62 protein-coding genes (1 of these 62 only partly in view) are annotated in these 56,173 nt (G+C 49.7%); 23 read left to right on the forward strand and 39 right to left on the reverse strand.

Annotated features, from left to right (window positions below):
• Positions 1-24 precede the first annotated feature (24 nt).
• The gene (locus tag AB8599_RS14995; protein WP_407331664.1) at positions 25-1,083 is read left to right on the forward strand and encodes a glycosyltransferase family 9 protein; all 1,059 of its coding nucleotides are present in this window, start codon (positions 25-27) and stop codon (positions 1,081-1,083) included.
• The gene (locus AB8599_RS15000) at positions 1,080-1,862 is read left to right on the forward strand and encodes a glycosyltransferase family 2 protein (RefSeq protein ID WP_407331665.1); all 783 of its coding nucleotides are present in this window, start codon (positions 1,080-1,082) and stop codon (positions 1,860-1,862) included. The genes AB8599_RS14995 and AB8599_RS15000 overlap by 4 nt, the downstream gene beginning before the upstream one ends.
• Before the next feature lie 3 nt (positions 1,863-1,865).
• Here the strand turns inward: AB8599_RS15000 and AB8599_RS15005 are convergent, their stop codons facing one another.
• A complete protein-coding gene (locus tag AB8599_RS15005) occupies positions 1,866-2,903 on the reverse strand; it encodes a glycosyltransferase family 9 protein (RefSeq protein ID WP_407331666.1) in 1,038 nt (345 codons plus the stop codon).
• A 198-nt stretch (positions 2,904-3,101) separates the two neighbouring features.
• On the opposite strand from AB8599_RS15005, the gene coaD reads away from it, so the two are divergent.
• A complete protein-coding gene (coaD, locus tag AB8599_RS15010; protein WP_407331667.1) occupies positions 3,102-3,602 on the forward strand; it encodes a pantetheine-phosphate adenylyltransferase in 501 nt (166 codons plus the stop codon).
• 61 nt (positions 3,603-3,663) lie between these two features.
• Here the strand turns inward: coaD and mutM are convergent, their stop codons facing one another.
• The 5 genes from mutM to radC all read right to left on the reverse strand — a co-directional run bounded on the left by mutM (position 3,664) and on the right by radC (position 6,407).
• Positions 3,664-4,473, reverse strand: a complete 810-nt coding sequence (gene mutM / locus AB8599_RS15015) for a bifunctional DNA-formamidopyrimidine glycosylase/DNA-(apurinic or apyrimidinic site) lyase (protein ID WP_407331668.1) — start codon at positions 4,471-4,473, stop codon at positions 3,664-3,666.
• A gap of 4 nt (positions 4,474-4,477) precedes the next feature.
• Entirely contained in the window at positions 4,478-4,984 is a 507-nt protein-coding gene (locus AB8599_RS15020; RefSeq protein ID WP_407331669.1) for a hypothetical protein, read from the reverse strand.
• Between the two features lie 141 nt (positions 4,985-5,125).
• Positions 5,126-5,293, reverse strand: coding sequence for a 50S ribosomal protein L33 (gene rpmG / locus AB8599_RS15025; RefSeq protein WP_002535344.1), 168 nt, complete (start codon positions 5,291-5,293; stop codon positions 5,126-5,128).
• A 13-nt stretch (positions 5,294-5,306) separates the two neighbouring features.
• Entirely contained in the window at positions 5,307-5,543 is a 237-nt protein-coding gene (gene rpmB, locus AB8599_RS15030) for a 50S ribosomal protein L28 (protein ID WP_016961892.1), read from the reverse strand.
• 189 nt (positions 5,544-5,732) lie between these two features.
• Complete coding sequence (gene radC / locus AB8599_RS15035) at positions 5,733-6,407, reverse strand: DNA repair protein RadC (RefSeq protein WP_407331670.1); 675 nt, start codon at positions 6,405-6,407, stop codon at positions 5,733-5,735.
• Between the two features lie 225 nt (positions 6,408-6,632).
• Between radC and coaBC the strand changes: the two genes are divergently transcribed.
• The 3 genes from coaBC (at position 6,633) to slmA (ending at position 9,132) form a co-directional block, all read left to right on the forward strand.
• The gene (gene coaBC / locus AB8599_RS15040; protein WP_407331671.1) at positions 6,633-7,859 is read left to right on the forward strand and encodes a bifunctional phosphopantothenoylcysteine decarboxylase/phosphopantothenate--cysteine ligase CoaBC; all 1,227 of its coding nucleotides are present in this window, start codon (positions 6,633-6,635) and stop codon (positions 7,857-7,859) included.
• An 18-nt stretch (positions 7,860-7,877) separates the two neighbouring features.
• Positions 7,878-8,333 (forward strand): dUTP diphosphatase, encoded by a 456-nt coding sequence (dut, locus tag AB8599_RS15045; protein WP_407331672.1) that lies wholly within the window; start codon positions 7,878-7,880, stop codon positions 8,331-8,333.
• Between the two features lie 208 nt (positions 8,334-8,541).
• Positions 8,542-9,132, forward strand: a complete 591-nt coding sequence (gene slmA / locus AB8599_RS15050; RefSeq protein ID WP_016961888.1) for a nucleoid occlusion factor SlmA — start codon at positions 8,542-8,544, stop codon at positions 9,130-9,132.
• Positions 9,133-9,248: 116 nt separating this feature from the next.
• On the opposite strand, the gene pyrE is transcribed toward slmA, so the two are convergent.
• Positions 9,249-9,890 carry an orotate phosphoribosyltransferase gene (gene pyrE, locus AB8599_RS15055; protein ID WP_407331673.1) on the reverse strand — a complete coding sequence of 214 codons (642 nt, stop codon included), beginning with the start codon at positions 9,888-9,890 and terminating at the stop codon, positions 9,249-9,251.
• 131 nt (positions 9,891-10,021) lie between these two features.
• The gene (gene rph, locus AB8599_RS15060; protein ID WP_407331674.1) at positions 10,022-10,738 is read right to left on the reverse strand and encodes a ribonuclease PH; all 717 of its coding nucleotides are present in this window, start codon (positions 10,736-10,738) and stop codon (positions 10,022-10,024) included.
• 188 nt (positions 10,739-10,926) lie between these two features.
• Here rph and AB8599_RS15065 point away from each other — a divergent pair, with 188 nt between their 5' ends.
• The 6 genes from AB8599_RS15065 to recG all read left to right on the forward strand — a co-directional run bounded on the left by AB8599_RS15065 (position 10,927) and on the right by recG (position 17,976).
• Positions 10,927-11,790 (forward strand): YicC/YloC family endoribonuclease, encoded by an 864-nt coding sequence (locus AB8599_RS15065; protein WP_407331675.1) that lies wholly within the window; start codon positions 10,927-10,929, stop codon positions 11,788-11,790.
• Between the two features lie 134 nt (positions 11,791-11,924).
• A complete protein-coding gene (gene gmk / locus AB8599_RS15070) occupies positions 11,925-12,548 on the forward strand; it encodes a guanylate kinase (protein ID WP_407331676.1) in 624 nt (207 codons plus the stop codon).
• A gap of 57 nt (positions 12,549-12,605) precedes the next feature.
• Complete coding sequence (gene rpoZ / locus AB8599_RS15075; RefSeq protein WP_407331677.1) at positions 12,606-12,881, forward strand: DNA-directed RNA polymerase subunit omega; 276 nt, start codon at positions 12,606-12,608, stop codon at positions 12,879-12,881.
• Between the two features lie 24 nt (positions 12,882-12,905).
• The gene (gene spoT, locus AB8599_RS15080) at positions 12,906-15,011 is read left to right on the forward strand and encodes a bifunctional GTP diphosphokinase/guanosine-3',5'-bis pyrophosphate 3'-pyrophosphohydrolase (protein ID WP_407331678.1); all 2,106 of its coding nucleotides are present in this window, start codon (positions 12,906-12,908) and stop codon (positions 15,009-15,011) included.
• A gap of 140 nt (positions 15,012-15,151) precedes the next feature.
• On the forward strand, positions 15,152-15,844 hold the full coding sequence (gene trmH, locus AB8599_RS15085; protein WP_407331679.1) for a tRNA (guanosine(18)-2'-O)-methyltransferase TrmH: 693 nt from the start codon (positions 15,152-15,154) through the stop codon (positions 15,842-15,844).
• Between the two features lie 50 nt (positions 15,845-15,894).
• On the forward strand, positions 15,895-17,976 hold the full coding sequence (recG, locus tag AB8599_RS15090) for an ATP-dependent DNA helicase RecG (protein WP_407331680.1): 2,082 nt from the start codon (positions 15,895-15,897) through the stop codon (positions 17,974-17,976).
• Between the two features lie 79 nt (positions 17,977-18,055).
• Here recG and AB8599_RS15095 read toward each other — a convergent pair whose 3' ends face one another.
• The 3 genes from AB8599_RS15095 to ompR all read right to left on the reverse strand — a co-directional run bounded on the left by AB8599_RS15095 (position 18,056) and on the right by ompR (position 20,671).
• Positions 18,056-18,430: a GntR family transcriptional regulator gene (locus tag AB8599_RS15095; RefSeq protein WP_407331681.1), complete on the reverse strand. Its 375-nt coding sequence runs from the start codon at positions 18,428-18,430 to the stop codon at positions 18,056-18,058.
• Positions 18,431-18,598: 168 nt separating this feature from the next.
• Positions 18,599-19,951 (reverse strand): two-component system sensor histidine kinase EnvZ, encoded by a 1,353-nt coding sequence (gene envZ, locus AB8599_RS15100; protein WP_407331682.1) that lies wholly within the window; start codon positions 19,949-19,951, stop codon positions 18,599-18,601.
• Positions 19,952-19,954: 3 nt separating this feature from the next.
• Entirely contained in the window at positions 19,955-20,671 is a 717-nt protein-coding gene (ompR, locus tag AB8599_RS15105) for a two-component system response regulator OmpR (RefSeq protein WP_407331683.1), read from the reverse strand.
• A 245-nt stretch (positions 20,672-20,916) separates the two neighbouring features.
• Here ompR and greB point away from each other — a divergent pair, with 245 nt between their 5' ends.
• Both greB and AB8599_RS15115 read left to right on the forward strand, forming a co-directional pair.
• Positions 20,917-21,402, forward strand: coding sequence for a transcription elongation factor GreB (gene greB, locus AB8599_RS15110; RefSeq protein WP_407331684.1), 486 nt, complete (start codon positions 20,917-20,919; stop codon positions 21,400-21,402).
• Positions 21,403-21,438: 36 nt separating this feature from the next.
• Complete coding sequence (locus tag AB8599_RS15115; RefSeq protein WP_407331685.1) at positions 21,439-23,799, forward strand: Tex family protein; 2,361 nt, start codon at positions 21,439-21,441, stop codon at positions 23,797-23,799.
• Between the two features lie 115 nt (positions 23,800-23,914).
• On the opposite strand, the gene AB8599_RS15120 is transcribed toward AB8599_RS15115, so the two are convergent.
• From AB8599_RS15120 to bioH, 3 genes are all read right to left on the reverse strand, one after another.
• Complete coding sequence (locus AB8599_RS15120) at positions 23,915-24,409, reverse strand: ATP-dependent Lon protease (RefSeq protein ID WP_407331686.1); 495 nt, start codon at positions 24,407-24,409, stop codon at positions 23,915-23,917.
• 77 nt (positions 24,410-24,486) lie between these two features.
• The gene (locus AB8599_RS15125) at positions 24,487-24,822 is read right to left on the reverse strand and encodes a hypothetical protein (protein WP_407331687.1); all 336 of its coding nucleotides are present in this window, start codon (positions 24,820-24,822) and stop codon (positions 24,487-24,489) included.
• 80 nt (positions 24,823-24,902) lie between these two features.
• Positions 24,903-25,703, reverse strand: a complete 801-nt coding sequence (gene bioH / locus AB8599_RS15130) for a pimeloyl-ACP methyl ester esterase BioH (protein ID WP_407331688.1) — start codon at positions 25,701-25,703, stop codon at positions 24,903-24,905.
• Between the two features lie 39 nt (positions 25,704-25,742).
• Here bioH and AB8599_RS15135 point away from each other — a divergent pair, with 39 nt between their 5' ends.
• A complete protein-coding gene (locus AB8599_RS15135; protein ID WP_407331689.1) occupies positions 25,743-26,417 on the forward strand; it encodes a ComF family protein in 675 nt (224 codons plus the stop codon).
• 91 nt (positions 26,418-26,508) lie between these two features.
• The gene (gene nfuA / locus AB8599_RS15140) at positions 26,509-27,093 is read left to right on the forward strand and encodes a Fe-S biogenesis protein NfuA (protein ID WP_407331690.1); all 585 of its coding nucleotides are present in this window, start codon (positions 26,509-26,511) and stop codon (positions 27,091-27,093) included.
• A gap of 121 nt (positions 27,094-27,214) precedes the next feature.
• On the opposite strand, the gene dinF is transcribed toward nfuA, so the two are convergent.
• The 5 genes from dinF to AB8599_RS15165 all read right to left on the reverse strand — a co-directional run bounded on the left by dinF (position 27,215) and on the right by AB8599_RS15165 (position 32,003).
• Positions 27,215-28,552, reverse strand: coding sequence for an MATE family efflux transporter DinF (gene dinF, locus AB8599_RS15145; RefSeq protein WP_407331691.1), 1,338 nt, complete (start codon positions 28,550-28,552; stop codon positions 27,215-27,217).
• A 182-nt stretch (positions 28,553-28,734) separates the two neighbouring features.
• Complete coding sequence (gene cyoE, locus AB8599_RS15150) at positions 28,735-29,649, reverse strand: heme o synthase (RefSeq protein WP_407331692.1); 915 nt, start codon at positions 29,647-29,649, stop codon at positions 28,735-28,737.
• On the reverse strand, positions 29,642-30,754 hold the full coding sequence (locus AB8599_RS15155; RefSeq protein WP_407331693.1) for a COX15/CtaA family protein: 1,113 nt from the start codon (positions 30,752-30,754) through the stop codon (positions 29,642-29,644). The genes cyoE and AB8599_RS15155 overlap by 8 nt, the downstream gene beginning before the upstream one ends.
• 2 nt (positions 30,755-30,756) lie before the next feature.
• The gene (locus tag AB8599_RS15160; RefSeq protein WP_407331694.1) at positions 30,757-31,284 is read right to left on the reverse strand and encodes a hypothetical protein; all 528 of its coding nucleotides are present in this window, start codon (positions 31,282-31,284) and stop codon (positions 30,757-30,759) included.
• On the reverse strand, positions 31,281-32,003 hold the full coding sequence (locus AB8599_RS15165; RefSeq protein WP_407331695.1) for an SURF1 family protein: 723 nt from the start codon (positions 32,001-32,003) through the stop codon (positions 31,281-31,283). Before AB8599_RS15165 ends, AB8599_RS15160 begins: the two co-directional genes overlap by 4 nt.
• A 43-nt stretch (positions 32,004-32,046) precedes the next feature.
• Between AB8599_RS15165 and AB8599_RS15170 the strand changes: the two genes are divergently transcribed.
• Entirely contained in the window at positions 32,047-32,253 is a 207-nt protein-coding gene (locus AB8599_RS15170) for a DUF2909 domain-containing protein (protein ID WP_017002645.1), read from the forward strand.
• A 58-nt stretch (positions 32,254-32,311) separates the two neighbouring features.
• On the opposite strand, the gene AB8599_RS15175 is transcribed toward AB8599_RS15170, so the two are convergent.
• From AB8599_RS15175 to lexA, 5 genes are all read right to left on the reverse strand, one after another.
• A complete protein-coding gene (locus tag AB8599_RS15175) occupies positions 32,312-33,208 on the reverse strand; it encodes a cytochrome c oxidase subunit 3 (protein WP_407331696.1) in 897 nt (298 codons plus the stop codon).
• Positions 33,209-33,224: 16 nt separating this feature from the next.
• On the reverse strand, positions 33,225-33,779 hold the full coding sequence (locus AB8599_RS15180; protein WP_407331697.1) for a cytochrome c oxidase assembly protein: 555 nt from the start codon (positions 33,777-33,779) through the stop codon (positions 33,225-33,227).
• A gap of 11 nt (positions 33,780-33,790) precedes the next feature.
• Positions 33,791-35,377: a cytochrome c oxidase subunit I gene (ctaD, locus tag AB8599_RS15185; RefSeq protein WP_407331698.1), complete on the reverse strand. Its 1,587-nt coding sequence runs from the start codon at positions 35,375-35,377 to the stop codon at positions 33,791-33,793.
• Between the two features lie 12 nt (positions 35,378-35,389).
• Positions 35,390-36,538 (reverse strand): cytochrome c oxidase subunit II, encoded by a 1,149-nt coding sequence (gene coxB / locus AB8599_RS15190; protein ID WP_407331699.1) that lies wholly within the window; start codon positions 36,536-36,538, stop codon positions 35,390-35,392.
• A gap of 431 nt (positions 36,539-36,969) precedes the next feature.
• Positions 36,970-37,590, reverse strand: a complete 621-nt coding sequence (gene lexA, locus AB8599_RS15195; RefSeq protein ID WP_407331700.1) for a transcriptional repressor LexA — start codon at positions 37,588-37,590, stop codon at positions 36,970-36,972.
• A gap of 244 nt (positions 37,591-37,834) precedes the next feature.
• Here lexA and plsB point away from each other — a divergent pair, with 244 nt between their 5' ends.
• The gene (gene plsB, locus AB8599_RS15200) at positions 37,835-40,267 is read left to right on the forward strand and encodes a glycerol-3-phosphate 1-O-acyltransferase PlsB (protein WP_407331701.1); all 2,433 of its coding nucleotides are present in this window, start codon (positions 37,835-37,837) and stop codon (positions 40,265-40,267) included.
• Positions 40,268-40,391: 124 nt separating this feature from the next.
• Here plsB and ubiA read toward each other — a convergent pair whose 3' ends face one another.
• Positions 40,392-41,249, reverse strand: a complete 858-nt coding sequence (ubiA, locus tag AB8599_RS15205; RefSeq protein ID WP_407331702.1) for a 4-hydroxybenzoate octaprenyltransferase — start codon at positions 41,247-41,249, stop codon at positions 40,392-40,394.
• The gene (locus AB8599_RS15210; protein WP_407331703.1) at positions 41,250-41,786 is read right to left on the reverse strand and encodes a chorismate--pyruvate lyase family protein; all 537 of its coding nucleotides are present in this window, start codon (positions 41,784-41,786) and stop codon (positions 41,250-41,252) included.
• 157 nt (positions 41,787-41,943) lie between these two features.
• Here AB8599_RS15210 and AB8599_RS15215 point away from each other — a divergent pair, with 157 nt between their 5' ends.
• Positions 41,944-42,354, forward strand: a complete 411-nt coding sequence (locus AB8599_RS15215) for a flagellar basal body-associated protein FliL (protein WP_407331704.1) — start codon at positions 41,944-41,946, stop codon at positions 42,352-42,354.
• A 93-nt stretch (positions 42,355-42,447) separates the two neighbouring features.
• On the opposite strand, the gene glpD is transcribed toward AB8599_RS15215, so the two are convergent.
• The 8 genes from glpD to ftsY form a co-directional block, all read right to left on the reverse strand.
• Positions 42,448-43,950 (reverse strand): glycerol-3-phosphate dehydrogenase, encoded by a 1,503-nt coding sequence (glpD, locus tag AB8599_RS15220; RefSeq protein ID WP_407331705.1) that lies wholly within the window; start codon positions 43,948-43,950, stop codon positions 42,448-42,450.
• A gap of 211 nt (positions 43,951-44,161) precedes the next feature.
• Positions 44,162-44,923: a DeoR/GlpR family transcriptional regulator gene (locus tag AB8599_RS15225; RefSeq protein ID WP_407331706.1), complete on the reverse strand. Its 762-nt coding sequence runs from the start codon at positions 44,921-44,923 to the stop codon at positions 44,162-44,164.
• A gap of 120 nt (positions 44,924-45,043) precedes the next feature.
• A complete protein-coding gene (gene glpG / locus AB8599_RS15230; RefSeq protein ID WP_407331707.1) occupies positions 45,044-45,892 on the reverse strand; it encodes a rhomboid family intramembrane serine protease GlpG in 849 nt (282 codons plus the stop codon).
• 19 nt (positions 45,893-45,911) lie between these two features.
• Entirely contained in the window at positions 45,912-46,244 is a 333-nt protein-coding gene (gene glpE / locus AB8599_RS15235; protein WP_407331708.1) for a thiosulfate sulfurtransferase GlpE, read from the reverse strand.
• 324 nt (positions 46,245-46,568) lie between these two features.
• On the reverse strand, positions 46,569-47,432 hold the full coding sequence (gene rpoH / locus AB8599_RS15240; RefSeq protein WP_407331709.1) for an RNA polymerase sigma factor RpoH: 864 nt from the start codon (positions 47,430-47,432) through the stop codon (positions 46,569-46,571).
• A 121-nt stretch (positions 47,433-47,553) separates the two neighbouring features.
• Complete coding sequence (gene ftsX, locus AB8599_RS15245) at positions 47,554-48,459, reverse strand: permease-like cell division protein FtsX (RefSeq protein WP_407331710.1); 906 nt, start codon at positions 48,457-48,459, stop codon at positions 47,554-47,556.
• Positions 48,452-49,117, reverse strand: coding sequence for a cell division ATP-binding protein FtsE (ftsE, locus tag AB8599_RS15250; protein WP_407331711.1), 666 nt, complete (start codon positions 49,115-49,117; stop codon positions 48,452-48,454). The genes ftsX and ftsE overlap by 8 nt, the downstream gene beginning before the upstream one ends.
• A gap of 5 nt (positions 49,118-49,122) precedes the next feature.
• Positions 49,123-51,015: a signal recognition particle-docking protein FtsY gene (ftsY, locus tag AB8599_RS15255; protein ID WP_407331712.1), complete on the reverse strand. Its 1,893-nt coding sequence runs from the start codon at positions 51,013-51,015 to the stop codon at positions 49,123-49,125.
• Between the two features lie 253 nt (positions 51,016-51,268).
• Here ftsY and rsmD point away from each other — a divergent pair, with 253 nt between their 5' ends.
• Both rsmD and AB8599_RS15265 read left to right on the forward strand, forming a co-directional pair.
• Entirely contained in the window at positions 51,269-51,904 is a 636-nt protein-coding gene (gene rsmD, locus AB8599_RS15260; protein ID WP_407331713.1) for a 16S rRNA (guanine(966)-N(2))-methyltransferase RsmD, read from the forward strand.
• Positions 51,901-52,170, forward strand: coding sequence for a DUF1145 domain-containing protein (locus tag AB8599_RS15265; protein WP_407331714.1), 270 nt, complete (start codon positions 51,901-51,903; stop codon positions 52,168-52,170). The genes rsmD and AB8599_RS15265 overlap by 4 nt, the downstream gene beginning before the upstream one ends.
• Positions 52,171-52,246: 76 nt before the next feature.
• On the opposite strand, the gene AB8599_RS15270 is transcribed toward AB8599_RS15265, so the two are convergent.
• The 4 genes from AB8599_RS15270 to AB8599_RS15285 all read right to left on the reverse strand — a co-directional run bounded on the left by AB8599_RS15270 (position 52,247) and on the right by AB8599_RS15285 (position 54,150).
• On the reverse strand, positions 52,247-52,483 hold the full coding sequence (locus AB8599_RS15270) for a YecH family metal-binding protein (protein WP_407331715.1): 237 nt from the start codon (positions 52,481-52,483) through the stop codon (positions 52,247-52,249).
• 84 nt (positions 52,484-52,567) lie between these two features.
• Positions 52,568-52,879, reverse strand: a complete 312-nt coding sequence (locus AB8599_RS15275) for a DUF2007 domain-containing protein (protein ID WP_407331716.1) — start codon at positions 52,877-52,879, stop codon at positions 52,568-52,570.
• A 35-nt stretch (positions 52,880-52,914) separates the two neighbouring features.
• On the reverse strand, positions 52,915-53,538 hold the full coding sequence (locus tag AB8599_RS15280) for a lysoplasmalogenase (RefSeq protein WP_407331717.1): 624 nt from the start codon (positions 53,536-53,538) through the stop codon (positions 52,915-52,917).
• Positions 53,539-53,787: 249 nt separating this feature from the next.
• A complete protein-coding gene (locus tag AB8599_RS15285) occupies positions 53,788-54,150 on the reverse strand; it encodes a DUF4145 domain-containing protein (RefSeq protein ID WP_407331718.1) in 363 nt (120 codons plus the stop codon).
• A 240-nt stretch (positions 54,151-54,390) separates the two neighbouring features.
• Here AB8599_RS15285 and AB8599_RS15290 point away from each other — a divergent pair, with 240 nt between their 5' ends.
• A complete protein-coding gene (locus AB8599_RS15290; RefSeq protein WP_407331719.1) occupies positions 54,391-54,729 on the forward strand; it encodes a DUF2500 domain-containing protein in 339 nt (112 codons plus the stop codon).
• Here the strand turns inward: AB8599_RS15290 and AB8599_RS15295 are convergent, their stop codons facing one another.
• Positions 54,730-55,731 carry an acyltransferase gene (locus tag AB8599_RS15295; protein ID WP_407331720.1) on the reverse strand — a complete coding sequence of 334 codons (1,002 nt, stop codon included), beginning with the start codon at positions 55,729-55,731 and terminating at the stop codon, positions 54,730-54,732.
• A 237-nt stretch (positions 55,732-55,968) separates the two neighbouring features.
• Here AB8599_RS15295 and AB8599_RS15300 point away from each other — a divergent pair, with 237 nt between their 5' ends.
• Positions 55,969-56,173, forward strand: the 5' portion of a protein-coding gene (locus AB8599_RS15300) for an AbgT family transporter (protein ID WP_407331721.1). It continues 1,397 nt past the right edge of the window; the window shows 205 of its 1,602 coding nt (coding positions 1-205); it begins with the start codon at positions 55,969-55,971; its stop codon lies beyond the right edge, outside the window.

Genomic DNA, 56,173 nt, shown 5'->3' on the forward strand with positions numbered 1-56,173 from the left:
CATCAAAACCCTATAAGCATTCTCATGGCCTTATTTTCTGCCCCACCACAGTCTCTCTGCATTCTACGCCTTTCTGCGATTGGCGATGTTTGCAATGCCATCGCCGCTGTTCAAGCGCTCCAAGCTCAATGGCCAGAAACCCACATTACTTGGATTGCCGGCAAGGCCGAAGCGGCACTGCTCACACCATTGCTGCCAGATGTCGAGGTGATTGCGTTTGATAAGAAGCTTGGCTTCAAAGGCATGAAAATGGTATGGAAAGCACTAAAGGGAAAACGCTTCGATGCACTGCTTCATATGCAAAGCGCGATCAGAGCGAGCATGTTGTCTATCGGGATCAAGGCTAAGTACACGCTGGGGTTTGATAAGACCCGAGCCAGTGATTTGCAGCAGTGGTTTACCAATGTGAAAGTGCCATCACCAGCGTCCCCTCATGTGCTAGACGGCTTCATGGCATTCACCGAAACCTTGGGTTTAAAGCCGCAAGTGCCGACATGGACACTGCCGCTATCCAAAAAAGACGTCGTCTGGGCAAAAGATCAGTTATCCACGAAGCCGACCTTGGTGGTTGCACCTGCTGCGAGCAAAGCCTTTAAAAACTGGACGGCGGAAGGTTACGCAGGTGTGATTGAGCATGCACTCGACAAAGGATTCAATGTCATCTTAGCGGGCGGCCCTGGCAAAATTGAGGTGGAACTCGGCCAAGCCATAGAAAATCGCCTTACCCGCCCTGTCACCAATTTGATTGGTAAAACAACACTTCTACAGCTGCTGGCACTTGAGCAGCAAGCCGATTTAGTCTTGGCACCTGATAGCGGCCCAGCGCACCTTGCCAATGCCGTGGATACACCCGTTATTGGTTTATACGCGCACCACAATCCGGCGCGAACCGGCCCTTACAACTGGCGACACTATGTCGTGAGCGTATATGCAGAGGCGATTGAAGCAGAAACAGGCAAGTCTGCTGCTGAGGTGTCTTGGCGAACGCGCGTGAAAGACGATACGGCCATGCAAAGAATAACCATTGATGAGGTGATCTCGCGTTTTGATGAAGTCATCCAAAAAGAGGAAGTCGGCTCATGAGCCAGAATCAAACTCGCGCCTCGATCAGCGCAATCATCATCACCAAAAACGAAGAACAGATCCTGCCAGAGTGTTTAGCATCACTGGATTGGGTCGATGAAATCATCGTGGTGGATTCTGGCAGCACAGACAATACCGTCGCCATCGCCGAGCAAGCGGGCGCGAAAGTCTTCGTGAATGCTGAATGGCCGGGCTTTGGCAAACAAAAACAATTGGCGCAAAGCCATGCAACCAAAGATTGGGTGCTTGCGATTGATGCGGATGAAGTCATTACTGATGCGTTGAAAAACAGCATTCTGACAGTATTAGAAAATCCGCCAGAGAAAACCCTGTTCGTGCTTCGTCGCACAACCTGGGTATTTGGCCGATTTCTCAAACATTCAGGCTGGTACGATAAAATCGTTCGCTTATACCCTCGCGAGTTCACAGGCTACAACGATGCCTTGGTTCACGAGAAAATCATTGAGCCAGAAGGCTGTCAGAAGCAAACCTTGAGCGGCGACATGCTGCACTACTCATACCGCGACTTGCACCAGTACCTTGTGAAATCCGCATTCTATGCAAAATCATGGGCAGATGGTCGTCAGGCGCGAGGGAAGAAAAGCAGCATCGGGCAAGGTGTCACTCACGCGATTGGCTGCTTTTTGAAAATGTATCTGTTAAAGCGTGGTTTTCTCGATGGTAAACAAGGCTTCTTGATTGCCGTGCTCTCAGCGCACTCAACGTTCGTGAAATACGCCGACCTTTGGATCAGAGAAAACGACAGCCGCGCACCATAAGCCTCAAAGTACGCGCTTAAGAAACGCTAGCGAGTCTGGCAGAATAGTATCAACGTCGATTTTCGACATGTCTGCTGCCACATCTTTGTCTTTGTCTGCTGGCGGTGCAAAGGCAAGGTGGCGGCCTTCACTGTTGATCGGTCGCCAGCGAAGTGGTGTCGCACTTCGCTTCGCAGGAAAAAATCCAATTGTCGGCACGTCCAAGGTCGCCGCTATGTGAAGCGGCCCTGTCGAGCCGGCAATAAATACATCCGCACAAGCAATCGAACACGTGAAATCTTGCAAGCCATCGTTCTTATCATAAACCACAGAATCAATGCCTTTGATCGACAGCAAGGCTTGCAGTTCAGCGGCTTTCTCCGCCTCCCCAGGCCCTGCGGTGAGCACCACTTCAACCTTCGTCTTTTCACAGATACCTGCCACAAGATCAGCATATTGCATCAAAGAAAGGTTATTGGCTGAGCCGCCACTACCAGCGTGAACATAAAGCCAAGGCGTCTTTTCATCAATCGCCAATGCTTGTGCCAATTTGCTTTTCTGTGCCGCATGTTCACTAGTAGGAAATGCTAAATAAGGCGCTGATGGCTCCTTCGCCTCCACACCGATTTTCGCCAAGAAGGCACGCACCAAATCGAGGTTATACTCATACTCGGGCTTAGCTGATTGAGAGCGGCGCTGGGTGACGCGATGGTTATACAAAAACTGGGAAATCTTTGTCGCTGGCGCCAAACGAAATGGGATACCGGATTTCCACACCAATGTGGCATTGTAACTGTCTGAAAAAAGACAAATAGATGCATCAAAGCCATTTGCTTTCACTTCTTTCACTAAGTTTTTTTTACTCAGCTTATCCGCATTTTTTCCACAATCTAGCAACACCTTATCAATCGATGGACACAGTTCAGCCAGCGCCTTGGTATAGGAGGGCACCAATGCCGTCACTTCTACACTGGGCATGGATTGTTTCAACATCGCAAAGGCCGGCCATGCCAACATAAAATCGCCAATTTTGTCGTTGCGGATGACGAGGATTTTTTTCATTGTGTGTCCCAGTTTACGGTTCTCGCTACCGATCATACCGGATGATGGCCATTTCGCTAAGTCACCTTCTAACTTCAATGGAAGATAGAGTGAAAGAAATGCTGGTCACGTAGGTTTTTTCAACATCCACTCACACCAAGCACGATAAAATACGCCGAGATTTTGGTAGCATGTCGCCAGTTTAAGGAATTGCAGGAAATGACTGTGAGTAAAAAAGCCCTAACCCGAGTGATATATCCCGGCACCTTTGATCCCGTGACTAACGGTCATGTCGATCTGGTTGAACGTGCCGCATCGATGTTTGATGAAGTGATTGTCGGTATTGCAGCAAGCCCAAGTAAAAAGCCATTGTTTGACCTGAAACATCGCGTTTCACTGGCTAAAGACGTCACAGCACACCTTGATAATGTCTCTGTGGTGGGTTTTTCTGGCCTTCTGGTAGACTTTGCCAAGCAATATAACGCCAATATTTTGGTGCGCGGCTTACGTGCGGTATCCGATTTCGAGTATGAGTTTCAGTTGGCCAACATGAATCGCCGCCTGATGCCGGAGCTGGAAAGTGTCTTCCTCACTCCCTCAGAAGAAAACTCCTTTATTTCATCCACCTTGGTCAAAGAAGTCGCGCTTCATGGCGGTGATACCAGTGGGTTTGTGCACCCCAAGGTGCTAGAAGCGCTGCAAACACACATTAAAAAATGATGCTTTAACAAAAAACCGCCACTGGCGGTTTTTTTGATCTTTATTGGCAAGAGTGCTTTTGTTAAATCTGGCACGATGGACAGAAAAATGTATTCCGCTGTCCAATTTTGACGCTCTCTAGCAAAGTCTCGCATACCGGGCACGGTTTGCCAGTTTTGCCATAAACCAGCAATTCTTGAGCAAAATACCCCGGTTTTCCATCCGCTTGCGTGAAATCTTTTAACGTTGTGCCACCTTGTTTAATCGCTGTTGCGAGTATCGTTTTTATGTTTCCCACTAACAGATTCGCTTCATCAAGGGTCAGCAATCCTGCTTGTCGCTGAGGGTGAATACGTGATGTAAACAAGGATTCATTGGCATAGATATTCCCTACACCTACCACCACAGGGTTATCCATAATAAATTGCTTGATCGCCGTTCTCTTGTTACGACTTTTCTCGAACAAATACTCACCAGTGAACATATCTGTAAGTGGCTCTGGGCCTAATTTTTCAAGTGCCGGGTGGTCATTGTGATTGGGCTGCCATAGCCATGCGCCAAAACGACGTGGATCGTTGTAACGAATAACAGCGCCAGAACTTAGGTGCAGATCGACATGGTCGTGTTTGGCGGGCGGCGCGGCTTCTGATAAGACACGTAAACTGCCCGACATACCCAGATGAATCAGCGCATAGCCAATGTCTGTTTCAAGGATGAGATATTTAGCGCGACGCGTAACTGCGCGAATCGTCTGTCCTTCGATGTCATAAAGAGTATCGGGGATTAACCAACGTAGCTGAGGCTGCCTGACGTCCAATTTCGTCACCACTTGCCCTTCCGCATGCGGTTTTATTCCCATGCGGCTGACTTCAACTTCCGGTAATTCTGGCATCGTATTAATTCTGGTTGTCGAATGGGAACAGGTAGTTTGGAGCAACAGAGACTGCAAGCCAACGGTTTTCCCAGTTTTGAATGAGCCAAAATTGAGGCAATTGATAATAGGTCAGTCTAAAAGGCTCAACGTGTTGGCCTCTATCCACCACCAAGGTCGCTGGCGATCGTAAATTGGGCTTGAGCTTACTGTAGGTGTCACCATCTATTTCAGTACCTGAAAGATTCAGCCAACGATTTGCCAATTCAGTTGCTGATACATCAAGCGCTTTGTCTGTTTGCCAAGGCGACCCATTGGTTAGGGTGAAATCAGGGAACTTTAGTGCCAACGGCGAAACGTGGTCAGGCATCAGAGCGATCACACCCTCAGGAAGTACCTGTTCGACATGCTGAGGCTTATCGTTTTCTGCCAATTTTGCGCGGATGTAATCAGGCAAGTTAATCGCGGCAATGAACATAAGAATGCCGATGATCAGAAAGTTGTTAAAGGAACGACGGGAAGGTCTTGCCATTGTTTGGTCTCAGCCATTGGACATGACTAAAGTGTATATCCGGAAGTGGCTGATTTACAGTTATATGCGAGTGTGTAGCTCAAATTGCAGACATAAAAAAACCCAGCCAAGGCTGAGTTTTTTCGCAAAGCAGAAAATCAATTACTTGATTTTAGCTTCTTTGTACATAACGTGTTGACGAACAACTGGATCAAATTTCTTGATCTCAAATTTGCCCGGCATATTACGCTTGTTTTTGTCGGTAGTGTAGAAGTGGCCTGTACCAGCAGATGATACTAGACGGATCTTCTCACGAATGCCTTTAGCCATTCTTTAAATCCTCTTAAACGTTCTCACCACGGGCGCGGATGTCTGTAAGAACAGCATCAATGCCTTTCTTGTCGATGATGCGCATACCTTTAGGGGTAAGACGCAGTTTAACGAAGCGGTTTTCGCTTTCTACCCAGAAACGATGAGTTTGCAGGTTCGGCAGAAAACGACGCTTGGTGGCGTTACGTGCGTGCGAACGGTTGTTACCCGTTACAGGACGCTTGCCAGTTACTTGGCATACTCGTGACATGAATGTCTCTCCAAATCGTTTCAGCTCGATATCAACCTTGTCCGCCAGTCCTGCAAAAAACAAGGTCAGGCTCTAGGTCAAGGCTATCAAAGGTGGCGCATTATACTAACTGTCTTCCCATTGCTCAAGTCCCGAGCAGATCCTTTTATCATTTTTTGATCGTTTTTTAACGGCTTTGGCTTGAAAAGCCTATATCCAGCCACGTTCAGCGAAAGAGACAACGTCTCCATCACCAATAACCATGTGATCAAGCAACCGGATATCGACCAACGACAGCGCATCAGCGATGCGTGACGTGATATGACGATCTGCAGAACTGGGCTCAGCAATGCCAGATGGGTGATTATGAGCCAAAATCACCGCATTTGCATGCACTTCCAACGCGCGACGCACAACTTCGCGTGGATAGACCCCGGCAGCATTGATGGTTCCCTCAAAAAGAATTTCATCCAAGATAGGACGGTTTTGGTTGTCTAAGTACAGCACTAAGAAGGCTTCTCGCGGCCTGTCGCGCAGTTGCGCCGAGAGATATCTCGCCGTATGTGAAGGGCTGGTTAAGGCATCTTCATACGTCATAATTTCTTTCAAATGGCGCTTACTCAGCTCCAATACTGCCTGTAATTGCGCATATTTTGCAGACCCCAGCCCTTTTCGCTGGCTAAATTGTGCTAAGTTGGACTGCATTAAGCCACGCAATGACCCAAAGTCCTCCAGTAAATAGCCCGCCAGTTCAATCGCATTCATGCCTGATACGCCCGTGCGCAGAAAAATCGCTAGCAATTCCGCATTCGTCAAAGACTCTGGCCCTTTCGCCAACAGTTTCTCTCTCGGGCGACAATCTAGCGGCAGATCTTTCAGTGACATAAACACGCCTCGCAACATAAAAAGGCAGCGTCATTGCAGATGTCTTTTCGTGCAACGACTCTCGACTCAGTGTGCGATTAATGTGTGGTACATGTTTTTTGAGTGGCTTCTTTATTACATTTCAATTTGTGGTACCGCAGCTTTCACAATCCTCTGAGCGCAACAGGTGATCAGCCGGTCTTTTATGTTATCTTTCCCTTAATTACCCCATTGGCTTATTTGGTTATGGTTCAGAAAATTACCCAATCCCTCACAGGCAAGCGCATTGTGTTGGGCATTGGCGGTGGTATCGCCGCCTATAAATGTGCAGATCTCACGCGTCGACTCATCGAGCGTGGCGCAGAGGTGCGCGTTGTGATGACTCACGCAGCAAAAGAATTCATTACGCCGCTCACCATGCAGGCAGTTTCCGGTCATCCCGTCGCAGATAGCCTGCTCGACCCTGCAGCAGAAGCCTCGATGGGCCATATTGAAATTGCTAAGTGGGCCGATTTGGTTGTGCTTGCGCCAGCCACAGCCGATTTAATGGCACGTGTTACCGCAGGCATGGGCAATGATCTGCTCACCACGCTTTGCTTAGCAACCGATGCAACCGTCGCCATTGCACCCGCAATGAACCAACAGATGTATCGCGCAGTCGCCACCCAAGAAAACCTCACGACGCTAAAACGCCGCGGCTATCCCATCTGGGGGCCAGCAAGCGGTGAACAGGCGTGTGGCGATGTTGGCCCAGGCCGAATGCTTGAGCCAATGCAATTGGTCGCCTTAGTGGAAGCGCATTTTTCAGAAGGTGATTTAGCCGGTACGTCCATGTTGATTACCGCAGGGCCAACCCGTGAAGCGATTGATCCTGTTCGTTACCTGACTAATCAAAGCTCTGGAAAAATGGGTTACGCAATTGCACAAGCCGCTGCAAAACGTGGGGCAAAAGTGACGCTGATCAGTGGGCCCGTCAACCTGAGCACTCCCGCCAATGTAGAACGCATTAACGTGGAAAGTGCCGAAGACATGCATCAGGCTGTGCAAGCCCATGCCGCCAATCATCAAATTTTTATCGCGTGTGCCGCCGTGGCCGATTTCAGGCCCGCCCACATTGCCGATCAGAAAATGAAGAAAAAAGACGGTCACGATGAAATGACCATCAGTCTAATCAAGAACCCGGATATCGTTGCCTCTGTCGCGGCAATGACGGTCAATCGTCCTTTCACCGTTGGTTTTGCAGCAGAAACCCAAGATGTGGAACAATACGCACGCGGAAAATTGGCGAAGAAGAATCTTGACCTTATCTGTGCCAATGATGTCTCCTGCGACGGCCAAGGATTTAACAGCGACCAAAATGCGCTGCACCTGTATTGGCCAAAAGGTGACAAACCTTTACCGCTTGCGAGTAAAGCCGATATCGGCAACCAACTTGTCAGCGAGATAGCCACCCTGTTTAATGCCAGCAAATAAAAACCAGTGGAAAACAAGATGAAAAAAATCGACCTGAAAATTCTCGACCCACGAGTAGGCACTGAATTCCCACTTCCAGCTTACGCCACTGAAGGCTCTGCAGGGCTAGATTTACGCGCTATTCTTGATGGGCCAGTGACACTGGAACCAGGCCAAACAGAACTGCTGCCGACGGGTCTAGCGATTCATATCGCCGATCCATCTCTGGCAGCAACAATTTTGCCGCGCTCAGGGTTAGGTCATAAACATGGGATCGTACTGGGTAATTTGGTGGGTCTGATTGACTCTGATTATCAAGGTCAGTTGATGGTTTCTTGTTGGAACCGTGGCAATACCACGTTCACCATCGAACCGGGCGAACGCATTGCGCAACTCGTTTTTGTGCCTGTTGTTCAAGCGGAATTCAACCTTGTTGAAGATTTTGATGCCACAGAACGCGGTGCTGGTGGATTTGGACACTCTGGTACAAAATAACAGTAATACCGATAGCGTAAATAACAAAAACGTCGCCCGTTAGCGGCGTTTTTTATGCCGCATTCACGCTTTAACGAATTCCTATGTGCGTCACCTGTTCCGAAGGTGCATTATTCTTTTAATACAGATAGCGCACAGTTAAAATATCGGCCCTTCAGCCGAGATTTTGGGTCTGAGACCCTGAAAACAACAAAGGAACCATCTATTCATGGCTGGCCAAAAAAAGCAAAACCGCCGCGAAGAAATTCTTCAGGCCCTGGCTCATATGCTGGAGTCCACTCAGGGCAGTCAACGTATTACCACCGCCAAACTTGCGGCTCAAGTGGGCGTATCGGAAGCAGCGCTTTATCGTCATTTCCCCAGCAAAGCGCGCATGTTCGAAGGCTTGATTGAATTCATTGAAGAGTCGCTCATCACTCGAATCAACCGCATTCAAAGCGAAGAAAAAGACACACTGACGCGTCTTCGCCTTATCTTGCAACTTCTGCTGGTCTTTGGTGAGCGTAACCCGGGTCTGACACGCATCATGACGGGACATGCACTGATGTTTGAACAAGACAGATTACAAGGGCGTATCAATCAACTGTTCGAGAAAATCGAAAGTCAATTGCGTCAGGTATTGCGTGAACGCCGCTTGCGTGAAGGACGAGGGTTTCCGGTGGATGAATCCATTCTTGCTGCGCAGTTACTCGGCCAAGTAGAAGGCAGCCTAAACCGATTTGTTCGCTCCAACTTCAAATACCCGCCGACGGCTGAATTTGATCAATACTGGCAACTGTTGAGTGCGCAACTCAACTGAATGCGTCGCCTTCATCGGCTAACAGAATTAAAAAAGGCTGCAGCTGCAGCCTTTTTTTCGTTTTGCGTCTTTCAATCACATCAAACTATGCCATTGAATTATCGCTACGAACACGATCAGATACCGTATTCAGCGCGATACGCTTTTACCGACTCAAGTTGCTCAGGGTTAGTGCCCTGCTCTTCCAGATACGTCACCAAATCGCCAAGACTGACGATGGATACCACTTTACAGCCAAAGTCGCGCTCAACCTCCTGAATCGCAGAAAGCTCACCGTTGCCGCGCTCTTGGCGGTCAATTGCCACCAGCACACCCGCAAGATCAGCACCGTTGGCTTGGATAATTTCCATCGACTCACGAATAGCAGTACCAGCGGTGATCACATCGTCCACCAGCATCACACGGCCTTCCAACGCACTGCCGACTAAATTGCCACCTTCACCGTGGTTTTTCGCTTCTTTACGGTTAAAGCAATATGGCGTATCCACATCGTGGTGCTCAGCCAGTGCTACAGCCGTAGTCGTCGCAATAGGAATACCTTTGTACGCAGGGCCAAACAGCAGATCGTAATCAATGTTCGCATCGACAAGCGCTTCAGCATAAAAGCGGCCCAGACGCGCCAAATCACGACCTGTGTTAAACAAACCAGCATTAAAGAAGTACGGGCTCTTACGGCCAGACTTCAAGGTAAATTCACCGAACTTCAACACTTGTTTTTCCAATGCAAACTCGATGAACTGACGCTGATAGGCTTTCATTTTCTCTCCTGACTCACTCTTCGGCTTTATGGCCGTGACTTGTGTATTTCGATTCACTAGATCGGGGTTTAGATTAACCAAATAGATATTTTGGTTAAAAAAAAGCGGCTCCGATAGAAGCCGCTCTTTCATCAATCAACTAACGATGCTTTCTGAATAGCAACGATGTCCTCAATGCCCTTCGTGGCCAAAGACAACATGGCGTTCAATTCTTCTGCCGTAAACGGCTCCGCTTCTGCGGTGCCTTGCACTTCAATCATGCGGCCATCTTCCAGCATCACCACGTTCATGTCGGTGTCTGCTGCTGAGTCTTCTACATACTCAAGGTCACAAATTGGCGTACCTTCAAAGATACCCACAGAAACAGCGGCAACATGGCCCTTCATCGGATTCGCTTTCAGTTTGCCTTCAGCAACCAGCTTATTCAGCGCATCGGCCATTGCCACGCTTGCACCTGAAATAGACGCAGTACGTGTGCCACCATCGGCTTGAATCACATCACAATCAACAGTAATGGTGAAATCACCGAGTTGATCAAGATTTACCGCAGCACGCAGGCTACGCGCGATCAGACGCTGAATTTCCATTGTACGGCCACCCTGCTTACCGTTCGCCGCTTCGCGACGGTTACGCGTATGCGTTGCACGTGGCAGCATGCCGTATTCAGCAGTGACCCAACCTTGACCCTTTCCTTTGAGGAAGCGTGGCACGCCATCTTCAACAGTGGCGGTACAGATAACTTTAGTGTCACCAAACTCCACCAATACTGAGCCTTCTGCATGCGCAGTAAAATGACGGGTAATGGTAACTGGACGAATCTGACCAACTTCTCTTCCGCTAGGGCGCATAGAATTCCACCTGTAGTTGTATGTGTGCGACTGAATTTCGTTAACCCGCGATTATAGCGATTTCCCCACGGCCGTGCTAACACTAACCTACCTCAGTCGCTTTTTTCTTCACCCTCACACCCTGTTACTGACACGAATGGGTACAACTGCGTATAATCAGAACAACTTTGATAGAAGAGTGAACATCAATGATCCACAGTATGACTGCCTACGCCCGCCGGGAAGTAAAAGGCATATGGGGCACCGCCGTTTGGGAAATCCGTTCGGTAAACCAACGTTACCTTGAAACCTATATCCGCATGCCAGAGCAGTTTCGTGGCCTTGAACCGATCATTCGTGAACGCTTCCGCCAGCGCCTTGCTCGCGGCAAAGTAGAATGTAATCTGCGTTTTGAAGCCAATGCATCAGCCAACACTGAGTTGAAAATCAACGAAGCGTTAGCAAAGCAGGTTATTCATGCCGCCAAGTGGGTCAAAGAAGTGTCAGGCGAGGGCAATATTGGTCCTTTCCAAGTGCTGCAATGGCCCGGCGTGATGGAAACACCAGAGCAAGATATGGACGCGATCAACAAAGCCCTAATGAGCGGATTTGACGAAGCAGTCGATGATTTCATCGCTGCACGTGCAAGCGAAGGTGCAAACATGAAAGCACTGATCGAGCAGCGCCTCGATGGTATCGCCGCAGAAGTAATCACTGTCCGTACTAAGATGCCGGAAATTCTTAACTGGCAGCGCGAGCGTCTAATCACCAAGCTAGAAGAAGCGAAAATTGAGCTAGACGCTAACCGCGTTGAGCAAGAAATCATTCTGTTGGCACAAAAATCTGACGTCGCAGAAGAGCTAGATCGCCTCGATTCACACGTATCAGAAACCAAGAAAATCCTGAAAAAAGGTGGCGCATGTGGCCGACGTTTGGATTTCATGATGCAAGAATTCAACCGTGAGTCGAACACATTAGCCTCAAAATCCATCAGCACCGAGACGACCGCGTCTGGCGTTGAGCTAAAAGTTCTGATCGAACAAATGCGCGAGCAGATCCAGAATATTGAGTGATTCCGTCTTTTAATTGAGCCCAGCACACTTGCTGGGCTTTTTTTTCTTCTGATAGGTTATCCTAAACAGAGAATTCAATTTTTGTGCAGTCCGTGGTAATCTGCGCGCCCTTTAACCTCACAGTGATCACAACCATGAGCCAAGGTACGCTTTACATCGTTTCAGCGCCAAGTGGTGCCGGTAAATCAAGCCTGATTTCCGCGCTGTTAAATGACAATCCACGTTACGACATTAAGGTGTCCGTTTCTCACACCACCCGTGCAACACGCCCGGGCGAAGAAGACGGCGTTCACTACCATTTCGTATCCGTTGATGAATTTAAAGCGCTGATCGAGCAAGATGCGTTTTTGGAGCATGCCGAAGTTTTCGGTAACTACTACGGCACTTCGCGTATTTGGATTGAAGAAATGCTGGCAAAAGGCATCGACATTTTCCTGGATATTGACTGGCAGGGTGCTCAGCAAATCCGTAAGAAAATGCCGCTGGCTCAAAGCATTTTCATTCTACCGCCAAGCCGTGAAGAGTTGGAACGTCGCCTGAATGCGCGTGGTCAAGATTCTGATGAGGTGATCGCGAAACGCATGGAGGAAGCCTGCTCCGAAATATCTCACTATAGCGAGTACGATTACGTTATTGTGAATGATGATTTTGATCTGGCTCTGATGGATCTAAAAGCCATTCTTCGCGCCGAGCGAATGAAGCAGGACAAACAAGCTAGCAAATATCGCGACATGCTCGACAGATTGCTGGCACTATAGTCACTGCTTTTGTATAATTTTCGGTCATTTTGATTTTATTACTTACTGGAGTTCCTCATGGCACGCGTAACCGTTCAAGACGCTGTTGAAAAAATTGGCAACCGTTTCGATCTAGTATTGGTAGCAGCTCGTCGCGCACGCCAAATGCAAACTGGTGGTAAAGATGCACTGGTTCAAGAAGAGAACGATAAGTACACCGTTATCGCTCTTCGTGAAATCGAGGAAGGCCTGATCAATAAAGAAGTGCTAGACACTCGTGCACGTCAAGAGCAGCAAGAGCAAGAAGCTGCTGAAATGGCTGCTGTAAGCACCATCACAGGATCACTCCGCTAATCTAACTTCAGGGAAACAGGCAGATTGTATCTCTTCGATAGCCTGAAAGAAGTCGCCGCACAATACTTGCCGGAGCCGCACTTAGAGGCACTCCGGCAAGCGTATTTGGTCGCGCGTGACGCCCACGAAGGGCAAAGCCGCTCGAGCGGCGAACCTTACATCATCCACCCGATTGCTGTTGCCCGTATTCTGGCAGAGATGCGCCTTGATCACGAAACACTGATGGCAGCCCTGCTGCACGACGTGATTGAAGACACCGACGTCACCAAAGAAGACTTGCAGCAACGCTTTGGCGATACCGTCGCCGATCTGGTGGATGGCGTCTCCAAGCTCGACAAGCTCAAATTTCGCGATCGCAAAGAAGCGCAGGCGGAAAACTTCCGCAAAATGATCATGGCGATGGCCCATGATATTCGCGTTATTCTGATCAAACTGGCTGACCGTACGCATAACATGCGCACGCTGGGGGCACTTCGCCCTGACAAACGTCGCCGCATTGCTCGCGAAACACTCGAAATATTCTCTCCGCTTGCCCACCGTCTCGGTATTCACAACATCAAAGTGGAACTCGAAGAACTCGGTTTTGAAGCCCTTTACCCCAACCGCTATCGCGTGTTGAAGGAAGTGGTGGTTCAGGCCCGTGGCAACCGCAAAGAAATGATCCAAAAAATCCATGCAGAGATTGAAGGTCGTCTTGGCGATGCTGGCATCAATGCAAAAGTGTTGGGACGCGAAAAGAATCTCTATTCCATCTACAACAAGATGAAGAACAAAGAGCAGCGTTTCCATACCATCATGGACTTGTACGCCTTCCGCGTGATTGTCGATGATTTGGATACCTGTTATCGCGTACTCGGACAAATGCATAATTTGTATAAACCACGTCCGGGTCGCATGAAAGATTACATCGCCGTGCCAAAAGCCAACGGCTACCAATCTTTGCATACCTCCATGATTGGCCCTCACGGGGTGCCCATTGAAGTACAAATTCGTACTGAAGACATGGATCAAATGGCAGACAAAGGTGTTGCTGCTCACTGGGCTTATAAAGACGGTGCCGAGCGCGTTCAAGGCGGAACCACGGCTCAAGTTCGCGCCCAGCGCTGGATGCAAAGCCTGCTTGAGCTTCAACAGAGTGCTGGTAGCTCGTTTGAGTTCATCGAAAGCGTTAAATCGGACCTGTTCCCGGATGAACTGTTCGTCTTCACGCCGAAGGGCCGCATTGTCGAGCTGCCAGTCGGCGCGACTGCGGTAGACTTCGCATATGCCGTTCACACGGATGTGGGTAACTCTTGTGTGGGCGCGCGTGTTAATCGCAATTCGTATCCACTCAGTCAACCACTGAAAAACGGTCAGACTATTGAGATCATCACCGCCCCTGGTGCACGCCCTAATGCGGCATGGCTTAACTATGTCGTGACGTCTCGCGCACGCACCAAGATTCGACAAGTGCTTAAAACCAAACACCGAAAAGAATCCGTGATCTTGGGTCGTCGATTACTCAATCACGCCCTAGGTGGCATGAATGTTCAAGATGTTGAACCTGCTAACCTCGAAAAAGTGCTGAAAGATCTAAAACTAGACGCATTGGACGATCTCTTAGCAGACATCGGATCTGGCGAATTGATGAGCGTGGTGATTGCAAAACGTCTGCTTGGTGATGCAGATAGCTTAGAAGAGCAAGGCGGTTGCCTGCCAATTCGCGGTGCTGATGGTATCTTGCTGACCTATGCTAACTGCTGTCGTCCGATTCCTGGCGACCACATTGTCGGTCACGTCAGTCCAGGCAAAGGGCTGGTCATTCACCGTGAGGAATGTGCCAATATTCGCGGTTACAGCCAAGAGCCGGATAAATATATGTCGGTCGAATGGGGCGATGATATTGACCAAGATTTTGCCACGGCACTACGTGTTGATATGCTCAACCACCAAGGTGCATTGGCCGATCTGACCAATACTATCGCGGCGACAGGTTCGAACATTCAAGGCCTAACGACCGAAGAGCGAGATGGTCGTTTGTACACCATCTACGTCAAGCTAACCACCAAGAACCGTGTTCATTTGGCGAACATCATGCGTCGACTTCGCGTGATGCCAAACGTGGTCAAAGTTAGCCGTCGGAAGAACTGATTTTGCGCAAAGGGTGAGCAAACCCATTGGTTATTGCCTTTTGGGTTATTGCCTTTGGTCATTAAGGCTCGCCGATCAAACATCAGGCAACAAACAACAACGCCCGCCAACTCGCGGGCGTTTTTATAGACGAGAACAAAATGACACCAGAACGTTTTGCGCGCATTCACGACATGTTGGCAACCCGACAGCCCGATCTCACCGTGTGCATGGAAGAAGTCCACAAGCCGAACAACATTTCTGCCATCATACGCACTGCTGATGCAGTCGGTGTGCATCGTGTTCACGCCGTCTGGCCACGAAATAGCAAAATGCGCACATTGGGTGGCACATCGGCAGGGGCAAGGAATTGGGTCGATGTAGTCACGCACGACAACACACCCGATGCCTTTGCAGCCATGAAAGAAAAAGGCATGCAGATCTTGGTGACTAACCTCTCTGACACTGCCGTTGATTTTCGTGAGATTGACTACACCAAACCTACCGCCATCGTCATGGGTCAGGAAAAAACGGGGATCAGCAAGCAAGCCCTTGAATTGGCAGACCAAGACATCATCATTCCCATGATAGGTATGGTACAGTCGCTCAATGTGTCGGTCGCGAGCGCCCTGATCTTGTACGAAGCGCAGCGCCAACGTCAAAATGCAGGCATGTACAAGCGCACACGTACTTTGATCCCACAAGACGAAGTTGACCGCATTATCTTCGAGCGCGGACACCCAGTGCTGGCAAGGGTCGCCAAACGCAAAGGCCTGCCGTATCCTGCGTTAGATGACCAAGGTCAGATCGTCGCTGATGACGCGTGGTGGTCAAGAATGCAGGCCGCTAAATAACGCCCAACATCACGTTGGCAAAGCTAATACCCAGGAGAGATGACACCGCCATGCGTGCTTCAATGTTAGATGCTGTTCCCGTGACCTCGCTGACTGGCGTAGGCGGAAAAATGGCGGAAAAGCTCGAAAAAGTGGGGCTTTTTACCGTACAGGATCTGCTATTCCATCTCCCCTACCGTTATGAAGACCGCACGCGTATTTGGCCGATCATGAGTCTCATGCCGGGACAACATGCCGCCGTTGAAGGCGAAGTTGTCAGCAACAACATCACCTTCGGTCGACGCCGAATGCTAACGGTGAAAATCACTGATGGTCATGGTTCGCTGACGCTACGCTTTTTCAACTTCAACGCAGCGATGAAAAACAGTCTCGAATCCGGCAAGCGCGTCAAAGCTTATGGTGAGATCAAGCGCGGACAAAACGGCCTTGAAATCATTCATCCTGAATACAAGGTATTCTCTGAGCCCACAGAGCTAGCACTAGAAGATACCCTAACACCGGTCTATCACACCACCGAAGGTCTGCGCCAACTGACGCTGCGAAACCTCACCGATCAGGCCCTCGCCTTACTCGATGGTGCTGCAGTGCAAGAGCTACTGCCTGATGGCTTGTATGACCGTCAGGTCACGCTCAAAGATGCGCTTAAAACCCTTCACCGCCCCACACCTGACATTGCCGTCACGGCGTTAGAAAACGGTGAACACCCCGCGCAAAAGCGACTGATCCTCGAAGAATTGCTGGCGCAGAACCTGTCGATGCTTGCCGTGCGCAGTAAATTGCAGCAAGACCCAACATTCTCGATGCCACCATCCAGCAACCTAAAAACCAAGTTTCTGGCCTCATTGCCTTTTAGTCCAACGGGTGCACAAACCCGCGTTGTGGCCGATATCGAACGCGACATGGGACTGACCAAACCCATGATGCGATTGGTGCAAGGTGACGTGGGCTCAGGCAAAACCTTGGTGGCAGCCCTTGCCGCGCTGCAAGCCATTGAGCAAGGTTACCAAGTTGCGCTCATGGCACCGACAGAGCTTCTGGCAGAGCAGCATGCCGCGAACTTTGCGAGCTGGCTTGAACCGCTAGGCATTTCTGTTGGCTGGCTGGCGGGTAAGCTCACGGGCAAAGCCCGAGAAGCCGAGCTTGAAAAGATTGCCAATGGCGACGCCAAAATGGTGGTCGGGACACACGCACTGTTTCAAAAGCACGTTGAATTTGCCCATCTCGCATTGGTGATCATTGATGAGCAGCACCGCTTTGGTGTGCATCAACGCCTTGAACTGCGTGAAAAAGGCATGAAGCAAGGCATTCATCCGCATCAGCTAATCATGACGGCGACGCCTATCCCTCGTACGCTCGCGATGACCGCTTACGCCGATTTAGACACCTCGGTGATTGATGAATTACCACCGGGTCGTACTCCGATTCAGACCGTTGCCGTCCCAGACACGCGCCGCATTGATATCGTCAATCGCGTGCATGCTGCCTGCATCGAAGAGGGTCGTCAGGCCTATTGGGTATGTACCTTGATTGATGAATCCGAAGTGCTCGAAGCGCAAGCCGCCGCAGAAACGGCGGATGATCTGTCTCGCGCCCTACCGGATCTGAAAATTGGCTTGGTACACGGACGAATGAAAGCGGCAGAAAAACAAGCCGTGATGAAAGCCTTCAAAGAGGGGGAATTACACCTTTTGGTCGCCACGACCGTGATTGAAGTTGGGGTCGATGTACCCAATGCCAGCTTGATGATCATTGAAAACCCTGAGCGCTTAGGCTTGGCACAACTGCATCAACTGCGTGGACGAGTTGGCCGAGGCTCCGTCGCCAGTCACTGTGTGTTGCTCTATCACGCGCCACTGTCGAAAACAGCCACCCAACGTTTAGGCGTGTTACGTGAAAGCAGTGATGGCTTTGTGATTGCGCAGCGAGATTTAGAAATTCGTGGGCCGGGGGAATTGCTCGGCACCAAGCAAACAGGCGTTGCTGAGTTTAAGATTGCCGATTTGGTTCGAGATCAAAAGCTCATCCCTGAAGTGCAGAAGCTCGCATTGTACCTGCATCAAAATTACCCCGAGAACGCCAAAGCGATTATTACTCGCTGGTTGGGTAACAAAGATAAATACAGCAATGCTTGAGTGGCAGTCGCGAGCATTCTAGAAACGAGTGTCGGGTAGGTAATACCCGATTCTCACTATCTCGTCTCTCGCGATCGGATTACTCTTCTTCCCAATGCTGCATCACCAAGGCCATCACTTCAGATTTGCTGTATCCCACTTGACGGGCATCCGCTAACAGCGCTTTCAATGCTGGCTGGATAAAGCCGAAACGGTCTTCCATACGCGCATGCAACCCTTCACGGGCAACAATCATTCCCACGCCTCGCCGACGTTCAAGCCAGCCGAGCTCTTCCATGTTCTGATAACAGCGAGAAATGGTCATCGGATTGATGTTAAGCACGGCGGCCAGCTTTCTCACCGACGTCAGCTTGTCACCCGGCTTTAGCGTGCCAGCAACGATTTGACGCTGGATCTGCGTCATCAACTGACGAAATTTGGGTGACGGGTCTTGCGGGTCGATAACAATGTGCATTTTTCTTCCCTGCTGTATTGGCACTTTATTACAGTATTAGCAGATGACTCACAATTGAGACAAATGCGAAGCAGGAAATTTGTTGTATCAACACAAATATAAAAACAAAAAACGCAGACCGATATAGCGTCTGCGTCTTTCAAGACATGAAAAGCTTAAGTGACACAGTTAACGCGCTCCGTTACGAGAGCCTTTGTTCTTTTTCGCTACAGGTAAAACGATCTGCGCGCGCAAACCACCTTGCGAGCGCTGCATCAATTGCAGTGTGCCATTATGTTGCTCGACAATGCGCTTAACAATGGCAAGCCCAAGCCCCGTTCCTTCACTGCCTCGCGCAGTGTCGCCTCGAGTGAAAGGCTGCAATACAGTTTCCACCTGATCTGGCGCGATACCTGGTCCATTGTCTTCAACTGTTATCCACTGATGACGTCTATCAGCGCTGCTACCTGTCGCAATTTTCACCCAACCACCGCCGTAACGCACCGCGTTGACGACAAGGTTAGTCACGGCGCGGCGAATCGCCACTTCATTGGCTTCAAGCTTACCCACCAACTCACCTTTACTCACCTCAAGCTCATGGCCAGTTGCACCGTCAGCCACGGATACGTCATCAACCAAGACATTCAAATCAATCGCTGTCATATCTTGCAACTGCACAGAGCGCAGATAATCCATAAACTGATTGATGATCGCATTACACTCCTCGGTGTCTTTGATCATACTGTCCGCTAAATACTCGTCCTCTGGCGACATCATTTCGGTTGCCAAGCGAATACGAGTCAGCGGTGTGCGCAAGTCATGACTCACACCTGCCATCAGAAGCGCGCGGTCCTCTTCAAGCTTACGAATACCTTCGCTCATTTGATTGAACGCTTTGGTAACCGCGCGAATATCTGACGCCCCTCGTTCGGGTAATGGTGGCGGAAACTTACCGTGACCAACGTCTAATGCTGCCTTTTCCAGCGCAACCAGTGGCCGGTTTTGCAACTTGATAAACAGCCATCCCCCACCAATCACCATGAGAGCAATAAACATGGAGTACATAAACAGCGGCAGGAAATCATCTTGATGCAGCTCAGACAGCGGAATACGCATGATGTAACCAGGAAACGCACGACTTTCTAGCCACAACACGTAACTCTTGGACGCCAAGCTAATGCGCGCTTCAGTAGGTGCGTTGAGCTTCTCCGACATGTCTTCACTGATCAGTGCGATCGGTGCCGCTTCATCAAACTCACGCATCACATCTGGTTCAGATTCGTCGTGCATGGTCACGCCAAGCTTGGCGAGCAACTGGCGCCGCAACAACTCATCCATGTGATATACCTCGCCATCCGCCAAGGTCACATTGTCTTCCAGCATCACGGAAATTTCGTGCGCCAGAATCTTGTTGAACTGCTTAATGCTGGGTAACAAGGCGTAGTTGAGGATAGTGAGGTAAGAGAAAATCTGGCTGGCGATTAACAGGCCAGCCAGCACCACGAGCGTGCGTGCAAAGTTGCTTCGTGGGGAAAAGCGCATGAATTACGCTTCCCCGTCAGGCACAAACACATAACCCAGACCCCAAACGGTCTGAATATAACGTGGCTTACTTGGATCTTCTTCGACCATGCGGCGAAGGCGTGAGATTTGCACGTCGATGGAACGCTCCATCGCTGAATACTCTCTACCACGCGCCATGTTCATCAATTTGTCTCGTGACATAGGCTCACGAGCATTGGTAACAAGTGCTTTCAATACCGCAAATTCACCGGAGGTTAACGTCAATGGCTCATCATTGCGGAACATCTCGCGTGTTCCCAAGTTCAATCGGAACTGGCCGAACTCAACAATTTTTTCCTCGCTAGACGGCGCACCTGGCGCTTCAATGGTCTGACGGCGCAGCACAGCTCGAATACGCGCCAACAGCTCACGAGGGTTAAATGGTTTCGGCAGATAGTCATCTGCGCCAACTTCCAAGCCGACAATGCGATCGATTTCATCGCCTTTAGCAGTCAGCATTAGAATCGGCAGTTTATTGTTTGCCTGTCGTAGACGGCGGCAGATAGACAAGCCATCTTCACCGGGTAACATCAGATCCAACACCATCAGGTGGAAGTTCTCACGAGAAAGTAAGCGGTCCATTTGCTCGGCGTTTGCCACGCTGCGAACCTGAAAACCTTGCTCAGACAAATAACGCTCCAACAGCGAGCGCAAACGCATATCATCATCTACAACCAGGATCTTATGATTATCTTGCATGACCTACCTTTCTTTCTATTCTTGAAGGTGTTTGTGTCTTCGATTGTATCGCCTGACTCCGCTATGAAACATCAAGGCCGTGTCTAGCGGGGAGAAAAACTGTTACCAGTTGTAACCGACTTTGCACGCACATAACAATCCATTTCGCGGGATAGCTTAACGTTGCAAAGCTTGTTGGCTTTAATCATGGCGTCAAAGCGGTTATAACTCATCCCGAAAAACGAATCTCACGCTCGGATATAGCAATGAAAAAAACCGATTTAGTCACCCGGGAAGGCTACAAGAAGCTCAAAGAAGAGCTCGATTTTCTATGGAAAGAACGTCGCCCGGAAATCACCAAAATCGTTTCTTGGGCGGCGAGCCTCGGCGATAGATCAGAGAACGCTGACTACACTTACAACAAGCGAATTTTACGTGAAATTGATCGCCGAGTTCGCTACCTGCGCAAGCGCTTAGAAATCCTTCGCGTAGTGGATTATAGCCCACAGCAGGATGGTAAAGTGTTCTTTGGCGCATGGGTCGAGATTGAAAACGACGATGGCGACACCCTCAAATTCCGTATTGTCGGCCCCGATGAAATCTACGGCCGCAAAGACTACATCTCGATTGATAGCCCGATGGCGCGCGCTTTGATAAAAAAAGAAGTCGATGACGAAGCCGTGGTGATAACCCCCGAAGGCCCAAAAGTCTGGTACATCAACGCCATCACCTATCAACAAGACGATCTCTAATACCGCCTTCGCGGCGGTGATTTTCAAAGGAACACCATGACCACTTCAATTTATCAACAGATTGCCAGTGAGCTGAATGTACGTGACGCTCAAGTTATCGCTGCCGTCACCCTGCTCGATGATGGCAACACAGTCCCTTTTATTTCCCGTTACCGTAAAGAGGTGACCGACGGCCTAGATGACACCCAACTGCGTAATCTCGAATCACGCCTAGGCTATCTGCGCGAGTTGGAAGACCGCCGACAGGTCATTCTTAAATCAATTGATGAGCAAGGCAAGCTGACTGACGGTCTGAAAAAAGACATTCTGGGTGCTGACACCAAAAACCGCCTTGAAGATCTTTACTTACCCTACAAACAAAAACGCCGCACCAAAGGGCAAATAGCGATCGAAGCAGGCATCGAGCCATTGGCGCAACAACTTTGGCAACACCCAGACACAAACCCAGAAACAGAAGCTGCAAGCTACATTGACGCTGAAAAAGGGTTCGCAGACACTAAATCGGTGTTGGATGGCGCGCGTGCCATTTTGATGGAGCAGTTCGCCGAAGATGCAGCCCTGCTAGATAAAATTCGCCGTCACTTAAGCCAACAAGCCGAAATTCAAGCGCGTGTTATCGCAGGAAAAGAAACCGAAGGTGCCAAGTTCAAAGATTACTTTGAACACGATGAGCGCCTCACCAAAGTACCCTCTCACCGCGCATTGGCCATGTTCCGAGGACGCAACGAAGGCATACTTCAACTGTCTCTGAATGCCGATCCGGGTCAAGAAGAGAAATCTACGGGTTCGTATTGCGAGAACATCATCTGCGATCACTATGGCGTGACAATTGGCAGTGCAGTTGCAGATCGCTGGCGCAAACAGGTCGTGAGCTTTGCATGGCGCATCAAAATTTTGATGCACATGGAAACCGAGTTGATGGGCAACTTGCGTGAAATGGCTGAAAACGATGCCATCAAAGTGTTTGCTGATAACCTCAAAGACCTGCTTATGGCTGCCCCTGCTGGCCCTCGCAGCACCTTGGGCATCGACCCTGGTCTCCGAACAGGCTGTAAAGTGGCCGTGGTAGACAACACGGGTAAGCTATTGGATACCGCCACTATTTACCCAACCGCACCGCACAACAAGATTGCCGAATCGGCACGTGTAGTGATGGCATTGGTGAAAAAACACAATGTCGATTTGATTGCGATTGGTAACGGCACGGCTTCACGTGAAACCGATGCATTTGTAGCAGGCATGCTCAAAGATGCTGGCGAGAAAATTCAAACCGTGATGGTCAGTGAAGCAGGCGCATCCGTGTATTCGGCGTCAGAGCTTGCTGCCGCAGAGTTTCCTGAGCTGGATGTATCACTTCGCGGCGCGGTATCTATTGCTCGCCGCCTACAAGATCCGTTGGCAGAGTTGGTGAAAATCGACCCGAAATCGATCGGTGTGGGCCAATACCAACACGATGTGAGCCAAAGCCAACTGGCGAAGCGCTTGGACGCCGTGGTTGAGGACTGTGTTAACGCCGTAGGTGTTGATGTTAACAGTGCATCTGCAGCGCTCCTGACACGCGTAGCGGGCCTTTCAACCACCATGGCGGCAAACATTGTTGCGTTCCGTGATGAAAACGGTCGTTTTGGTGATCGTAAAACCTTGTTGAAAGTCCCACGTCTTGGGCCTAAGGCTTACGAACAGTGTGCCGGTTTCTTGCGTGTGATGAATGGCAAAAACCCGCTTGATGGTTCATCCGTTCACCCAGAAGCTTACCCTGTGGTCAAACGTATTGCTGACAATACTGGCAAAGCGGTGGATGCCATGATTGGCAATCACGATTTCTTACGTTCGGTAAACGCATCCGACTATGCCGACGAAACGTTTGGCTTGCCCACAGTCACTGACATTCTGTCTGAGCTGGCCAAACCGGGCCGCGACCCGCGCCCTGAGTTCAAAACTGCAACCTTTGCCGCTGGCATTAACGAAGTGAAAGATCTCGAGCCGGGCATGGTCCTGGAAGGCTCCATCACCAACGTCACCGCGTTTGGTGCGTTCGTCGATATTGGTGTTCACCAAGACGGCTTGGTGCATATCTCGGCGCTATCCGACAAATTCATCTCTGATCCACGTGAAGTGGTCAAAGCGGGCGACGTGGTGAAAGTGAAAGTCATGGACGTGGATTTGCAGCGTAAACGTATTGCGCTTTCCATGCGTTTAAGCGATGAACCGGGCGCCGACAACAAGGCTGGCGGTCGTGATAAAGGCTCGCGCGATTCACGCCCGGCTGACAATCAAAAACGCAGTTTCAGCGGCAAGCAAGAGAATAATCAGGGTGGAAAACCCGATAATCGTGGCAACCAAGGCGCATTCGGTGGCGCATTTGCTGATGCCTTTGCCAAAGCGAAACGCAACTAAACTTATTGCGGTTTTTCTTCGCGATTCTCTTTTTATCTCATCAAACTAAAACAGCGCCTCGGCGCTGTTTTTTGTCTCTCTTGGTTTTACGCATCGGTACCAATGCGAAGTGTCGTTAAATCACAATCAGAACTTCTGAGGGAAGATTTGCCACGGATGATTGTTGATAACGCATCGCCACCACAGCCCCAGTGCGCTGAGAGTCTTTCAACGCATCAATCTTATCCAGCACTTCTTTGGGTAGCTTGAGTCGCATGGCGTAGCCATTTTCACCTTGTGGCACATAACTACCACTCGATAACATCGAGGAAAGCTGACTAAGGGTTTCGTGAGGGGCAAATTGTGCACCATCAAAGTGGCGCGAATCTTGTGCTAAATCAGTGTAAGTAGGATGCTCAGAAGGGTCCCAAGAGGGGTTGCGAAGCTGTTTCTCTTCAGCATTGACTGGCGGCTCATCGGCGCTGGCGGTAGGCTGATGTGCCGGCACAATTTTTTCGCGCACACGATTGTCCCGCGCAACCTGCTCAGTTGGCGGATTCACTGACGGTACGACAGCAGGGATGCTGACGTTTGCGGGCGAAATGTTCATGTCAATGTTGTCTCCCAACATCAACCGAAGGCAGCCGCCTTACGGCAAACCGCGGGAATAACCCCGCGAAATGCGCAAGCTATATCTCTATAGCGAAACTATACCAAAATGGCCAAAATGCCACCTATGGTGCCGATGGCAGATAAAACCTGACCGGCGGTATACGCCCCATCATCATTGCTTTTCACTTCATCAGGGTGGTCCATGCCCAATGCCCCGTAGGTGAAAGCTTCTACATCCGACGAAGCGGGTGCTTTGCCTTCGGTTTCCGTTGCCTGGTTGACAGTCTTAACGTCCGATACACCATTGGCGACTTGCGCATAAGACTGTTTTGCATCCCCATTTTGCTGCGCTTGCGCGGCCTTCGCCTCTTGATTTACCGGCGAGGGTTTCGCGTAAGTGTACTGAGAATGCCCAACGTTACCTATATTCATTATGGTCTCTCCTGATGCCATAGCAAGTAACACGTATAAAGTATCGGCAACTAACGTTTAAAATTTAGTCGTATTTCACTTTATTTGGTCACTTTGTTCTGACAGGACGGCAAACATTGTCCGCAAAACGCCAAAAGCTCTTGCGTAAAATGCGCAGGATCAGAGATAAACGGTGCATGCGACGCGTTGGCAAAAATTTGCCGTTGCGACTGCGGAGCCAGTACATCAAGTTCTTGCGCCACTTTCACGGGCACAAGGCCATCCAGCCGACCGTACATCCTTAGCCAAGGCATTGAAATATCATGCAAGTGCGGCCTCAAATCAGCATCTGCGAGAATATTAAGGCCGGCTTCAAGCGCCTCAGGTTGTGGCCACGGATGCGACAACACCGATTGCTTCAACCACTTAATATCTTGCCTTGCTGTTGGGCTGCCCATTGCCTGCAACGCTAAAAAACGCTCTACGGTTGTTTTAAAATCTCCCGCCAATTGTTTTGTAAACGCTTGCAATACCTCGGGTTTAATCCCTCGCCATCCATGTTCTGCAGCAAATCGAGGTGAGCTCGCGATAGTCACCAAGCCTTTCACTCGCTCAGGTGCAATCAGCGCCGCTTGCGTGGCAACCATTCCGCCCAAGGACCATCCTGCCCATATCGATTCCTGTGGTGAATTATTAAGCAAACACTGTGCCATCTCTTTAAGAGAGAACGTATCCGTTGGCTGGCTGAAGCCATAGCCGGGGAGATCAACGCAATGCACACGATAGTGCGGAGTGAGAGCGGGGAGAATGTTTTGCCACACGGCGCTGTTCATTCCCCATCCGTGAATGAGAATCAGATCGGAACCCTGGCCTTCCGTGTGCCAGTAAAGAGATGTCGTCATTTACACTGCCTAAATTCGTTTCGAGCCATCAACACAATTATGTTTCGCACTATCTTACGCGCCCTGCCACTTCGCTGTCAGCTTTGCCATCATAAGCTGGAACACAGGCGCTATCCTTGGTGCGAACCGTGCCACCTAAGCTTCCCTCGCGTCCCACGATGCCTTCATTGTGGTCTGCCTTCGCCCTCTATTACCGAAAGCTGTGGGCGCTGTCTAAGTTCGCCACCAGAGTGGGACAGTCTAACGTGCGTAGGAGGCTATACCTTTCCCTATGACAAACTGCTGCACCGCTTTAAATATCAAGGGCATTATTGGCTATCCCCTGCACTGGCTGCCCTGCTGGCACAAGAGATCGAAGACCCCGCGGCTGTTATCTTACCTGTCCCTATGCATTGGCAACGAAGAGTCATACGCGGATTTAATCACAGTTCCGTGCTCGCAAACGCCTTAGCGAAGCAGCTTGGCGTTCAATGTGAGCCCAACGTCTTAAAACGCCATCGTGCCACTCGCCAACAGCAAGGTTTAAGCAGACAATCTCGCCTCTCTAATCTTCGTGAAGCCTTTTCAATGACGGGGTCGCTGCCGGAACGTGTCGCATTGGTCGATGATGTGGTCACAACAGGCGCGACAATTGCCGAAATTTGCAGGTTGTTACGCAGCCAGGGCGTCAAACATATCGACATCTATTGTCTTTGCCGCACCCCATCGAAGTGATAAAAAAGTAACCATATAGCTTCGGGGGTGATAGCGAGCAAAAACAAGAGTAAACTGTTATCAATATATCGGACTAGTCAGGTAAGAAGCCGTGTCTCAAATTAATATTTCAGAAAATGCACAAAGCCATTTCGTTAAGCTGCTGGAGCAGCAGCCTGAAGGCACAAGCATTCGCGTATTCGTGGTCAACCCAGGTACTCAAAGCGCGGAATGTGGCGTGTCATACTGTCCACAAGATGCGGTAGAAGCCTCAGACACCAAATACGAATTCAATGGTTTTATGGCCTATGTGGATGAGTTGAGCCTGCCATTTCTTGAAGATGCAGAAATTGACTTCGTCACTGACAAGATGGGCTCTCAGCTAACCCTGAAAGCGCCAAACGCAAAAATGCGTAAAGTGTCTGACGATGCCACGCTTCTAGAACGCGTGGAATACGTAATCCAAACGCAGGTTAACCCTCAGCTTGCGGGCCACGGTGGTCACATCAACCTAATTGAAATCACCGAAGACGGCGCAGCCGTTATTCAATTTGGTGGTGGCTGTAACGGTTGCTCTATGGTTGATGTCACGCTAAAAGATGGCATTGAAAAGCAACTGCTTGAAGAGTTCAGTGGTGAATTAACCGCAGTACGCGATGTGACAGAACACGCCGCTGGTGAGCACTCTTACTACTAAGCGTCCCCTCGTTTAGATTAAACAACAAAATGGCTCCCAAGGAGCCTTTTTGTTTACCTGCCATTTAATGACACTCAACGATGTCGCGTCTTCTCTGAGACAGAAATGTCATTTCATGCCATCAGGCTTGCAGCAGAAACTGTCCACGTCGCCATTGGTACACAAAAACCGCGCCTAATGTGACCCCTCGCAATGCCATAAAGCCAAGCATTGCAGCCCAAAGTGCATGATTGCCTGTACCGCTGAATAACCACCAAACCACAAAGAAGCCCGCCATCGAGAAGAACATGGTATTGCGCATTTCGCGCCCACGCGTCGCACCGATAAACACCCCATCCAGTAAGAAACACCACATGGAGACCATCGGCATCGCAATCAGCCATGGTAAATAAAGATAGGCTTGCTCTCGCACGGCGGGGATATCAGAAATCACGCCCACAATAGATTTACCACCCAGCAAAAACGCCACAGTGATCATCAAGGAGATAATCAGGCTCCAGAAGGTGGTCGCAGTAAGAGATTCCAATAACTCTTGCCGGCTTCTCGCGCCAATGGCTTTGCCCACCATGGCCTCCATGGCATAGGCAAACCCATCCATAGCAAATGACACCAGCATCAGAAAATTCATCAATACGGCATTTGCTGCCACCACATCATCGCCCAGCGTCGCGCCTTGAAAGGTCATGAAGGTGAATGCCATTTGCAGACAAAGGCTGCGCAGGAAAATATCGCGATTCAGTTTTGCCAATCGGCTCATGCCTGCGGAGGCTTTTTTCCATTGAGTTATCGGAGAAGGCAGTGATGATTTCTTCCACACCTGAGCGACAAAAAACAATCCCAACACCATGCCGGAATAATCGGCAATCACGCTCGCTGCCGCAGCACCTTCAACTTTCCAGTCAAATACCACCACAAACAGCAAATCAAGCACGATATTGACGAGATTGACCAAGATGATCAGCAGCATGGGTTTTTTGGCGTTTTGTGCCCCTAGCAACCAACCCATGATCACCAAATTGGTCAGCGCTGCAGGTGCGCTCCAAATTCGAATTGAAAAGTACTCATCGGCATACCGCTTAACTTCTGCGCTGGCATCACTAAAAGAAAATACGGCATTGGAGATGAAAGGATGCAAAGCAAGAATAATAAAAGCCAGCAACCACGCCAGTGTGATGCCTTGCAAAAAAACGTTAGCCAACCCGGTCTTGTCGTCCGCGCCCCAAGCTTGCGCCGTGAGTCCAGTGGTGGCCATACGCAAGAAACCCAACAACCAAAACGTGACGGCAATCATGGTGCTGCCAATCGCTACACCGCCGAGATACCATGCATGATCAAGATGTCCAATCACCGCCGCATCCACCAGCCCCAATAAAGGCACCGTGATATTGGACAACACCATGGGGAAGGCCAGTGAAAACACACGAACGTGCAATGATTTTTGTTTAAGCGCCGAGAACATAAACCCGCTGATCAGCTAATAAATAGTGAACGCATACTAGCAGAAAGTCCGCGACAAAAAGACGGTGGTTGGTTCACCGTCAAGGAAGATTGAGATGAAAACACCGCGACAGTAAGTCGCGGCGTAAAGAAGTAAATCTGAGAGAGGGACATCTGTGCGTGCTCATGTCGAACCCAAGAGCGCTATGCTAACGCATACCAAGCATGATCGGCTAACAAGGCCACAAACAAACCAAAGATGTGCCAAATTGAGAATTTGAAGGTTTGCCACGCTAACCCTTTCTGATCTGCAAACTTGAGTCGCCATGCATACCATACGAATCCAAGGTTAAGCGCCAAACTGCCCACCATGTAGATACCGCCACTCATTCCCGACAACCAAGGCAAGAAGCCCACAACCACAAGCAGCAAGGTATAGAGCAAAATCATGGTATTGGTGTATTCCACACCATGGGTTACGGGCAACATTGGCACGCCCGCTTTGGCGTAATCTTTCTGACGATGGATTGCCAATGCCCAGAAGTGCGGTGGCGTCCATGTAAACACCAACATCACCAGCAACAGTGCATGTGGGTCTAACGTGCCAGTCACCGCTACCCAACCAAGCAATGGCGGCATCGCGCCAGCCAAGCCACCAATCACAATGTTTTGCGGCGTGGCATGTTTAAGCCACACGGTATAAACCAGGGCATAGCCAATTAAACTGGCGAAGGTCAACCAGGCCACCAGAGAATTCAGCACCCACAATGAGGCAAAACCGGCGACCATGAGCGCACCACCAAATGCCAACGCCTGCATCGTACCCACACGCCCTTTAGCGACAGGTCGATGAATGGTGCGCTGCATCTGTCGATCGATACGCTGGTCAATCACATGATTAAACACCGCTGCGGCAGCGGATTGCATGCCGATACCCAGTAATCCCAAAATCACCGCTTTGGCAGGTGGCAACGCCGGAACCGCCAAACACATGCCCACCATGGCCGTAAGCAGCAGCATGGCCACTACTTTGGGCTTGGTTAATTCAAGATAATCGCGCCACAGCGCGGATTCCGTTGACGCGCCGCTATCCAGCGATTGCACAGAAACTTTAGCCATGACTCAACCTCCCCGATTTCCCCAACGAAGTTTGTGACGCCGCAATGGGCTGTGCAGAAAAGACCAACACGGTCGTGCGCACCATCACTAACAATAAGAGCAATCCACACAGGTTGTGTGCCACCGCCACGGACAATGGCAGCAAGGCAACAACATTGGTGATACCCAGTGAAATTTGGATCAATAGCGCCCCCACTAGTAACATCGCAGAGGCATTACCCAGTGGGCGACGAATAGCCATCGCAAGCAGCAATACCAAGGCAGTGACAACCATGGCACCAATGCGATGGGTGGCATGAATGGTCACGCGCTGCTCAAACCCGAGCACGCCATATTGATAGGTTTCACTGGCAGGGCTGATGGGATGAAACGCAGCGGTATCATAACTGCTCACCCAATCCACCTCGCAGACAGGGAGCTGCGTACACACCACGGCGGCATAGTTGGCAGACGTCCAGCCACCGAGCGCGATTTGCATGATAACGGTCACTAACGCTGTCACGGTCAACGCTTTTAGTTTAGTGGACAGAATTGGCTTAACTGTTTCCACGTTGCTGATATCAGAAATATCGGTTTGAACGAGAGATTGGACTTGCTCTTGCCCCTGTGAGAGTCGTCCCACACGCCGCCTTTCCAACACAGCCAGCAAGAACAGCAATGTCACAGTGGTGAAACCACCCAGCAAATGCGCCATCACCACAATGGGCATCAGGTTCATGGTCACTGTCCACATGCCCAGCGCGGCCTGAAATATCACTACCCCGAGTAGCGCAGTCGGCAACATACGACCTCGTCCATTTTTTTTACCTCGCCATGCCAACGCGGCAATCGCCGCAATCACCAATCCTAAGGTGCCCGCTACATAGCGATGGATCATCTCATTCCATGCTTTGTGCACTTCAACAGGCACATGAGGGAAAGCTTGCGTGGCTTGTTCAACTTTTTCAGGGGACACGGGGACAGTGAGAAACCCATAGCATCCCGGCCAATCAGGACAGCCAAGGCCCGCTTCGGTTAAGCGCGTAAACGCACCCAACCCCACCACGACCACCGCCAGCAGCAGCGCACCATAAATTAATCCCAGATAGCGTTTTTCTGCTTCCATACTCACCCCACCTTCGACAGTCGCATCAGTTTGCGCAGATCGGACAGCAGCCCCTTACTTTGGGTAATTTGCGCCGATTTCCCTTGAGGGATCGGGTAAGCCATGATCAGATTGTTAAGCGGATCGACAAGGTAAATCGCCTCACCCGCAAACGGCAACGAAGCCATGGTTTGATGTTGTTGAGTGTTAATCGCCTGCTCGGTGACATTTTCAGTCGCTTGTGCAGGTTGTGCTTCCGAAATCAATAAAATACTAGCCACACGTTTACGTTCGGGCCCGACCGCCACAGGGATTTGTTTGAGCTGAAACAACGCGCTTTCGCATTGCTCAGAGCAGGTTTGCGGCAAGGAGTAAACAAGACGCCATTGCCCGTTGTGTCCAAGCCAATCGGCACGCACTTCCTGAGTGAGCAACTCACCCTTGTTCGTCACACCCTTGGTGAACCACCCCATTTCCAACACCAGCTTGGCGGCAACCACAGGCAATGCAAATACCAACACCACCATGATCAGCGCTTTCTTTCCATTCATACGTGTCCCTTCCTCCACCAAACCACAAAACCAATCGCCACCACGAATGCCAAACCAAACCATTGCATCGCATAACCATAGTGTTTCACTGGCTGCATCACGACCGGTTCCCAAACAGGTAGCGCGCTCCAATTCACCGCATCACTTGCTTCATCAACGATTGACTCTGTTCTTATCACCCAAGGCAAAAGAGCATACCCACTCGCCGCGGATATCATTGCAATGTCGACTGATTGAATCCGTAGCGGCCAACTGACGGTGGCGGTTTCATCGCCGAGCACCATGCGTTTTGACGGTAAATCAACAATGCCTTTGACCTGATACTTCCCCGCTACCTCTGGTAATTCAGGACGTTCTTCACGCCTTGCTGGCGCGGGAATCCATCCCAGCTCAACCAGTAACCAGCGATTGTCGGTATAAAACGGCATCATCCAGCGATAACCCACTTGGCCTTGATGGGTTTGGTTATCGAGCAACACACTGCGATTCACATCGAATGTGCCATTGAGTGCGACGGCAAATCCTTTGGCGTCTGAGGGAATGGATGATACTTGGGTAATCAGTTGTTGCTGACGCGCTGACAATTGATTCAGTAACGTCTCTTTTTCTGCCGCACGGGACATTTGCCACATCCCCAACTTGACCAAGAGCACAACCATGGTCAAAGTAAAAGCAAGGAAACCCCAGCGTCGCATGCGACGTACGTTAGATGTAGACACCCATTCACCCTGTTGGTCACCTTTTTGGCCAGATGGAGGCAATATGTTGCTCAAAGCTATCCTCGTCTGCCTGTTAATCTTTATTATTTTCAATCTGTTTCGCGCGCTTCCCATTATGATCAAAGGGCGTACTGATGTTCGTATGTCACGCTATCTCGGCAGGCGTGTGCTCTTCTCTGTGATTGTGTTTGTCATCTTATTGATTGCGCTTGCGACCGGACTCATTGAACCCAATCCGCGCCCTTATTAACCCCACTTTGGATTGGCAACGACGCGAAAGGGGTTGGCATGCCAACCCCTTTCACTTTCTATAAGATATAAACAAACACAAACAGACACAGCCACACCACATCAACAAAGTGCCAGTACCAAGCCCCCGCCTGAAACGCGAAATGATGGTCGGGCGACATATGCCCTTTCAAAACACGCAACCAAACAATAAACAAGATGACCGAGCCGAGAAACACGTGCATGCCATGGAAACCGGTCAATAAAAAGAAGGTATTGCCGTACACACCGGAATCCAGACGCAGATTCAATTCTTGATAGGCATGAACATATTCTTCACCTTGAAGGAAAAGGAATATCCAGCCCAGCAGCACAGTGAGGCCAAGAAATTGAATCACACGCTTACGGTTGCCTTCTTCCATCGCAACATGCGCGATATGAATCATGACAGAAGACGTCAGCAGAATAACGGTGTTGATCAGTGGTAAACCCCACGCGCCCATGGCGGTGGTTTCTGTCCCACCCGGTGTTTTTTCGAGCGGCCATCCCGGAATGAAATCAGGCCAAAGTACCTCGGCGGTCATCGCGTTGTTACTTGCGCCGCCTAACCAAGGCACCGCAATAAAACGAACGTAGAATAGGGCGCCAAAAAATGCGGCGAAGAACATGACTTCTGAGAATATGAACCAGCTCATGCCCTGACGAAACGAGCGATCCATTTGATGGGAATACAACCCCCCCATCGACTCATGAATCACGTCACGAAACCACCCTGTCAGCATAAAGAACAACACACCGACGCCCGCTAGCAGCATCCAAGGGCCATTGCCGCCAAACAATCCGGCGATAGTTGAACCCGAGCCAGTCGCGATCAGAAACAGGGCTACGGCACCAATAATCGGCCACTTGCTCTGTGCAGGTACGTAGTAATTTTGGTAGTCCTGCGGTGTGTCGGACTTTGTGTGCGTTGTTGTCATGATGACCTCACTGCGGTTATTGAGTCACAGGCTCAGTTTTTGCGCTAAACAAGGTGTAAGCCAACGTCAGGGTGTGGATGTCGTCAGGAATTGCGGGGTCTACATAAAAAACCAGTGGCAACTCTGCATCTTTACCCGCCTCCAATGGCTGACGGTTAAAGCAAAAACATTCAATTTTATTTAAATATTGAGCAGCCAGCCCGGGAGATACCGATGGCACAGCTTGCCCAATGGAATTGATCGCCGTGTTGTTCTTTGCGCGATATGCAATGGTGTGTGTTTCACCCGGATGTACCGTGATTTCTTTCATCTCAGGCGTAAAATCCCAGCCAAGACCGGGATTAATATAGGCAACAAACTCGACAGTCACGGTACGAGACAAGTCCACCTCTTGGCTTTCTTGCGCCGCCACATCAGAGGTTTTGCCATTGATGCCAGTGATATCACAAAACACGTCGTACAAAGGAACAAGGGCAAACGCAAACCCGAACATCAGCACCGCCATGCCCGCTAGCTTTAACGCTGAACGACCTGACTCACGCTGTGCACTGTCGTGTTCTTGCTCACCCATGATTCGATCCTTCAATCAATTTTCGGTGGCGTGGTAAAGGTGTGATAAGGCGCTGGAGATGGAATTTCCCACTCGAGCCCTTCTGCACCTTCCCAAGGCTTCGCAGGCGCAGGCTCGCCGCCACGAATACATTTCACTACCAACACCAAGAAAATCAGCTGAGAGAAACCAAATAAGAACGCACCCACACTCACGATCGCATTGATATCGGCAAACTGCAGGGCGTAATCAGGAATACGGCGTGGCATACCGGCGAGACCCAAAAAGTGCATGGGGAAGAACAGGATGTTGACCGAAACCAGCGAGCACCAGAAATGCCAAGATGCCAGCGTGTTGTTGTACATGTGCCCCGTCCATTTCGGCAGCCAGTAGTACGCGGCCGCCATGATGGAGAAGATGGCCCCTGTCACCAGTACATAATGGAAGTGCGCCACCACAAAGTAGGTATCGTGGTATTGAAAATCCGCTGGCGTAATCGCCAGCATCAGACCCGAGAAACCCCCAATCGTAAACAGCACAATAAAAGCGAGCGCAAACAGCATCGGCGTTTCAAATGTCAACGAGCCTCGCCACATGGTGGCAACCCAGTTAAATACTTTCACCCCAGTCGGCACCGAGATCAGCATGGTGCAGTACATGAAGAACAGCTCTGCAAAGACTGGCATGCCCGTGGTGAACATGTGGTGCGCCCACACAATGAAGCTTAGACCCGCAATGGACGCTGTCGCGTAAACCATGGATGCATAACCAAAAAGCTTCTTACGTGAAAAGGCTGGGATAATGGCCGAAATAATGCCAAAACTCGGCAATATCATGATGTATACCTCGGGGTGACCGAAGAACCAGAAAATATGCTGGAACATCACTGGATCACCACCACCGGCAGCATCAAAGAAGGAAGTCGCAAAATACTTGTCAGTGAGCACCATGGTGACGGCCCCTGCCAACACAGGCATGACAGCAATCAACAAGAACGCAGTAATAAACCATGTCCAAACGAACAAGGGCATTTTCATGTATGTCATGCCCGGCGCACGCAGATTCATGATGGTAACGATAACGTTAATCGCCCCCATGATGGAGCTAATACCCATGATGTGAATGGCAAACACAAACAGGGCGGTACTATCAGGCGAGTAAGTCGTAGAGAGTGGTGCGTAGAAAGTCCAGCCAAAGTTGGGGCCGCCACCTTCCATGAACAAAGACATGATGAGCATCAGAAATGCAAAAGGCAGGATCCAGAAACTCCAGTTGTTCATGCGTGGTAACGCCATATCTGGCGCACCAATCATTAGCGGAACCATCCAGTTAGCAAGCCCAGTAAAGGCTGGCATGACAGCGCCAAACACCATGATCAAACCATGCATGGTGGTCATCTGGTTGAAGAAGTTTGGCTCAACCAACTGCAATCCAGGCTGGAATAATTCAGCGCGGATAACCAACGCCATCGCGCCGCCCAGCAGGAACATGGTAAAGCTGAATATCAGATACATGGAGCCGATATCTTTGTGATTGGTCGTCAACAGCCAACGCATCATCCCGCGAGGTTTATGATCATGGTCGTCATGACCGACCTGATCGGGCGTCATATCCGTCATTGCCGTTTCTCCTTAAAGGTCATCACCGTTAAGCACTGCATTAATCTGGGAAGCCTGAATCGCATCCCCCGTGTCATTGCCCCACGCATTGCGCTCGTAGGTAATTACCGCGGCCAACTCTTTCAAGCCCAACTGTGCACCAAAGGCTTGCATTGCTGTCCCCGACTTGCCGTGGATAACAATATTCAAGTGCTCAACAAGTCTTTCAGATTTTGTCGCCATATCAGACTGTGCAAGTGCTGGGAACACACCAGGAATACCAAGACCATTGGCCATATGACAGGCCGCGCAGCGTGAATTGTAAACCTCCTCGCCGAGCGTCATTAGCTCTTCCATGTCCATGTTCATCGACAGTAATTTTTGCTCTTCCTCGCGAACCTTGGCTTGAACAGCCGCGGTTTCCTGAACCCAAACGTTGAATTCATCAACAGGCTTTGCAATCACCACAATAGGCATAAACCCATGGTCTTTACCGCATAGCTCGGCGCATTGACCGCGATAAATGCCAGGCTTGTCGATTTTGGTCCACGCTTCGTTGATAAAGCCTGGGTTAGCATCTTTCTTCACCGCAAAAGCCGGCACCCACCAAGAGTGAATGACATCTTCAGAGGTGATCAGAAAACGCACCTTTTTACCAATAGGCACGACCAAGGGGCGGTCAACTTCTAGCAGGTAATTTTCTCGCTTCGTCAGCTCACCATTAATTTGTGCGGGTGATGACGCAAGCAAAGAAAAGAACGATACGTCATGGTCAAAATAGCGATAGTGCCATTTCCACTGCGATCCTGTGACTTGAATGGTGATGTCTGAATCAGACGGGTCTTCCATTGCTATCAATACTCGCGTGGCAGGAACGGCCATACCAATCAAGATAAGAAACGGCACTAAGGTCCAAAGTATTTCTACCTTGGTGCTTTCATGGAAATTTGCCGGCACGGCACCTTTGGATTTGCGGTGGTGCACGATAGACCAAAACATGACACCGAACACCACAACACCAATGGCGACACAGATATAGAGAATCGTCATGTGCAAGTCATAGACCTGCCCACTGATATTCGTTACCCCTTTGGTCAGGTTAAACGAGGACGATTCATCTGCAGACACCGCAGCAAATGACGGGAGAAGCGCGAGCGTGGATAGAAATTGGCGAGTCGTCACCGGATCCCTCCTAGAAATCACTACGCATTACAGTGAGTCAATGAGCGCAGTAAATAGAAACATCGATTAACACTTTATTTACAATTAAACCTAGGCAATGAATAAGAAAAGAACAAAAAATGCGCAGCTAAATACGCTGAAACTTGATGCCAGCCACGAAATTACGAGATGGAGACAAGTGTTTCATCAGTAATCTTTTTGTGCTGATTCTGTAAGGGAAGGCCGAAATGGAGGATAAGGAATCCCTTATTTAGTAAGGGCTTTATCGGTGAACGAAGAAGATAGTACAGCTTAAGCATTCTGAAAAATGCTTACGAGCAAAGGCCGATTCCACAAGTTTGTGGCACGCAAAAAGGCAAAAAGAAAGGCAGTCAGAGCACTTTTGTCTCTCACTGCCTATTTTCGACTATTTCCACATGTCGCGAGTAGGATTACATCCAATCGCTATTACGGATAACGCCGACGGCGATACCTTCAATGGTTAAGTTTTGCTGGGTTAAATCCACCACGATTGGCGAAAATTCTTCATTCTCTGCATGCAACCACACTTGTGTGCCTTTGCGCTCGAGACGCTTGACGGTGACATCGTCTTCAACGCGTGCCACCACAACTTGGCCATTACGGACATCTTGTGTTTTATGCACGGCCAGTAAATCGCCATCCATAATACCGATGTCTTTCATGCTCATACCGTTAACACGAAGCAAGAAATCTGCGCTCGGTTTAAACAGGCCAGGATCAACCTTGTAGTGCATTTCCACATGCTCTTGCGCCAGAATAGGTTCACCCGCGGCCACGCGGCCAATCAACGGTAAACCAACATCATTGGCGGATTCCGCTTCAATCAATAAACGAATACCACGCGACGCGCCAGGTACGATTTCAAGCACGCCTTTTCGCGCCAGCGCCTTCAAATGTTCTTCCGCGGCATTGGCTGAACGGAAGCCCAAATCCTTCGCGATCTCAGCACGGGTTGGTGGCATGCCCGTGTCGTCGATTTTTGCTTTGATAAGATCAAAGACTTGCTGCTGTCTTGCGGTTAACGGCTTCATAATCAGACCTGTCTTTTTATACAGTTAACTGTGAGTATATCCAGTGTTTAACGAGTTGAAAAGACGCATTTAGCATCAATCGCGCCAATCCACCTCTTCGCGATCACACTTTCTTGCTTAATCTTCGATTGCCCGCATTGACTCATGGCTGACATAAGCATGCGTAATACTGTCATTTCGCTGCAAGTTCGGAGACGTTTTCTGCTAGACTTGCCACGCACAAAACATAAGAGGCCGCGATCAGATGTCTGCTTGGCAATCGTTTTATCACAAGCTATTGAATTTACCTTTATCTGTACTGGTCAAAACGATCAGTATCCCGTCAGACCCTATCAATCAGTTGGGCTTCGATCTCACTCGCCCGATGGTTTATGTTCTGCCATTTCGCTCTCACACCGATCTGCTCACGCTGCGCAATATCTGCTTGCAGCTGGGATTGCCAGACCCGCTTGAGCCATTAGAGCTCGGCGGAAAAAGCCTACAACGCTATGTTTTCGTTTCTGAAGGCAAGCGCATGTTCAGCCATGGCGATCCGGTCCCTACTGAGTCCATCGCCCTGTTTACTGAACTGCTCGAGCTACACAAGCGCGACTCTGAGCTTGATATTCAGCTGATTCCTGCGTCTGTGGTGTGGGATCGTAATCCGGGTAACGAATCACGCCCAGCGGCTGCATCATTAAAAGCAATGAACAGCCTGCAAAAGTGCTACACCATTTTGACACTCGGTCGAGACAGCATGGTGCGGTTAAGTAGCCCTGTATCACTGCGTTTCATGGCGGACAAGCACGGCACTGATACCACTATTGCCAACAAGCTTGCGCGCGTGGCAAAAATCCACTTCTCTCGTCAGAAGATGGCAGCGTCAGGCCCGAACTTGCCAGACCGCCAAGCCTTGTTTAAGCGTTTACTCGCCTCTAAAGCCATAGACAAAGTGGTACAAGAAGAAGCAGTTAGCCGAGACGTGCCCGTCGAGAAAGTGCGCAAAGAAGCCATCGACATGATGGAAGAAATTGCTGCTGACTTCTCTCCGAGCCTTATCCGCTACGCCGACCGCCTGCTGACGTGGCTTTGGAATAAGCTGTATCAAGGCATTAATATCAATAATGCGGAGCGAGTTCGTCAACTGGCACAAGATGGTCACGAGATTGTTTACGTGCCATGCCACCGCTCGCACATGGATTATGTGCTGCTGTCTTACACCTTATATAAGGAAGGCTTGGTACCTCCGCACATTGCAGCGGGTGTTAACCTAAACTTCTTCCCAGCAGGGCCAATTTTCCGTCGTGGCGGCGCGTTTTTCTTGCGTCGTACGTTTAAAGGTAATCGCCTGTATTCCACGGTTTTCCGTGAGTATCTGGCTGAGCTTTTTGCCAAAGGCTATTCGGTGGAGTACTTCTCTGAAGGGGGTCGCTCGCGAACCGGTCGTCTGCTTCCAGCCAAAACCGGCATGCTCGCCATGACCATTCAAGCCATGCTTCGTGGCCTTAAGCGCCCCGTCACCCTTGTGCCTGTGTACATTGGCTACGAACATGTCATGGAAGTCAGCACCTACGCCAAAGAGCTGCAAGGTAAGCGCAAAGAGAAAGAAAGTTTCGGCCAAGTGCTGGGTATCCTTCGTAAGCTGCGCAACTACGGGAAAGGGTATGTAAACTTTGGCGAGCCGATCCAGGTCAATCACTTCCTCAATGAGAAAGCACCAAACTGGCACCAAGACATTGACCCGATTGAGCCACAGCGTCCAACCTGGCTAAATCCCGTGGTGAATGAGTTGGCTGAACGCATGATGACGCAAATCAACGATGCGGCTGCGGCGAACGCCTTAACGCTTTGTGCCACGGCATTGCTGGCCTCTCGTCAACGAGCATTGAGCCGCGAAGCACTCGAAGAGCAACTGAACATTTACCTTGAGTTGCTGCGACAAGTACCGTATTCATCGACCAGTACAGTGCCAGAAGACTCGGCACAAGAGTTGGTTGAGCATGCGCTAACGCTGAACAAGTTTGTGGTAGAGAAAGATTCACTAGGTGAAGTGATTTCACTGGATCGTCAGCAAGCTATTTTGATGACCTACTATCGCAACAACATTATCCATTTGTTTGCGATCCCGTCATTGATTGCACAGATGCTGGTGTTCAAAACGAGCGTCAATCGCGTTGCCTTGATTGATACGGTTCGTCAGTTATATCCACTGCTCAAAGCCGAGCTGTTCATGAGCTTTGATGACGAAGCCTTGGCGAGTTATGTAGATGCTGTGATTGTCGAGTTAGAGCGTCAATCACTGATAACGACTGATGGTGACATGCTGCATCGCGCCCCGGGCAAGTTGAATCAGCTACAACTGCTGGGTCGAACCATTGCGGAAACCTTGCAGCGTTACGCTATTACTATCACCTTGTTCTGCCATGAGCCAAACGTGTCGAAATCCGATCTGGAGCAACAAAGCCAGATGATGGCGCAACGCTTGAGCCGTCTACACGGCATCAATGCGCCGGAGTTCTTCGACAAGGGCGTGTTCAGTACACTGGTGGCCTCATTACGTGAAGAGGGCTACCTCAACGACGATGACCATGCGAAAGCAGAGCACATCGAAACCCTGCAAGAGTGCGTGTTGGGCTTAATATCTCCGGAAGTACAGCTGACCATTCAAGCCATCTTGAATCAGCCAACCGAAAGCTAACCCGCAGCTAACATCACAAATATACCCATAAAAAAACCCTCGCTGAAAGCGAGGGTTTTCTTTTCTATTCTGTTGTCGGTTTTCTCAGTAACCAAAGCGAGCAGTGAAGCCGCACTGTGCATCATCAAACTAAGACAGCCAGGCCAACACCAATAAACACCAGCATGCCGACATAGTTGTTGTTCAAAAACGCTTTGAAGCACGCATCCCTGTCTCGACTTTTCGCCAACCACTGCTGATAAACAAACAGCGCAGAAGCGGCCAACAAGAACCAGTAATAAACCGCCGCCAATTGAGATAAATACCCCACCAGCACCAGCAGCAACAAGGTCACCAGTTGCAGCACGCCCACAGCAGCTTTATCGTACTTCCCAAACAGAATCGCCGACGACTTAATGCCAATTTTCACATCGTCATCACGGTCAACCATGGCATACAAGGTGTCGTAGGCTACTGTCCACGCCACATTGGCAAGAAACAGCATCCACGCGACAGGCGGCAGTTCACCCGCTTGAGCCGCATAGGCCATCGGGATAGCCCAGCTAAACGCCATCCCCAGCACCAATTGTGGCATGTGCGTGAAGCGCTTCATAAAGGGGTAGATAAACGCCAGCGCCAAAGCCACCACAGAAAGCTTGATAGTGAGCGGGTCGAGCGTCAGCACTAACATAAACGCGCCAAGTACCAGCAGGCCAAACAAGGCCAGCGCCTCTTTGGCTGTGATTTTCCCTGAAGGCAGAGGGCGTTGCTGTGTGCGTTTGACGTGTCCGTCAAAGTTACGATCAGCAAAATCATTAATCACACACCCAGCGGCGCGCATCATGACCACGCCCAGCACGAAAACTAACAATACATGAATATTTGGCAAGCCATCCGCCGCGAGAAACAGCGCCCACAGTGTCGGCCACAGCAGCAACAGGCTACCAATTGGCCTGTCCATGCGGGTCAATTGCCAAAAGGCTCTTGCTTTAGCCACGTCCATTTAGCCTTCCTCCTGATAAATGGGTGCATGAGGTAAAAACAGTTCGGAGACCAGCATGGGTTTATCATTCACCCACAATCGAGAACGTCGCGCCAAAAGTACCTGCCCGTCAAACGTTAAATGTGCCACTTCAATCGCATCACGACGCGCATTGGCCTGATTAAAGACACGCTGCCCGAGTGGCACAGCGCCGAGGTCAGCGATATCTTGCTCTTGCTCTGTCAATGTTGACATCGGCACAAGTGTGCGGGCACATAGCCAAGGCACATCATCACCAAAGAGAACCACTTCGCGTACCAAGCACGCCTGATCACCCAATAATTGACGCTCGGAGTCCGATAACACCTCTCTTTCCACGTCGTGAAGGCCGAGCACCTCAACGGTCAGCGTACGGCAGCAAGCTTTCAAGCGCTCCGTCATAGAATGACGCTCAAGCAGCCACTCACCTTCCTTTGTTTTTTCCAGCAGTTGCCAGTCTGGGGCCTCCCAATTCGCCTCCACAAGGGCTTTCACGTGTAATCGTTTGAAATCTGACATCTTATCCTGAGCCGAAGAGCAAAATAGCAACAAAACTTTCGCCGAATCTGCCATTAATGTTTAGTATTAATAGTGCGCTATTGTACACAGCTGTGCTCACGCATGCGCAGCTAAACTACCACAAGAGTTTCATTAAATCTGGGGTTTGGCAAAAACCATGAATAAAAATATTACCGCCATTTTCGCCTTGTTATTAACGCTATTACTCTCTGTTCCATCCATTGCTAATGCAGAAGAGGAAGCAGCGAAATTTAGCTATTTCACGCTGGAGCCTGAAATCACGACCAACTTTATTACCGACGGTCGTAAGCTCGGCTTTATCAATGTGCGCATCGATCTGATGGTTGATGACCCATCACTAATCCAAATGCTGGAATACCACCAGCCGCTGATACGCGACACCATTATTGAAGTGTTGAGCCAAGAAAACGAAGTGCGCATAAAATCCTTGTCAGGACGAGAAGCCATTCGCAAAAACTGCTTAGAAAAGGTCAATGCCCTGCTATTGGCTGAAACCAATCAGAAGGTGCTGGCAGATCTACTGTTCACTAAGTATCTCTATCAGTAAGCCAAACAAACAAGAAAGGCGCACCGAGGTACGCCTTTCTTGTTGCTTCAAATATTCAAGTGAAAACAGATCTCGACGTGCATCTATTCACTGTTAAGCACCGACCACATCACCCACTTTCTGGCTGCATTTCGACACGTAGTCTGCCACTTGGTGCTGTTCTTGTTGCGTCAAATACAACCCAAGCTTAGTTCGACGCCAAAGCAAATCTTCCGCCGTTTGCACGTATTCTGTCGCCATCAGGTAATCAATTTCTTTTTGGGTCAAACCGCCGCCAAAATCCTGCCCCAGATCAGACTGTTGCTCAATATTGTCTAACCAAACCCACACTCTAGCGCCATAGGTTGTCGCTAAACGGTTGACTGTCATCGCATCCATCCAACGAAAACGATGCGCCAGCGCAGATTCAACATCACTGAATGAAGCAATGCCTTCACCGCCCGGCAACACACTGTCTGCAGTCCAAGGCTTGTCCATGTCAGCAAAGAAAGGTTGGAGCTTGTTTACTGCAGCTTGTGCCAATTTTCGATAGGTGGTGAGCTTGCCACCAAACACAGACAAAATCGGCGCATTGCCGCCGTTACCATCAAGCTCTAGCGTGTAATCGCGAGTGACGGCTTGCGGCGAGTCTGATTCATCATCACAAAGCGGACGAACACCGCTGTATGTCCACACCACGTCCTCGCGGGTTAGCTCTTTAGTGAAGTGCTGATTGTAGACTTTTAAAAGATAGGCGATTTCATTGTCATCAATAGATGCTTTTCGTGGGTCATCGTGATGCTCAACGTCGGTTGTGCCAATCAACGAGAAGCAATCAAGATAAGGCAGCACAAACACAATGCGGCCATCTTCATTTTGTAAAATATACGCTGCCGACTCATTGTGCACTTTCGGCACCACGATATGGCTGCCTTTGATCAAACGAATACCGCGCGGGGATGTCAGCTCAGTACTGTCATCGTAAAACTGTTTTACCCAAGGACCCGCGGCATTAACCAGCACTTTACAGTGACGAATAAATCGCGCTTGGGTGAGTTGATCGACAATCTCGACCTCCCAGTGACCCGCCATTCTGGTCGCCTTAGTGACTTTGCAACGGTTACGCACTTCTGCGCCATGCTCCGCCGCATCCATAATGTTTAATACTACCAAACGCGCATCATCAACCCAGCAATCTGAGTATTCGAAACCTTGAGTAATTTCAGGCTTCAGCACTGACTCTTCGCCAAACTTGATTCCTTTGCTGGCGGGAAGACTGGTGCGTTTACCAAGGTGATCATAGAGAAAGAGGCCAGCACGTATCATCCATGCAGGGCGAAGATGGGGGCGATGAGGTAAACGAAAACGCATTGGCCAAGCGAGAAACGGGGCTTTTCGAAGCAAGACTTCACGCTCAGCGAGCGCTTCACTCACTAAACGAAACTCGTAATGCTCAAGATACCGCAGGCCACCGTGGATCAATTTCGAGCTGGCTGACGATGTCGCAGATGCAAAGTCATCGGCCTCAAACAACCCGACCTTCAACCCTCGACCGGCAGCATCCGCCGCGATACCTGCTCCATTTATCCCGCCACCCACGACAAGTATATCCAACATCTCTGCGCTCATTCTGTCCTCTGCATTATCCCTTTTGCCCACTCGCGCCGATCACACCGTGACTTTTTGCGCTCATTCGAGCATTTAATTTTCGTTTACGAGCATTTTAGTGCAAATAATCACCTTGTCCAGTGACAATAAGGCGAAAAATACAACAAAAGGTGGATACAAAAACGCCGCCAAGCGGCGGCGAGGACGAGAGACCAGAGGGTTAAAGAATGATTTCGACCAGTGTTTCAGTGTCTTGCAGGCGTGCAGCAATGGTTTCTGGTAAAGGTGAGTTGGTAAACAGCATGTTGATTTGGGTAATATCACCCACATTGACCATGGCGTTACGCCCGAATTTCGTGTGATCTACAGCCAGCATAACAGAACGGCTGTTTTGCATAATGGCTTGTTTAACGCGTACTTCGTGGTAATCAAAATCAAGCAGGCCACCGTCGAGATCAATCCCGCTGATCCCCAATATGCCGAAATCGAGCCGAAACTGAGAAATAAAGTCCAGTGTCGCTTCACCCATTATGCCGCCATCACGGTTACGCACTTCGCCACCCGCCATGATGATTTGAAAATCTTCTTTCACCATCAGAATACTGGCGGCATTGAGGTTGTTAGTCACAATGCGTAAGTCTTGATGATTGAGCAGTGCACGCGCTACCGCCTCGGGGGTGGTGCCGATATCGAGAAACAAGGTCGCGCCATCAGGAATATGCGCCACCAGCGCCTGTGCCAACTTATTCTTGGCATCTTGCTGCATCACTTTGCGCGCGTCATAAGCGGTGTTGACGGAGCTGGATGGAATGGTCGCGCCACCGTGCTGACGTCGTATCTTGTTTTCCGCAGCCAGTTCATTGAGATCACGACGAATCGTCTGAGGGCTGACGTCAAAAAACGCAACCAGATCATCGGTGCTGACGTAGCCTTTACTTCGAACTAAATCGAGAATTTCCTGATGTCGTAGTGTTTGTTTCACTGTGTCCTCTGTGCAAACACGAAATCTATGCTTAGTTTACGTGGCGATAACCGCATTGCCAATGCGGGCAAGCCTAAGGGTGAGCGCGCATCACACTAAGCATCCCACTAAGCATCACAGTTAAGAAGGGTTTCTCGCGGCTCGGGAGAACTTGGCATCAAACACTGCAATCGCACAGCCTGACACCAAACCAAAGAGGTGCGCCATATTGGCGATAGCCATGCCGAAGGGTTCAAAGAAACCCACCACCAACCACAACAGCATAAAACCGACATAGCTTGGCTCTATCGACAACCCGCGAGAAGGCGCCAATGTCCCCATAAGCCACAAGTATCCCAGCAAGGCATACACCACGCCCGACATACCACCAAACGCAGGTCCTTCAAACACATACTGCCCCAAACCAGAGAACAGCGCAGTGAGCAGGAAAAGCTGAACCAACTTAGCACTGCCGCTTATCTTTTCTATTTTGCCGCCCAGCACCCACCACCACAGTAGGTTAAACACGATGTGAGTCGCAGAGAAGTGCAATAGCGCGTGGGTGAACAAACGCCAAAGTTGCCACTGTTGATCATCTGTAGCGGGAAAGTGCAGCAGGGAAAAGACTTCATTACCAAAGCCAAGTGTTAGCCCTGCATAGGCGAGAATGGATACCGCCATGATGAACAGAGTAAACGGGCCAGCGTTTTGCTTGAGCGAGGTGAGTATCTTCTGACGTGGATAGGTAAAATGCGCAGTACGGCTTTCGGCCATATCCCATGAGGCCGATTGGTACTGACGGGAAGTTGGGTCGTGTAAAAATGCCTGTAACTCTGATTCAGCCTCAGCTTGATGCTGAGCTTCAACTAACCACAAGGCAAATTGCCCCTCCCCTTCAGGCATCATTTGAATTTCAATGTGTCTTGATGCCATGTAATCGATAAATGCCTGTCCGGCACGAGGGTTGGAAATTGCAATCAGCCTTATCATTAATACCTCTTAATCGCTCTTAATCGTTATTGCCTGCCACGGGCAATGACTGTCGATGCCACGCTTCGAATCCGCCATCTACACTGTACACCTGCTCAAAGCCTTGGTTAACCAAATATTGTGCCGCGCCCTGGCTACTCACGCCGTGATAACACATTACCAATACGGGTTGTTCATAATCAACGGTCTGGCCAAATTGCACCATGGTGTCATTGGTCAGGTGAAATGCGCCCTGTGGATGAGATAGCGAAAATGACTGAGGATCCCGAATATCGACGATCACTGCGTTCTGATCGTTGTCCTGCAGCAACTGCCAAGCATCCAATACAGAGATATGCGCAAATTGTTCCATGGGTTATTCCACTCCCGTTACATCATTTAAGGTACTGTCATTTCAACCACACAGTGAGAAACAACAAGTAAAACACCATTGTACCCGAGTTTTTGCCAATCCTTGCCACAGAGATAATAGGGAATTTGTACGCTTTTTCACCACCTGTGGAAAAGACTGTGGATTGCGTTGATAAAGTAGGATCTAGACCGAGGATCCACTACATGTAGTGTTGATCGTAATAAAGCTGTGGACAAGTAATCTGAGACCAAACGGGATAAGGGTTGTTCAGGTACAAAAAAGCCGGCAATGATGCCGGCTTTTAGGATCTTCGTGGATTGACGATTACAATGCGTCTTCGCCCACCGCTTCTTTCAGTTTGCGCATCGCATTCTTTTCGAGCTGTCGAATACGCTCAGCAGATACCTGATAGTGATCCGCCAATTCCTGCAAAGTCGCTTTGTTATCATCGTCCAACCAGCGCGAGCGAATAATGTGCTGGCTTCGTTCATCCAGCCCTGACATCGCTTGTGCCAATCGGCGGTTAGCGTGGTCTTCCCAGTTTTGCGCTTCAAGGTTAGTTGCAACATCTGAGCTTTTGTCTTCCAAAAAGAAAACAGGGGCCACAGGGCCTTCGCGCTCATCATCGTCTGCACCGCCATCAAAGCCTGCATCTTGTGCAGCAAGACGGGATTCCATCTCACGTACTTCAGATGCATCAACACCTAGTTGCTCGGCAACCAAGTTAACTTCATCAGCGTTAAACCAACCCAGACGCTTTTTAGACTTACGCAAGTTGAAGAACAACTTACGCTGAGCCTTAGTCGTCGCCACTTTCACAATACGCCAGTTACGCAGAACGTATTCGTGAATTTCGGCTTTGATCCAATGCACCGCAAAAGATACCAGTCTCACACCCACTTCTGGGTTGAAGCGCTTAACCGCTTTCATCAGACCAATATTGCCTTCCTGCACCAGATCGGCCACGGGAAGCCCGTAACCAGAATAACCACGGGCAATATGAACAACAAATCTCAGATGAGATAGGATCAGGCTTTTCGCCGCGTCCAAATCTTCGTCGTAGTGCAGACGTTCTGCAAGCTCGCGCTCTTCGTCGGCAGACAGCATAGGATGGCTGTTTACCTGACGCAGATAGCTATCCAAGCTATCTCTTGAGATTGGGGCTAGTGCATACATCTCTGCTGTCATTTTCACCTCTTTTCGAATTTATCGAACATTAACGGCCCCGAAAGACCAAGGCATACTGTACTCAAGTTAAAAAAAACTGCAAGCCTGAGTAAATAGTCACCATTTATGTGACTGCAATTTATCAAACAGGTTCAATGTCTCTCAAGTGCCTCGCCGCCGCTAAGCGTGCAGCCAACAAACCAATCAAACCTGCGACCATAAACAGAAGTAGCGTTTCATCGACACCTAAGCCGCTGAGACGAAAACCACTGCTATATAATGTAGCCAATTTTGCCACAGCCGCATCGAGTAAAAAGCTGTTTATCGTTGCCACAATCCAAGCAACCACTGCACCGGACAATGCTAACCAAACGCCCGTGTACAAATAGGGTCGAAGGATGTAGCTATCGGTAGCACCAACCAGCTTCATGACCTGAATTTCTTGTTTTTGGTTCAGCACTTGTAATCGTAAGGTATTCCCCACGATAAGGAACACTGCCATCAACATAAGACCGGAGAACACCCAAGTTAATGTCAGCACCAAAGATTCAATCGCGGCAAGACGCTGTAGCCAGTCACTATCAAGACGCACTTCTTGAATGTCTGATTCTGCGCGAAGCTTTGATGCCAACGCCGTTACGGCGGCTGCATCATCACTGATCGGCGTCACCACGATCACCCCAGGTAACGGGTTGTCATCGAGCAAACTCACTGCTTCATCAAACCCTTGGATCTGTCGAAGCTGCAACAAGCCTTGCTCAGGAGAGATATACGCAACGGTATCAATCTCAGACCACTGACCAATCTCATCACTCAGTGATATCGCTCGGTCTTCCGGTATCTCATTGAGATAAACCGTTAACTGATTAGGTGCTTGCCATTGTGCACTGACTGCCACCACATTCTTGGCCAACATGTAGAGCGTCACAGGCAATGCCAATGAAAAAGCCAATGCCAATACGGTTAACAAATTCCCCGTCGGCTTAGCCAGCAAATCACGCAGGGCTTGTCCGCATTGCTGTTTGTGCAAAGACAAAAAGTTAGCCACGCGCCACCTCCGACAGATGACCTTGGTTTAGGTCAAATCGACGCATGTCATAACGGCTCAATAAAGACGTATCGTGAGTCGCCATGAGGACAGTGACGCCCACTTGGTTGAACTGACGAAAGAGTTCCATGATTTGCTGCGATAACGCCGCATCCAAATTTCCAGTCGGCTCGTCGGCAATCAATACTTGAGGACGATTGACCACCGCGCGGGCGATACCCACACGTTGCTGCTCACCACCTGAAAGCTGGATAGGCAAGCACGCGGCTTTATCTAACAAGCCCACTTTGTCTAGTGCCGCAGAAACACGCTTTTTAACGTCAGACTCGTTGGCTTGTTCAATACGCAGCGGCAGCGCCACATTGTCAAACACACTTCTGTCCATCAGGAGTTTGTGATCTTGAAAAATCACCCCGATGTGGCGGCGCAAAAAAGGGATCTCTTTGCGGTCAATACGCGAAATATCGTGATTGTTGAACAATATTTTGCCGTCACTTGGCCGTTCAATCGCGCACAGAAGTTTCAGCAGGGTACTTTTGCCTGCACCAGAGTGACCGGTCAGAAATGCCATGTCGCCTTTGGGTAAGTGAAAGCTTACTTTCTGTAATGCTCGCTGCCCACCGCGGTAGGCTTTACTAACCTGCTGAAACTGGATCACGCCTATCAGTCCTCCTGACTAAACAGTGCTTCGATAAAATCTTCTGCCACAAAAGGTCTCAAATCATCAATCCCTTCACCGACACCAATGTAACGAATAGGAATGTTGAATTGATCGGCCACCGCAAAGATAACGCCACCTTTGGCGGTACCATCAAGTTTGGTCAGGGTGATACCTGAAAGCGGCGCGATGTCATTGAACAAACGCGCTTGGCTGATGGCATTTTGGCCCGTACCCGCATCGATGGTTAGCATGATTTCATGCGGGGCATTTTCGTCGAGCTTTTTCATGACACGGACAATTTTCTTCAGCTCTTCCATTAGGTTAGCTTTGTTTTGCAAACGACCGGCGGTATCTGCGATGACCACATCAACTTTGCGTGCTTTTGCAGCTTCAATCGCGTCATAGATCACTGATGCGCTATCTGCACCCGTGTGCTGTGCAATCACAGGAACGTTATTGCGATCGCCCCAAACCTGTAGCTGTTCGACTGCCGCCGCGCGGAAAGTGTCACCTGCCGCCAGCATGACGGATTTACCTTCTTGCTGGAATTGCTTGGCGAGCTTACCAATAGTGGTGGTTTTACCCACACCGTTAACGCCGACCATCAGGATCACAAATGGCCCATCTTGGTTGGCCACATTAAGAGGCTTTTCAACCTTGCTCAAGATGCCAGCCATTTCCTGCTTAAGCAGACCATACAAGGCCTCACCGTCTTTCAGCTCTTTGCGAGAAGCATTGTCGGTCAGGTTATTGATGATCTTGGTTGTGGTATCCATACCAACATCAGCAATCAGCAACTGCTCTTCGAGTTCTTCAAACAACTCGTCATCGATTTTCTTGCCGCTGAATAAACCAAAGAAACCCGCACCTAGATTGGCTTTGGTTTTCTGAAGGCCGCGCTTTAAACGAGCAAAAAGACCTTCTCGCTGAGGTTTTTCCTGTTCGGCTTGCGTCTTCGCCAGCTCTTCGGCGGCCAACTGTTCTGCAGCAATGGCATCGGCTTCTGCTTGCAGGCGTGCTTGCTCTTCGGCTTGTGCCTTCGCATCAGCTTCAGCTTGTGCTTTCGCATCGGCTTCCGCTTGCAGGCGTGCTTGTTCTTCAGCTTGTGCTTTCGCGTCAGCTTCCGCTTGCAGGCGAGCAGCCTCTTCAGCTTGTGCTTTCGCATCGGCTTCTGCTTGCAGGCGCGCTTGTTCTTCAGCTTGTGCTTTCGCATCGGCTTCTGCTTGCAGGCGAGCAGCCTCTTCGGCATGAGCTTTCGCATCCGCTTCTGCTTGAAGGCGAGCAGCCTCTTCGGCTTGAACTTTCACATCAGCTTCTGCTTGAAGGCGAGCAGCCTCTTCGGCTTGAACTTTCGCATCAGCTTCTGCTTGCAGGCGAGCAGCCTCTTCGGCTTGAACTTTCGCGTCCGCTTCTGCTTGAAGGCGTGCTTGCTCTTCAGCTTGTGCTTTCGCATCAACTTCTGCTTGCAGGCGAACAGCCTCTTCGGCTTGTGCTTTCGCGTCAGCTTCCGCTTGAAGGCGAGCAGCCTCTTCGGCTTGTGCTTTCGCATCGGCTTCTGCTTGCAGGCGAGCAGCCTCTTCGGCTTGTGCTTTCGCATCGGCTTCTACTTGCAGGCGCGCTTGTTCTTCGGCCTGTGCTATCGCATCCTCTTCTGCTAGCAGGCGTGCTTGCTCTTCAGCTTGTGCTTTCGCATCCGCTTCTGCTTGCAGGCGAGCAGCCTCTTCGGCTTGTGCTTTCGCGTCAGCTTCCGCTTGAAGGCGTGCTTGCTCTTCGGCCTGTGCTATCGCATCAGCTTCAGCTTGTAAACGGGCTTGTTCAGCCTGTTGTTCTTGTTCATCGTTCTTGCGGCCGAAACCCAGCCAGGACATAAATCCGCGTTTCTTTTTTTCTGCCATTGGCAAATCCTAAAGCATGATTGGTACAATCAGCACGATGACATCGCGCTAATCTTAAACTGTGAGCACTGCGCCTTATAAATGCAGTGAGGTAACGGCGATGTATTACATACATTGCGGCGCAGAAAATTCGGCGAAAGAGGCCAAAACCCTTACGTCGCTGATCATTTTAAAAAGGGCAAATTGACCTTGAAAATGCTAAGCCGTTACCGAACCGACATATACTAACACCTTCTTGGCGGTCAAAAAATCTATGGTAAGACGTAACCCTAAAAACCCTGCGAAACAACCTAACGGCAGAGGTAATCATCCTTCATCGAATGCAGGTGGCGGTTCTGGTTTTGTCCGCATTATTTCTGGCAAATGGCGGGGGCGTAAATTGCCGGTTAAAAACGTCGAAGGCCTTCGCCCTACAACAGATCGTGTGAAAGAAACCGTGTTTAATTGGCTAGCGGCAGATTTATATCAGGCCAAATGCCTTGATGTGTTCGCAGGCAGCGGCGGTTTAGGGCTTGAAGCTTTGTCTCGTCAGGCTGACCACGTCACCTTACTAGAGCTTGATAAAGGTGCTGCAGCGCAAATCAATCTCAACCTTGCCACCTTGAATGCCGACAACGCGACAGTGCATAACACCGACGCTTTGCAATATTTATCGCAAACCGGGCGGCCATTTGACGTGGTCTTCATCGATCCACCGTTTCGTAAAGACTTGTTGAGTGACGTGTTGAACAAACTCGAGCACAATGGCTGGCTTAACAAGAACGCATTGATTTACATTGAGGCGGAAAAAGAGCTTGGTGTGCCAGACGTGCCCGCGCATTGGGACATGATTAAGGAAAAGCATGCCGGACAAGTGAGCTTCCGGCTGTACCAAAGAGAGGAAAAATGAAAGCACTCATCTTTTTAGCAAAAGCGGCCATTGGCTTTGTTTGGTTGGTATTAATCGCGAATATCGTTTCGCCGTTTCCAGGCGTCGCAGCCATGGCGCTGTATATCATGACAGCCTTCCTGTTCTGTATGCATGGCTTACAAATGTTGATATTTATCGGTGCATTTGGCGATAAAATCACTATGACCCGCTGGGAAAAATGGTCGATCCTAATCTTCGGGATCTTCGCGCTGCTCGATATTCGCCGCAAATACATGGTTGGCTGATAGACCTACCCTTCGCAAAAAGGCCTCTTCTGAGGCCTTTTTCATTCACGGTGCATTTCAGCCTAGTCGCACTGGTTCAGTGCTGACAGATCCGAGCTTCATTCACCACTAACGAACCTGCTTGTTCAAGAATCTTCTTTCTACGGCGCAAGAACACGAGCACTTCGCTAAATGAAAGACGGTTTTGGCTGCAGGTATGGAAGCGTGCTGAAGCGCCCCATTGGCCGTTCACCCACTCTGACAGCGCTTGCTCGGACATTGAATTTGATTTGAGGTGATTTAGAATTTCATGAACATGAATTGACGCAGGCATTACAACTCCACAAGCGCACAGTGATCAATGGACGTCATGGAAACACAGTACTGCAATGACTGTTTTGATATGTCGCAAGGTTGGTCAGGATTCATCACGCTGTGTGCTGCATTGCCAGCATACTTCAAAGCTGCCGCCATTCTCTTCGTGGCAAGATGGACAGAACCAAAGGCTTTCTGCTTGGGCTTCATATTGTTGCAGCGCTGTTCGCGCTTTTTCTTCACGCGCGACATCAACCCACAAGGTCACAGCAACCACATCGGCTGGAAGTTCGCCTGTGGCACTCGCCAATGAGTCGCCTTTAAGCATGACATCCATCCCCATGGATTCAAGCATTCCTTTAAGACTATGCGCCTCCAGTGAATTGCTTGCACTATACACTTGAATCCAAGACATTAATGACTTCTCCCTACTGAGGCATCACAGACAAACTAAGGCATCACAGACAAAGTGAGCAATCCCTGGGCGCAAAAATACGTGCTCATCACCAGCAAAACTGACGCACGAAAAGGCCCTTTAAATCGCTCAAAGGCAAGCACGGTGTCAGACACCATAAACAATAACGCGCCACCAAAGGCGTAGGCTGCCGTCTGTGAATGTGCATTTAACCAAAATTCACCCGCGCCCCATGCCATCTGCCCTATCACGGCGATGTAAATCCCTACAGGGATCAGCAACGCACCAAGGTTTGGCAATAGGAGGAGAAAAATAATCACACTCGCCGCGCCTATCAGTGACGGAAGCCACCACACCATGGAGCCGTCGAACTGCTGCCAAAAGGCGACGCTATATAAAATATGTGCAATCAGAAAACTCACCAGCCCGGGAATAAATCGATCTTTTGGCAACATCAAGAACACATCACCAAACAACGAAAACAGCAAGCCAGCCAAGATGAAATAGGTATAAACATTCGCCTCACCGCCCATTACGGCGATCAGCATCATCAATGCAATAGTCAGCGGTTTAAACAGATAAAACTGCCATCTTGGGCCTTTATAAGCAGCATTGATGTGCAGCAACCCTGAACAACAAACAGCAAGCCAACTCAACATGATCTCTTCCCTTAAATTGCGAGCCAAGCAAGTCTAGGGATGCAAGATGGAATGTCCACCGTACATGTCTCAGAAAGCGAAGCTCGCATCAAAAGCAGGCATTATGACGCTTTATGCCCCTAGAAAGGGTAAGCCTTTCAATATGAGTGTGCGTCTCAATTTGGCGACGATCGATATCTCTTTTTTTACGGGGAAACAACGAAAAAGAGCACTCATTATGAATGCTCTTTTGATTGTGATTTGGACACATCACCGACCAACAATGTGTCCCCAATTTTCGACATAAAACCACACCGCGCCAGCCGTAACGGCAAAGATGAGGAAAATTGCAACGCGCCATATCATTCGGTTGCTGCGAGGAAGCAGCTCTTTTTCGCACTGCTTACAGGCTGAAACAAAGCCGTTCATGTCATCGACTTCATAGCCGTCCTCGTGCACCGCTTTATTTCTTATTGTTGCAACAAAACGCAACTTTGAAATGATATCGTGTGGCAGCCGCTCTTGGCAGCTGGTCACTAATTCATGAAGCCCTCGCCCTTGAGCGTGATAATGCTCTTTGAGCAAGCGCTCAAGTCGCCGGCTTTGTCTCACAACAACAGCGATGTCATCCATGTAGGCCTCCGATGGTTTCTTCATATCGGGCGGAGTCGTTGTACCCGCAACGTATGCTTTTCATTAGCTTAAGTCATATCATCAAAAATGAAAAAGCACTTTAACTTCGTTTACATTCGCACCAATACAGATACGGATAAGTGCGATCGATCACGAATTGTTTCTGGTGGCAGTATGTCTACCTTCTCTTCTGAAGTAGACTCACGTTCGACCCTTTACGGCCGGATTAAGGAGACAACCGTGCCCATTTCTGTGATTTTGCTCGTGCTCGCCCTGGCGGTGGTTGCTGGTGTCTACTTCGTGTTTACCTTTCAAAAACACACCCTGGGACAAGGCGCAGAAGATCGTGCTATCGATATCCGCATCCTTGATAAACAAGTTGTTTCCCTACCTAGCCCAGATCAGCACCAAGATCCGGAAGAGTATTGGATCTATGTTGAGCCCATTTCTGGCGGTCCGAAGCGCGAGTTTCAAGTCGGTGTTCATTATTATCATGCCCTACAACCAGGCGATTGCGGCACATTAACGTACCGCGGTTCTGACTTTGTACACTTCGCTAAGCTACAACGAATTGACTAACTAAGGCACCAACCACGCCGTCGCGCGCCACTTCGACAACCCGACACTGGTCCAATACGACAAGACAAACACGACCAGTGTCACCAAGGGGATGCTCAACCATGCCATTCCAAAAATTATTCCTGTTTCTCTCAGCGGCCATAGAAAAATCGGGTGGATCAAGTAAATCCCTAGCGAGTGGCGACTAACACGCGTCACCCGCTTTTGCCATTTATCCGACACACGCTCGGCCCAGCGCTGGCAGAGCACAAATACCATGGCGGCAATCAGCACGGTATTAATCGTCTTATAAGAGAACCAGCCCGCGCTGGTGTATGACCCCTTAGCGACACTTTGCGAAATGGCCGTGTATTCGGTTGCCACCAGCGCTAACACGCCCAAGAACAACAGCAGTCCAAAGGGTACTTCGCGTCGATGCAGCGCGTACCCGAGTAGTAAATACCCTCCGTACAGCACTAACTCTTCAACAGCACCTAGATGAACACCCATCAACCTCGCCACACACAAACTGAGCCAAAGCGCCAACAAGGTGTTGAACATGTCAGGCGATTCTCGTTGTGCCAAAGGACGAAGTATCGGAATTAATAGATAGAGCGGCAGAAAATAATAGAAAAATCCCAAGTGATAGTAGGTTTCTTCAATCGGCAATTGGGCCAATCGGTGTATGGTTTCTGACCAATTTACATTTTGTAACGAAATTGCCGCGAGAAGCGCATAAAAAACAGACCAGACCACAAAAGGGACGAACACCTTCATGACTCGCCGCTTAACAAAATAGGAAGGTGAAAATGCACGAGTGTCTGAAAGCATCAATGCACCTGTAATCATAATAAAAACAGGCACAGCCCAACGACTTGCACCGTTAAATGCAATGGCAGAAAGCCAGTCACTTTGTGGAATATCGCTCCCGATATGGCGGTAAGGCCCCAAAACATGGATTGCGATCACAGCTATTGCCGCAACAACTCGCAACAGCTCGAAATAAAAGACTTTTTTCTGCATTTCAGTTCCAGAATTTGGGCCGAATAGTCACTGGTGATGCTTTGATTGTAAACCCGTCGATAATTTCGCCAAACCGAACAGAAAACAAACAACATTTAACACCATATGTTAATTTTTATTTAAATTATATGACTGCATAAGTATTGAAATGCAGTCTTTAGTATTGCATTTATGCAATTAAATACCCTAACATGCTTACCAACCAAAGATGGACAGTTGTTTAACATGGAGGAACTGATGCAGACATCAGCTTCGCAACATCAAAACGGCGGGAAGCCGAAGAAATCCTTTTTTTCCCGTTTTCTCGATACCGTGGAATTTCTCGGTAACCTTCTTCCTCACCCGGTCACCCTCTTCGCCATTTTGTGTGTGGTTATATTCTTTGCATCGGGCATTGCAGGTTACTTTGGCATGTCGGTCGCTGATCCGCGCCCAGATGGCA

The sequence above is a fragment of the Enterovibrio litoreus genome (assembly GCF_045679545.1).
GTDB lineage: Bacteria > Pseudomonadota > Gammaproteobacteria > Enterobacterales > Vibrionaceae > Enterovibrio.

Excerpts from the sequence above, each read along its gene's own strand:
- AB8599_RS15120 (WP_407331686.1), bottom strand. The coding sequence starts at position 24,409 with ATGTTGGGAGACAACATTGACATGAACATTTCGCCCGCAAACGTCAGC.
- gmk (WP_407331676.1), top strand. The coding sequence starts at position 11,925 with ATGAGCCAAGGTACGCTTTACATCGTTTCAGCGCCAAGTGGTGCCGGT.
- bioH (WP_407331688.1), bottom strand. The coding sequence starts at position 25,703 with ATGACGACATCTCTTTACTGGCACACGGAAGGCCAGGGTTCCGATCTG.
- cyoE (WP_407331692.1), bottom strand. The coding sequence starts at position 29,649 with ATGGCTAAAGTTTCTGTGCAATCGCTGGATAGCGGCGCGTCAACGGAA.
- AB8599_RS15135 (WP_407331689.1), top strand. The coding sequence starts at position 25,743 with ATGTTTCGCACTATCTTACGCGCCCTGCCACTTCGCTGTCAGCTTTGC.
- mutM (WP_407331668.1), bottom strand. The coding sequence starts at position 4,473 with ATGCCAGAATTACCGGAAGTTGAAGTCAGCCGCATGGGAATAAAACCG.
- glpD (WP_407331705.1), bottom strand. The coding sequence starts at position 43,950 with ATGTTGGATATACTTGTCGTGGGTGGCGGGATAAATGGAGCAGGTATC.
- AB8599_RS15020 (WP_407331669.1), bottom strand. The coding sequence starts at position 4,984 with ATGGCAAGACCTTCCCGTCGTTCCTTTAACAACTTTCTGATCATCGGC.
- plsB (WP_407331701.1), top strand. The coding sequence starts at position 37,835 with ATGTCTGCTTGGCAATCGTTTTATCACAAGCTATTGAATTTACCTTTA.
- AB8599_RS15005 (WP_407331666.1), bottom strand. The coding sequence starts at position 2,903 with ATGAAAAAAATCCTCGTCATCCGCAACGACAAAATTGGCGATTTTATG.
- AB8599_RS15115 (WP_407331685.1), top strand. The coding sequence starts at position 21,439 with ATGACCACTTCAATTTATCAACAGATTGCCAGTGAGCTGAATGTACGT.
- AB8599_RS15215 (WP_407331704.1), top strand. The coding sequence starts at position 41,944 with ATGAATAAAAATATTACCGCCATTTTCGCCTTGTTATTAACGCTATTA.
- trmH (WP_407331679.1), top strand. The coding sequence starts at position 15,152 with ATGACACCAGAACGTTTTGCGCGCATTCACGACATGTTGGCAACCCGA.
- ctaD (WP_407331698.1), bottom strand. The coding sequence starts at position 35,377 with ATGACGGATATGACGCCCGATCAGGTCGGTCATGACGACCATGATCAT.
- AB8599_RS15285 (WP_407331718.1), bottom strand. The coding sequence starts at position 54,150 with ATGGATGACATCGCTGTTGTTGTGAGACAAAGCCGGCGACTTGAGCGC.
- coaBC (WP_407331671.1), top strand. The coding sequence starts at position 6,633 with ATGGTTCAGAAAATTACCCAATCCCTCACAGGCAAGCGCATTGTGTTG.
- AB8599_RS15265 (WP_407331714.1), top strand. The coding sequence starts at position 51,901 with ATGAAAGCACTCATCTTTTTAGCAAAAGCGGCCATTGGCTTTGTTTGG.
- AB8599_RS14995 (WP_407331664.1), top strand. The coding sequence starts at position 25 with ATGGCCTTATTTTCTGCCCCACCACAGTCTCTCTGCATTCTACGCCTT.
- AB8599_RS15170 (WP_017002645.1), top strand. The coding sequence starts at position 32,047 with ATGTTGCTCAAAGCTATCCTCGTCTGCCTGTTAATCTTTATTATTTTC.
- AB8599_RS15210 (WP_407331703.1), bottom strand. The coding sequence starts at position 41,786 with ATGTCAGATTTCAAACGATTACACGTGAAAGCCCTTGTGGAGGCGAAT.
- lexA (WP_407331700.1), bottom strand. The coding sequence starts at position 37,590 with ATGAAGCCGTTAACCGCAAGACAGCAGCAAGTCTTTGATCTTATCAAA.
- radC (WP_407331670.1), bottom strand. The coding sequence starts at position 6,407 with ATGTCACTGAAAGATCTGCCGCTAGATTGTCGCCCGAGAGAGAAACTG.
- AB8599_RS15270 (WP_407331715.1), bottom strand. The coding sequence starts at position 52,483 with ATGCCTGCGTCAATTCATGTTCATGAAATTCTAAATCACCTCAAATCA.
- rsmD (WP_407331713.1), top strand. The coding sequence starts at position 51,269 with ATGGTAAGACGTAACCCTAAAAACCCTGCGAAACAACCTAACGGCAGA.
- AB8599_RS15275 (WP_407331716.1), bottom strand. The coding sequence starts at position 52,879 with ATGTCTTGGATTCAAGTGTATAGTGCAAGCAATTCACTGGAGGCGCAT.
- AB8599_RS15000 (WP_407331665.1), top strand. The coding sequence starts at position 1,080 with ATGAGCCAGAATCAAACTCGCGCCTCGATCAGCGCAATCATCATCACC.
- AB8599_RS15280 (WP_407331717.1), bottom strand. The coding sequence starts at position 53,538 with ATGTTGAGTTGGCTTGCTGTTTGTTGTTCAGGGTTGCTGCACATCAAT.
- rpmG (WP_002535344.1), bottom strand. The coding sequence starts at position 5,293 with ATGGCTAAAGGCATTCGTGAGAAGATCCGTCTAGTATCATCTGCTGGT.
- ubiA (WP_407331702.1), bottom strand. The coding sequence starts at position 41,249 with ATGGACGTGGCTAAAGCAAGAGCCTTTTGGCAATTGACCCGCATGGAC.
- glpG (WP_407331707.1), bottom strand. The coding sequence starts at position 45,892 with ATGATAAGGCTGATTGCAATTTCCAACCCTCGTGCCGGACAGGCATTT.
- AB8599_RS15180 (WP_407331697.1), bottom strand. The coding sequence starts at position 33,779 with ATGGGTGAGCAAGAACACGACAGTGCACAGCGTGAGTCAGGTCGTTCA.
- envZ (WP_407331682.1), bottom strand. The coding sequence starts at position 19,951 with ATGCGCTTTTCCCCACGAAGCAACTTTGCACGCACGCTCGTGGTGCTG.
- rpoH (WP_407331709.1), bottom strand. The coding sequence starts at position 47,432 with ATGACAGCAGAGATGTATGCACTAGCCCCAATCTCAAGAGATAGCTTG.
- ftsY (WP_407331712.1), bottom strand. The coding sequence starts at position 51,015 with ATGGCAGAAAAAAAGAAACGCGGATTTATGTCCTGGCTGGGTTTCGGC.
- AB8599_RS15295 (WP_407331720.1), bottom strand. The coding sequence starts at position 55,731 with ATGCAGAAAAAAGTCTTTTATTTCGAGCTGTTGCGAGTTGTTGCGGCA.
- glpE (WP_407331708.1), bottom strand. The coding sequence starts at position 46,244 with ATGGAACAATTTGCGCATATCTCTGTATTGGATGCTTGGCAGTTGCTG.
- rpoZ (WP_407331677.1), top strand. The coding sequence starts at position 12,606 with ATGGCACGCGTAACCGTTCAAGACGCTGTTGAAAAAATTGGCAACCGT.
- greB (WP_407331684.1), top strand. The coding sequence starts at position 20,917 with ATGAAAAAAACCGATTTAGTCACCCGGGAAGGCTACAAGAAGCTCAAA.
- AB8599_RS15125 (WP_407331687.1), bottom strand. The coding sequence starts at position 24,822 with ATGAATATAGGTAACGTTGGGCATTCTCAGTACACTTACGCGAAACCC.
- dut (WP_407331672.1), top strand. The coding sequence starts at position 7,878 with ATGAAAAAAATCGACCTGAAAATTCTCGACCCACGAGTAGGCACTGAA.
- coaD (WP_407331667.1), top strand. The coding sequence starts at position 3,102 with ATGACTGTGAGTAAAAAAGCCCTAACCCGAGTGATATATCCCGGCACC.
- pyrE (WP_407331673.1), bottom strand. The coding sequence starts at position 9,890 with ATGAAAGCCTATCAGCGTCAGTTCATCGAGTTTGCATTGGAAAAACAA.
- AB8599_RS15095 (WP_407331681.1), bottom strand. The coding sequence starts at position 18,430 with ATGCACATTGTTATCGACCCGCAAGACCCGTCACCCAAATTTCGTCAG.
- rph (WP_407331674.1), bottom strand. The coding sequence starts at position 10,738 with ATGCGCCCTAGCGGAAGAGAAGTTGGTCAGATTCGTCCAGTTACCATT.
- AB8599_RS15175 (WP_407331696.1), bottom strand. The coding sequence starts at position 33,208 with ATGACAACAACGCACACAAAGTCCGACACACCGCAGGACTACCAAAAT.
- slmA (WP_016961888.1), top strand. The coding sequence starts at position 8,542 with ATGGCTGGCCAAAAAAAGCAAAACCGCCGCGAAGAAATTCTTCAGGCC.
- AB8599_RS15160 (WP_407331694.1), bottom strand. The coding sequence starts at position 31,284 with ATGAATGGAAAGAAAGCGCTGATCATGGTGGTGTTGGTATTTGCATTG.
- rpmB (WP_016961892.1), bottom strand. The coding sequence starts at position 5,543 with ATGTCACGAGTATGCCAAGTAACTGGCAAGCGTCCTGTAACGGGTAAC.
- ompR (WP_407331683.1), bottom strand. The coding sequence starts at position 20,671 with ATGCAAGATAATCATAAGATCCTGGTTGTAGATGATGATATGCGTTTG.
- recG (WP_407331680.1), top strand. The coding sequence starts at position 15,895 with ATGCGTGCTTCAATGTTAGATGCTGTTCCCGTGACCTCGCTGACTGGC.
- dinF (WP_407331691.1), bottom strand. The coding sequence starts at position 28,552 with ATGTTCTCGGCGCTTAAACAAAAATCATTGCACGTTCGTGTGTTTTCA.
- AB8599_RS15155 (WP_407331693.1), bottom strand. The coding sequence starts at position 30,754 with ATGGAAGCAGAAAAACGCTATCTGGGATTAATTTATGGTGCGCTGCTG.
- AB8599_RS15065 (WP_407331675.1), top strand. The coding sequence starts at position 10,927 with ATGATCCACAGTATGACTGCCTACGCCCGCCGGGAAGTAAAAGGCATA.